37 protein-coding genes are annotated in these 43,089 nt (G+C 49.1%); 16 read left to right on the forward strand and 21 right to left on the reverse strand.

What is annotated here, in order from left to right; genetic code table 11:
• The first annotated feature begins 94 nt into the window (after positions 1-94).
• Positions 95-1,192: a S1C family serine protease gene (locus tag ACTHMC_RS14790; protein WP_440414135.1), complete on the forward strand. Its 1,098-nt coding sequence runs from the start codon at positions 95-97 to the stop codon at positions 1,190-1,192.
• 102 nt (positions 1,193-1,294) lie between these two features.
• Here ACTHMC_RS14790 and ACTHMC_RS14795 read toward each other — a convergent pair whose 3' ends face one another.
• Positions 1,295-2,167, reverse strand: a complete 873-nt coding sequence (locus tag ACTHMC_RS14795; protein ID WP_440414137.1) for a nucleotidyltransferase family protein — start codon at positions 2,165-2,167, stop codon at positions 1,295-1,297.
• Positions 2,168-2,235: 68 nt separating this feature from the next.
• Between ACTHMC_RS14795 and ACTHMC_RS14800 the strand changes: the two genes are divergently transcribed.
• Positions 2,236-3,159: a 1-aminocyclopropane-1-carboxylate deaminase/D-cysteine desulfhydrase gene (locus ACTHMC_RS14800; RefSeq protein WP_440414138.1), complete on the forward strand. Its 924-nt coding sequence runs from the start codon at positions 2,236-2,238 to the stop codon at positions 3,157-3,159.
• A 79-nt stretch (positions 3,160-3,238) separates the two neighbouring features.
• Positions 3,239-4,207 (forward strand): hypothetical protein, encoded by a 969-nt coding sequence (locus ACTHMC_RS14805; protein WP_440414140.1) that lies wholly within the window; start codon positions 3,239-3,241, stop codon positions 4,205-4,207.
• A gap of 88 nt (positions 4,208-4,295) precedes the next feature.
• Here ACTHMC_RS14805 and lipB read toward each other — a convergent pair whose 3' ends face one another.
• Positions 4,296-5,012, reverse strand: a complete 717-nt coding sequence (lipB, locus tag ACTHMC_RS14810) for a lipoyl(octanoyl) transferase LipB (protein ID WP_440414142.1) — start codon at positions 5,010-5,012, stop codon at positions 4,296-4,298.
• 80 nt (positions 5,013-5,092) lie between these two features.
• The gene (locus tag ACTHMC_RS14815; protein WP_440414144.1) at positions 5,093-8,626 is read right to left on the reverse strand and encodes an MBG domain-containing protein; all 3,534 of its coding nucleotides are present in this window, start codon (positions 8,624-8,626) and stop codon (positions 5,093-5,095) included.
• 256 nt (positions 8,627-8,882) lie between these two features.
• Between ACTHMC_RS14815 and ACTHMC_RS14820 the strand changes: the two genes are divergently transcribed.
• The 3 genes from ACTHMC_RS14820 to ACTHMC_RS14830 are packed head-to-tail and all read left to right on the forward strand — an operon-like array spanning position 8,883 to position 10,953.
• The gene (locus ACTHMC_RS14820; protein WP_440414146.1) at positions 8,883-9,377 is read left to right on the forward strand and encodes a hypothetical protein; all 495 of its coding nucleotides are present in this window, start codon (positions 8,883-8,885) and stop codon (positions 9,375-9,377) included.
• Between the two features lie 42 nt (positions 9,378-9,419).
• Positions 9,420-10,499: an RluA family pseudouridine synthase gene (locus ACTHMC_RS14825; RefSeq protein WP_440414148.1), complete on the forward strand. Its 1,080-nt coding sequence runs from the start codon at positions 9,420-9,422 to the stop codon at positions 10,497-10,499.
• Positions 10,492-10,953: a DinB family protein gene (locus ACTHMC_RS14830; protein WP_440414150.1), complete on the forward strand. Its 462-nt coding sequence runs from the start codon at positions 10,492-10,494 to the stop codon at positions 10,951-10,953. Before ACTHMC_RS14825 ends, ACTHMC_RS14830 begins: the two co-directional genes overlap by 8 nt.
• Positions 10,954-11,016: 63 nt before the next feature.
• Here the strand turns inward: ACTHMC_RS14830 and ACTHMC_RS14835 are convergent, their stop codons facing one another.
• From ACTHMC_RS14835 to ACTHMC_RS14855, 5 genes are all read right to left on the reverse strand, one after another.
• Positions 11,017-11,976, reverse strand: a complete 960-nt coding sequence (locus ACTHMC_RS14835) for a hypothetical protein (RefSeq protein WP_440414152.1) — start codon at positions 11,974-11,976, stop codon at positions 11,017-11,019.
• A gap of 15 nt (positions 11,977-11,991) precedes the next feature.
• Positions 11,992-12,573 carry a peptide deformylase gene (def, locus tag ACTHMC_RS14840; protein ID WP_440414153.1) on the reverse strand — a complete coding sequence of 194 codons (582 nt, stop codon included), beginning with the start codon at positions 12,571-12,573 and terminating at the stop codon, positions 11,992-11,994.
• Between the two features lie 174 nt (positions 12,574-12,747).
• Positions 12,748-13,161 carry a Holliday junction resolvase RuvX gene (gene ruvX, locus ACTHMC_RS14845; protein WP_440414155.1) on the reverse strand — a complete coding sequence of 138 codons (414 nt, stop codon included), beginning with the start codon at positions 13,159-13,161 and terminating at the stop codon, positions 12,748-12,750.
• A 5-nt stretch (positions 13,162-13,166) separates the two neighbouring features.
• Positions 13,167-14,060 carry a UbiA-like polyprenyltransferase gene (locus ACTHMC_RS14850; RefSeq protein WP_440414157.1) on the reverse strand — a complete coding sequence of 298 codons (894 nt, stop codon included), beginning with the start codon at positions 14,058-14,060 and terminating at the stop codon, positions 13,167-13,169.
• 3 nt (positions 14,061-14,063) lie between these two features.
• Positions 14,064-14,600, reverse strand: coding sequence for an RNA methyltransferase (locus ACTHMC_RS14855; RefSeq protein WP_440414159.1), 537 nt, complete (start codon positions 14,598-14,600; stop codon positions 14,064-14,066).
• Positions 14,601-14,696: 96 nt separating this feature from the next.
• Between ACTHMC_RS14855 and mutS the strand changes: the two genes are divergently transcribed.
• A complete protein-coding gene (gene mutS, locus ACTHMC_RS14860) occupies positions 14,697-17,309 on the forward strand; it encodes a DNA mismatch repair protein MutS (protein ID WP_440414161.1) in 2,613 nt (870 codons plus the stop codon).
• A gap of 490 nt (positions 17,310-17,799) precedes the next feature.
• Positions 17,800-19,350 carry a PA14 domain-containing protein gene (locus tag ACTHMC_RS14865; RefSeq protein WP_440414163.1) on the forward strand — a complete coding sequence of 517 codons (1,551 nt, stop codon included), beginning with the start codon at positions 17,800-17,802 and terminating at the stop codon, positions 19,348-19,350.
• Between the two features lie 235 nt (positions 19,351-19,585).
• Here the strand turns inward: ACTHMC_RS14865 and ACTHMC_RS14870 are convergent, their stop codons facing one another.
• The 4 genes from ACTHMC_RS14870 to glmM form a co-directional block, all read right to left on the reverse strand.
• Positions 19,586-21,103: a gluconokinase gene (locus ACTHMC_RS14870; RefSeq protein WP_440414165.1), complete on the reverse strand. Its 1,518-nt coding sequence runs from the start codon at positions 21,101-21,103 to the stop codon at positions 19,586-19,588.
• A 21-nt stretch (positions 21,104-21,124) separates the two neighbouring features.
• Complete coding sequence (locus ACTHMC_RS14875; RefSeq protein ID WP_440414166.1) at positions 21,125-22,522, reverse strand: alpha-amylase family glycosyl hydrolase; 1,398 nt, start codon at positions 22,520-22,522, stop codon at positions 21,125-21,127.
• Positions 22,523-22,545: 23 nt separating this feature from the next.
• The gene (locus ACTHMC_RS14880) at positions 22,546-23,676 is read right to left on the reverse strand and encodes a cysteine desulfurase family protein (protein ID WP_440414168.1); all 1,131 of its coding nucleotides are present in this window, start codon (positions 23,674-23,676) and stop codon (positions 22,546-22,548) included.
• 149 nt (positions 23,677-23,825) lie between these two features.
• Positions 23,826-25,208: a phosphoglucosamine mutase gene (gene glmM / locus ACTHMC_RS14885; RefSeq protein WP_440414170.1), complete on the reverse strand. Its 1,383-nt coding sequence runs from the start codon at positions 25,206-25,208 to the stop codon at positions 23,826-23,828.
• Between the two features lie 125 nt (positions 25,209-25,333).
• Here glmM and ACTHMC_RS14890 point away from each other — a divergent pair, with 125 nt between their 5' ends.
• Positions 25,334-26,095, forward strand: coding sequence for a class I SAM-dependent methyltransferase (locus ACTHMC_RS14890; protein ID WP_440414172.1), 762 nt, complete (start codon positions 25,334-25,336; stop codon positions 26,093-26,095).
• Positions 26,096-26,571: 476 nt separating this feature from the next.
• On the opposite strand, the gene ACTHMC_RS14895 is transcribed toward ACTHMC_RS14890, so the two are convergent.
• A complete protein-coding gene (locus tag ACTHMC_RS14895) occupies positions 26,572-28,653 on the reverse strand; it encodes a hypothetical protein (protein ID WP_440414173.1) in 2,082 nt (693 codons plus the stop codon).
• Positions 28,654-28,666: 13 nt separating this feature from the next.
• Positions 28,667-30,667 carry an LTA synthase family protein gene (locus ACTHMC_RS14900; RefSeq protein WP_440414175.1) on the reverse strand — a complete coding sequence of 667 codons (2,001 nt, stop codon included), beginning with the start codon at positions 30,665-30,667 and terminating at the stop codon, positions 28,667-28,669.
• Positions 30,668-30,712: 45 nt separating this feature from the next.
• On the opposite strand from ACTHMC_RS14900, the gene ACTHMC_RS14905 reads away from it, so the two are divergent.
• Together ACTHMC_RS14905 and ACTHMC_RS14910 are read left to right on the forward strand one after the other, a co-directional pair.
• The gene (locus ACTHMC_RS14905) at positions 30,713-31,324 is read left to right on the forward strand and encodes a phosphatase PAP2 family protein (RefSeq protein ID WP_440414176.1); all 612 of its coding nucleotides are present in this window, start codon (positions 30,713-30,715) and stop codon (positions 31,322-31,324) included.
• Positions 31,325-31,332: 8 nt separating this feature from the next.
• Positions 31,333-32,634, forward strand: coding sequence for a hemolysin family protein (locus ACTHMC_RS14910; protein ID WP_440414178.1), 1,302 nt, complete (start codon positions 31,333-31,335; stop codon positions 32,632-32,634).
• 139 nt (positions 32,635-32,773) lie between these two features.
• Here ACTHMC_RS14910 and ACTHMC_RS14915 read toward each other — a convergent pair whose 3' ends face one another.
• Positions 32,774-33,304, reverse strand: a complete 531-nt coding sequence (locus ACTHMC_RS14915; protein WP_440414180.1) for a DUF6702 family protein — start codon at positions 33,302-33,304, stop codon at positions 32,774-32,776.
• 59 nt (positions 33,305-33,363) lie between these two features.
• On the opposite strand from ACTHMC_RS14915, the gene ACTHMC_RS14920 reads away from it, so the two are divergent.
• Both ACTHMC_RS14920 and ACTHMC_RS14925 read left to right on the forward strand, forming a co-directional pair.
• Positions 33,364-34,002: a HupE/UreJ family protein gene (locus ACTHMC_RS14920; protein WP_440414181.1), complete on the forward strand. Its 639-nt coding sequence runs from the start codon at positions 33,364-33,366 to the stop codon at positions 34,000-34,002.
• Positions 33,953-36,346, forward strand: a complete 2,394-nt coding sequence (locus tag ACTHMC_RS14925; RefSeq protein WP_440414182.1) for a M1 family metallopeptidase — start codon at positions 33,953-33,955, stop codon at positions 36,344-36,346. Before ACTHMC_RS14920 ends, ACTHMC_RS14925 begins: the two co-directional genes overlap by 50 nt.
• 314 nt (positions 36,347-36,660) lie before the next feature.
• Here the strand turns inward: ACTHMC_RS14925 and ACTHMC_RS14930 are convergent, their stop codons facing one another.
• From ACTHMC_RS14930 to ACTHMC_RS14940, 3 genes are read right to left on the reverse strand one after another with little or no spacing between them, the layout of a single operon-like run.
• On the reverse strand, positions 36,661-36,846 hold the full coding sequence (locus tag ACTHMC_RS14930) for a ribbon-helix-helix domain-containing protein (RefSeq protein WP_440414183.1): 186 nt from the start codon (positions 36,844-36,846) through the stop codon (positions 36,661-36,663).
• Between the two features lie 8 nt (positions 36,847-36,854).
• Positions 36,855-37,373 carry a hypothetical protein gene (locus ACTHMC_RS14935; protein WP_440414185.1) on the reverse strand — a complete coding sequence of 173 codons (519 nt, stop codon included), beginning with the start codon at positions 37,371-37,373 and terminating at the stop codon, positions 36,855-36,857.
• A gap of 10 nt (positions 37,374-37,383) precedes the next feature.
• Complete coding sequence (locus tag ACTHMC_RS14940) at positions 37,384-38,253, reverse strand: SPFH domain-containing protein (protein ID WP_440414187.1); 870 nt, start codon at positions 38,251-38,253, stop codon at positions 37,384-37,386.
• Between the two features lie 102 nt (positions 38,254-38,355).
• Between ACTHMC_RS14940 and ACTHMC_RS14945 the strand changes: the two genes are divergently transcribed.
• Entirely contained in the window at positions 38,356-39,171 is an 816-nt protein-coding gene (locus ACTHMC_RS14945) for an alpha/beta hydrolase (protein ID WP_440414189.1), read from the forward strand.
• A 213-nt stretch (positions 39,172-39,384) separates the two neighbouring features.
• Here the strand turns inward: ACTHMC_RS14945 and ACTHMC_RS14950 are convergent, their stop codons facing one another.
• On the reverse strand, positions 39,385-40,038 hold the full coding sequence (locus tag ACTHMC_RS14950) for a toxin-antitoxin system YwqK family antitoxin (protein ID WP_440414191.1): 654 nt from the start codon (positions 40,036-40,038) through the stop codon (positions 39,385-39,387).
• A gap of 187 nt (positions 40,039-40,225) precedes the next feature.
• Here ACTHMC_RS14950 and ACTHMC_RS14955 point away from each other — a divergent pair, with 187 nt between their 5' ends.
• Together ACTHMC_RS14955 and ACTHMC_RS14960 are read left to right on the forward strand one after the other, a co-directional pair.
• The gene (locus ACTHMC_RS14955; protein ID WP_440414193.1) at positions 40,226-40,948 is read left to right on the forward strand and encodes a peptidylprolyl isomerase; all 723 of its coding nucleotides are present in this window, start codon (positions 40,226-40,228) and stop codon (positions 40,946-40,948) included.
• A gap of 9 nt (positions 40,949-40,957) precedes the next feature.
• Positions 40,958-41,203, forward strand: a complete 246-nt coding sequence (locus tag ACTHMC_RS14960; protein ID WP_440414194.1) for a hypothetical protein — start codon at positions 40,958-40,960, stop codon at positions 41,201-41,203.
• A 228-nt stretch (positions 41,204-41,431) separates the two neighbouring features.
• On the opposite strand, the gene aroQ is transcribed toward ACTHMC_RS14960, so the two are convergent.
• Positions 41,432-41,854 (reverse strand): type II 3-dehydroquinate dehydratase, encoded by a 423-nt coding sequence (gene aroQ / locus ACTHMC_RS14965; RefSeq protein ID WP_440414196.1) that lies wholly within the window; start codon positions 41,852-41,854, stop codon positions 41,432-41,434.
• Between the two features lie 114 nt (positions 41,855-41,968).
• Entirely contained in the window at positions 41,969-43,027 is a 1,059-nt protein-coding gene (locus ACTHMC_RS14970) for a hypothetical protein (protein WP_440414197.1), read from the reverse strand.
• Positions 43,028-43,089: the final 62 nt, after the last annotated feature.

Consider the following 43,089-nt stretch of genomic DNA (forward strand, 5'->3'; position numbering starts at 1 on the left):
CCAATGCCGATAATGCCAAGAACCAGAAATACAAATGTTTAATGCGTTTGAAGAAACTGTTCTTCAGCGCATACAAAAACAATAATAACCTGTGATGGAAGATGTACAATTGATGGATGCTATCGAACGCTACCTGCGCAATGAAATGCAGCAGGAAGAAAGAGCGCATTTTGAGCAGCTCCGCAAATCCAATCCTGATATCGATCAGCTGGTGGTGGAACATACCATGTTCCTGCAGCAGATGGATCAGTTCAGTGACTGGAAGGACTTCAAAGCCACGCTCCAGGATGTTCACCATCAGCTGGCAGACGCCGGTGAGATCAGGGAACAGCAACCAAAAGCAAACGTAGTATCCATCCTCCGCAAATACAAGAAAGTAATGGCCGTGGCCGCCTCTATTGCCGGTATCACTACTGTGCTGATCGCCGGCGGTGTGAGCTGGTATACCCGCAAAGCCAGCAATGCTGAACTGCAGCAGCTGCGCCGTGAGTTCAAAATGGAAGTTGCCACCAAGAAAAATGAATTGCTGGATGAAGTGAATGCCAAGATCTCCAAAGCTCCGCAAAATGCCGAGCTCATCTCCGGAGGTACCGGCTTCCTCATCGATGGCAAGGGCTACCTGGTAACCAATGCGCATGTGATCAAGGGTGGGACCACCTTTGTAGTGCAGAACAACAAAGGCCAGGAATTCCGCGCCAAGACCGCTTACGTGAACTATAATTCAGATATCGCCATCCTCAAAGTGAGCGATGATGATTTCAAGATGCATAATGTACTTCCCTACTCCTTCCGTAAAGGCGGGTCAGACCTGGGAGAACCGCTCTTCACCCTTGGTTTCCCCCGTGAAGAGATCGTGTACAACGAAGGTTATATGAGTGCCAAGACCGGTTACAATGGAGATACCCTTACCTGCCAGATAGGTGTACCCGCCAATCCCGGTAACTCGGGAGGCCCCGTTTTCAACAAGAACGGCGAGGTGATCGGCATCATCAATACAAGACTGAAACAGGCTGAAGGCGTGGTATTTGCCCTCACCGCTAAAAATATTATCCGTACACTCGAAACGATTAAAAAGGAAGACACCGCATTTAAAAGCCTGAAGCTTCCCTACAACACACAGATCAAAGGAATGGACCGTGTGCAGCAGATCAAAAAGATCGAGGATTGTGTGTTCATGGTAAAGAGTTACTGATCAAACTTCTTGTTTGCATTTCTTGTAAAGTTTCCGTTTTAGCTCTGATAGTAAAAAGCCCCGTGCAGTAATGCTACGGGGCTCTTTGTTTATCGGAATAGCTTATTTCCAGAGTGCGGGAGGATACTCACCTGCAGCCACCAGGGTTTCCAGGGCCTCTTTAACTTCAGGAGCATCTTCTTTGTAAGTTACGCCGAACCATTTGGAAGACGTGGGGATCACCCTGATCACACCCGCCTTATCCTGGATGAACTGGTCAGCAACCAGGGGAATGAAGAATTCAGCTTTGGGATTGCCGCTGTTGGCAGCTGCAAACTCCTTGAACATATTCTCCGTGTAAGTGAAAACAGCGGGATCAAAGCACCAGAAGTTCATGCTCACGCTTGAATCCAGGGGCAGTTCTTTAGGCTCCAGGTTATCGTCTGTGAGTATCTTGCCATCTTTCTGCTGAATGTTCAGTCTTTCTGCAATAGCGCTCAGGTTGCCATTGCCATCCACCTGGCATACACCACGGTTTACAGTACCATTATCAGAAAGGGTTTTCAGCAGCTCATATCCGATGATCGAATACACATCAGACTTCACATCTGAAGTAAGGAATTTGTAAGATTTCTCAAAGGCATCACGACCATAAAAATCATCTGCATTGATCACAGCAAATGGTTCTTTGATGGTGTCTTTGGCACAGAGGATCGCCTGTGCAGTTCCCCAGGGTTTGGTTCGGCCTTCGGCCACTTCCTGGTATACATAATCGATCTCGATCTTTCCTTTGAGCCTTGGCTCAAAAATATCAGCGAAGTCTTGTTTGAATTCTTTACGGATGATGAAAACCACTTTTTTGTAACCGGCACGGATCGCATCATAAATTGAATAGTCCATGATGGTTTCGCCACCAGGCCCGAATGATTGTATCTGTTTCATACTGCCATACCGTGAGGCCATTCCGGCTGCGAGGATCAAAAGTGTAGGTTGCATGTTTGTTTGTCTGTTTGTTTTATAAATTCACGCACGAAAATATAAAAATAAGCGATATTAGAAATTACTTGAAACAATCTCCACATCAATCGATTGATCAAAATAAAGCGGTAGTACAGCCTTTACTGCTTCCTGAGTTTGCTACCTCAGGCATCAGGGCGGATATACTTCGCCTCGATCTCATTCATCCGGTGATCTCCGGCAACAAATGGTTCAAGCTGAAGTATCACCTGAAATCCGCACTGGACGAAGGTTACAAAGGCTTACTAACATTCGGTGGCGCATGGAGCAATCACCTGGTGGCCACTGCCGGGGCAGCAGCCGCAGCTTCACTAACAGCTGTTGGTATTGTTCGCGGAGAAATTCCTGCTGTACTATCTCCAGCATTGCAGGATGCAAGGGACTCAGGCATGCAGCTGGTGTTTGTAAGCAGGAATGAGTATGCTGATGAAACCACCCTGCACCGAAGCATGCAGGAACGATTCCCTGGCCATTACCTGGTGCCACAGGGAGGTCACAGTGAAGCCGGTGTTCGAGGGGCCAGCGAGATCCTTTCACTGGTACCTGAACTGCCTTCATACACGCATATTGCCTGTGCAGCCGGAACAGGCACCATGATGGCCGGACTGGTTGTGGCAAGTAATCCACAACAACAGGTGCTGGGCATCAGCAGCCTCAAACTCGCCAATACGGCTCATAACAGCCTGGAAACGATGCTGCAGACCTGGGCCCCTCATTCTGGCTACAGATTATTTTACCAGTTCCATTTCGGGGGCTATGCCCGCAAGACCGCTGTGCTGACCGATTTCATGAACCGTGTATGGAAACAGACAGGCATTCCCACTGATATCGTGTATACTGGCAAGCTGCTGTATGGGATAAGCTCCCTGGCCACGGAAAGTTTTTTCCCCTCTCAAAGCAGGCTGCTGCTGATACATAGTGGTGGCTTACAGGGTAACCGGTCCCTGCCGCCCGGAACATTGCTCTATTAATGGCAGGGATTTTGACAATGATACGATCATTATATTTGCACCTTCATAATTAGAAATTAAAACACACGTTATAGTTTACATGAACAGGTTGTGGGTTCCGTTATTGCTGCTGTTATCTTCATCCGCCTTCGCGCAGGATACATTGCCCCGGTTCACCGTAACCACCAGGGGATACAATAAGGCTATCATCAGCTGGACAAACACTTTCACCACTGTTTCTCAGATCAGCATTCAGCGTTCATTCGACAGTTCCAAAGGTTTCCGCACCATCCTCAATGTGCCTGACCCAACCGTTCCCCAGAATGGATTTGTGGATACAAAAGCACCCGCACAGAATATGTTCTACCGGTTGTTCATTGTGCTGGAAGACGGAAAATACCTGTTCAGTGCGGCTTCCCGCCCCTACTGGGATACCGCAGGCGCAAAGCCCGACTCGAAAGAGTACTCTCTCACCGGCGAAAACAATAACCGCCGTATCGTGGCCTCCGATAATATGAGCCAGAAAGAAGTGGAGCAATTGAAAGCAGAACTTCGCGAAGCCACCAAAGAGCCCGTAAAAAAAGAACCTGCCAAACCAGCGGGTACCATGCCTCCGGCCACTGCAACGCCCCCGCCTCCCAAAGCACCTGAACGTTATTTCATAGTAAAGAAGAAAGATTCCATTTTATTCAATATACCCGAAAAGAATTTCCGCAAATTCAGGGACTCCATCGTTTACCGCACCAAAGACACGATGGCCTTCAAGAACCTGGACACTATTGTGCTGCGCCCCTTCGTAGCAAGGGAGATCTATAAGCCTTCCCGTTATGTGTATACGGATAAAGACGGCAATGTGATCATCGATCTTTATGATGCACTCAGGAAGGATTACGAAGTGAAATTCTTTGATGATAACGGCGAGCCCATCTTCCATATCAAAAAGGTGAAAGATCCGCTGCTGATCATCGATAAAGTAACTTTCCTCCGTTCGGGCTGGTTCAGGTTTGAACTGTATGAAGAAGACAAACTGAAGGAAACCCACAAAGTGTTTGTTCCGAAGGATTTTTAGAATTGATTCCGCAGTACCCAGTCGCTCGCGTCCCCGCGATTGACAACTATTTGCTCGCCTCTGGCGAGCTACCGGGCACACCCTGATCTTATTGTAACTGTACGTTGAAAATACGCTCGAAGTTTTTCTTCACTTTCTCTTTCACTTCTTCAAACGGTACCGCATAACCGAGTTCTTTTTCCAGGCTGGTAACGGCTTTGTTTTCTATACCACAGGGAACGATATGTCCGAAATAATCCAGATCGGTATTTACATTGAACGCAAATCCATGCATGGTGATCCAGCGGCTGCAACGGATGCCCATTGCACAGATCTTGCGGGCGCGCGTAATATCACCAGGATCAAGCCATACACCGGTCTCTCCGGGAGACCGGTCACCCTTCAATCCGTATTCCGCCAGGGTGAGAATGATCACCTCTTCCAGGTTGCGTAAGTATTTACCGATATCCGTGTAGAATTGTTCCAGGTCGAGTATGGGATACCCTACGATCTGCTGCGGTCCGTGGAAAGTGATATCTCCTCCCCGGTTGATCTTGAAGAATTCAATGCCTTTATCCTGACGCTCCTCCTCACTGATCAGCACATGCTCCATCTTCCCGCTTTTGCCAAGCGTGTAAACCGGCGGATGTTCCACCAGCAGCAGGTGATGTGTAATGGGGGCTTCTTCCTGCATCTCTTCGTCAGTGGTGGCAGGGGCAAACCTTTTTGATTTCTGTTCCACTTTCTGCTTCAGCAACTGCTCCTGGTAATCCCAGGCTGCCTGATAGGGCATATTTCCGAGGTCCTGAAAAATAACGGGGATCATGGTGCAAAGATACTGCTTTGGATGGTTCGGATGGCAGGTAGCAGAATCAGGGCACAATCCTGAATTTCAGTCATTTGGATTTATCGTATCAATACGAAAGATCCCTTTCTTTCAATCGCACCGCAGGGAGTGACGCACCTGATATAATATACAAAACTACCGGAGGGCTGCGGCTCTCCTTTGAAAGTACCATCCCAGCACCTGCTAACGTCATTCGACTGGAAAACAGGAACACCATTCCGGTTCATGACGGTAACCGAAAACTGCGTTACTTTCTGCCATTTACTCACGCCCCAGCAATCATTCTTACCATCATTATTAGGAGTGAAAGCATTAGGTACGTTGTATTCCCTCGGTATAACGTTCACCATTATACGCGCCGTATTCCTGCAGCCATTTGCATCCGTTCCTGTTACCAGGTAGCTGGTTGACCTGTCAGTTGTAACTACCGGATTGGCAATGGCGGGATTATCAAGTCCGCTTACAGGGGACCACAGATAGCTGACACCACCTGTTGCCAGCAGCCTGGCGCTGGTTGATGCGCAATCTATATCGTTCGATTTATTTACCCTGATCACAGGAAGCTGATTGATATTGAGTGGCGCCGGATCGGAATAGAAGTCTGCGCCCGGCACAGTGAACTTACAGCGGATAAATCCTGTAGTGGAATTCGCTCTTGTACTGTAGGTCGCAGAATGGCCTTGCGACAGGTCCTGCCATCCATTGATACCGTCGACGCTGTACTGCCACTGGTAATCCACAGGTGCAACACCGGGGGTTACCGTAACTGCGGTGTTGAAACTGGCTCTTTCATCTGCGCAGATAGTGGCAGCATTGGGTTGCTGATCTACCTGGAGTTGAACAGGACGGATAGTAAGTTTACCAGGAACATAAACGAAGGTATAATTGCGGGATGCAGCTCCGCTGAGGTCAATAGGATAATCACCGGGAATACTGTTACTGCTGGCGATGGTGGATACCATTACCGGACGGGTAAGCACTGTTTCATCGTCAGTAAATCCAAAGTTGGAATACGTGAGCGTCAATGCCGGATTGGGTGCCCCGTAATCACGGATCTGGTCATCTGCTGTGACCGTCAGTTCACGCGGCAGTATTTCCATAATATTTCCATAAAAGGTCATGTTATAGTTGTTGCCGGCTGTGAGGGTACTCTGCTCAATGGCGTACGTACCTACGTTCTCACCAGGTGCCCGCTCGGAAGAACCGGTGAAAACATCAGCACCTATCAATGCCGGACTGACAGTATAAGAGAACGAAGGATCATAATCACCATAGGTCTTGCTATGCCTGTCCGCATAAACAGTAATATCCAGCCTGTTCACCACAATAGTGATACTGATATCGGTTGCGGGCAGATATGCTGCATCTCCTGACTGTGAAGCAGTGATGGTAGTGGTGCCTGCACCGGTGATGGTTACCTGCCCTGCTGCATCAATAACAGCCACAGCCGGATCACCCGTTGTATATGTGACCATCAGTGAAGCACTTGAATAAGCAACTGCATTCACATCGGGATCGCCATAAGTTCTGGTAATTGTACTGCCATCTGTAAGGGCATCAAAGGTGAGCGACTGGCTCATCTTTGTAATAGTGAGAACGGCAGGGGTACTGTAAATATTCACCCCGCAGGCATTGCTGGTCATGCAACGGTAAAGGTTTCCGTTCATGGAAATATCTGCACTCAGGATCTTTAGTGTGGCAGTATTGACATCATCATATATGCCATCGTTCACCAGATCAGTAAAAACCGGTGCGCCTGAGCCTGCCGGGCTCACCTGCCATTGATAAGTGATGGGAGCTGCACCGGTTGCAGTAATGCTGAAAGAGCCGGCATCACCCAGCGGTAATGAAAGTGGTGAAGGATCAGCAGTGATCACGGGCGCGGGGCAGAAAACAAATTCATCTGCACCCGGATCGGGTGCGGCGGCATCCCTGATTTCCCCATCGATATCCGTGGTTATTCCGGCAACAGGTTGCCCCTTTCCTTCCAGCGCGGTATTGTTTCCCGGATTCAGGTGGATATCATCCGTTCCGAGGAACACAGGAAGCACGCTTAATGAATTGGCATTATTACCGAGTGCAGCCTGCAAGCCGGAAATAGTTGCAGAGTTGGCAACTCCATTAAAAAGAAGATTTCCCTTTGCACTGTGAAAAATATTGAAATCCGAAACGCCCAGTACATTGGTATTGGCAGCGAGAACAAAAGCCGGAGCGCTATTGCCATCACCCACGGTCTGCAGGTTAGCTAAGATATTGCTGCGCATCTGAATACTGCCGGCCGCCGTAACATTACTCGTAATAAGCATAGCCGCATTCCTTTGTGATCCGGTAAATACAGGATTGGCGTTCATGGCAATTGTATTGAAATCGATGGAAATGCCGCCACCGTCATCCACCACAATCCCGTTTGCATTATCATTCACTCCTGAGCCATTCTTACCGTAAGAAGTGATGCCCCGGATAAAATTGTTGTACACCCTGAAATTGGCAGAAGCACTGGATGGCGCCAGATGAATTCCTGCTGCCCCATAGCCCGCAGCATTCAGGTTTCTGATATTACTGATCCTGTTATTTCTTATCAGAAGGTCCGACATGAAACTGTAAACAAAAATGCCCATTGGCAAATAGGTGCCGCTGCTTGAAAGATCTGTAATGGAATTATTACTGATCACAATATTCGAATTGGCGATACCAGTGGAAATAGTAAGGCCGGCCGGTGCATGGGAAGTCATGCCTGTGTAATGCATTCCTGAAATGGTATTGTCTGTTACAACAGTGTTTTTGGTAGCCGTAGCCAGCCATATGGCCCTGTCGTATTCCGGATCGGTTCCATCAAAATTTCCAATATTATTATTGCGGATCTCCAGGCCATCAACGCCCTGCGCGTAAACGCCCACCATTCTGATAGCTTCAGCATCTGTGCTGTTCAGATCATTTTCAAGGATGCTAAGATCATTCACCAGTGGACCAACCACAGCGTAAGCATAAATACCGATATAAGCCTTGGTTATGCTGTTATTCTGAATAGTGATATTACTGAAATAGCCGGGCAAGCCCAGGCTGGCTGCATTTCCCAGGAAAACGGCAGTAGTGGTATTGGTGCCATTGATCAGCATTGTATTCTTTATTGTCACGTTGTTGATGGGTGTGGTACCCACCGAACCTATCAATAATACATTGCTGGCGGTAGCAGAAGTATTTTCTATTATGAGGTCCCGGGTGTCAGTCCCTGAAACAGAACCATCGATCGTAACATTATTGGAGCCTTTGAGCGTGATCAATGGATTTCCGAAAACATCCCCTGTAATAATCGTGGAACTCCGCGGCTGGATCAGCACACTGGTGAAATTGCTGCCGCCGCTGCCACTGGCATTGAGGACCGACGGTGCTGTTTCCACAATAAAACCATCCACCAGGATGGTTATAGCTCCTTTATGTGTTCCGTCATTGATGCCGTCGAAAGCTTCTTTTAAGGTGGAATAGGTAGCAGTAGCCAATCCGGCACTGGCTGTCACTTCAACCTGTGCACGGGCACTGAAGGACAGGCACAGCAATACAAGCAGTGTGATAATCGGGCTGAATTTTCGGAACATGTTGAGGGGTTTGTAAGGATTAAGGCTGTTCAGGAGACTGGATCGAAGCTTTCAGGAGACTGGATGGAGGCTTTCAGGAGATTGGAGGGGTCTGGACTTAATTCCGGACAGGGCTACATATCATAAAATTATCCTATCGGTCCGGCAAAAATATACCCTTGCTCCAGAATTACAAAAAATTGATAATTGACAAGCGCAGGTTATATATCGTCAGTGGAATAAAAATGATATTATTACATTTATTCTTTTTCCTGTTATGGCTACTTTACTTGAAGATATCAGATCCCAGTCCGACTGGATCGTCCGCGCATTTGCTTCCGATGGATACAAACTGGATTACAGTTTCGATTCCATTATGGAAATCGACCGCTTTTTTGCCGCCAACATGGTCAATGGCGAGCCCAAAAAGGGAGGGCGCCTTCCCCAAAAAGGCTTTGGCGCCATACTTTTTTCCATGGGCTCCTATATCGGGGAAACCGTAATCCGCAATATTCAAGGCACGGAGTGGATCACAGACGATGAGGATCCCCAGGCTGAACTGAATGTATTCCTCCGGTTGCCGAACGGCGTGGAATGCTCTCCCATCATCAAAGTGTTCAAACGCTTTCAGAACGGGTCTGAAGACGCGCTTTATCCGTATGTACACATGCTGGTAGAGGAAACCACCGGCCATGTGTTCAACCAGGATTTCTGGAAACTGATAGCGGAGGCGGAGAATGAAAAGAAGAAACCCTGGTGGAAATTCTGGTAAGTTTCCAAAACCTTACCTTTGCGGAAATTCGCTATTTCTCGTATGACTACAAATCTGAACGAAGACGCATTGAATGAGTTGGAAGACAACCAGGACGGTTCGGAAGAACTGTATGAGCGCTTCAGCCTGGTGGTGGACCGCGGTCAGGAGCCGATGCGCCTCGATAAATTCCTGGTAGCCCGTATCGAGAATGCCAGTCGCAATAAAGTACAGCAGTCCATCGAAAGCGGCCGCGTACTCATCAACGGCAAACAGGTGCAGAGCAACCACAAGATCAGGCCAGGCGAGGAGATCGTGGTGTATTCCGACAAGGAAGTACAGGGCGAAGACATCATCCCTGAGCAGATGCCCCTCAACATCGAGTACGAAGATGAGGATATCCTCATCATCAATAAACCCGTTGGACTGGTAGTACACCCCGCCAGCGGCAACCCCAGCGGCACCCTCATCAACGGCGTGGCCTGGTACCTGCTGCAGCAGAACAAAGAGCTCAATACCGATGAACTGCCCCGTTTCGGGCTGGTGCATCGCATCGATAAAAATACTTCAGGCCTGATGGTGCTAGCCAAAACCGGCAAAGCAGCCAGCAGTCTCGCCAAAGAATTCTTCGATCATACCATCCACCGCCAGTACGTGGCCCTCGTTTGGGGTGATGTAGCTGAAGACAGCGGCACGGTTGTGGCACATATCGGCCGCCACCAGCGCTTCCGCAAGATCTTTGATGCATACCCGGACGGAGAGTATGGTAAAGAAGCCATCACCCATTACAAAGTGCTGGAGCGCATGGGCTACGTAACCCTGATTCAATGCGTACTGGAAACAGGCCGCACCCATCAGATCCGCGTGCACATGAAACATCTCGGCCACCCCCTCTTCAGTGACGAATTATACGGAGGAGACCGCATCGTGAAAGGCACCGTGTTCAGCAAGTACAAGCAGTTTGTAGACAATTGCTTTGCTATCTGTCCCCGGCATGCACTGCATGCCCGCACCATCGGTTTCACTCACCCTCGCACACGCCAGCCTATCAGCTTTGAAAGCCAGATCCCGTCTGACATGCAGCAGCTGATCGATAAATGGCGCAACTATGCAACAGTAAAGAAGATCATCACTAATGATTAAGCATTTCGTCAAACATCAGTTGGACATCATCAGCGAAGAGCCCTGGTTCGGGGATGGCTTCCGCAGTAAGATCGACCAGCTGACTGACGAAGCAGCTTTCACCAAACCATTGCCGGCACTGCATAGCGTGGCAGAGTTGATCTCCCACTCCATCGAATGGAAACGTGAAGGAATAAGGCAGTTGCAGGGTGCGCTTCCACAGCTCACCATGAACAGCCCGGAGAACTGGAAAAGCAATGAAGCATTAAAGAAGGTTGGTTGGGAAAAACTGAAAACTGATTTCTATTCGGCAGTTAACGATCTGGTACAGTTACTGGAAACCAAAGAAGAAACTTTCCTGGATCAGCTGACAACTGATAAGAGATACACAAAACGCTTTTTGCTGGAAGGGCTACTGGATCATGATGTGTATCACCTGGGGCAGATAGCTATTACTATAAAATTGTTGAAATAAGATTCGCCGGAGGCGAAGGAATATAAGTCACTCGCGGGGACGCGAGCGACTGGGCACTGCCTGTTACTTCCTGGTAAAGTCAAATAATGTAGCTGTGAAAACGCCTCGCTCGCGCTTTTTAAAGATCACATTCCAGCCACCATTATACCGGAGCACTTTAGGTACGATGAGGTCTTCGAACTTCGTCATTTCCACTTCCATGTGCACATCGAAGTCGTATACGCCAGCTTTGTAGCTGAGATCATAATTGCGGGCCACAATATCCCAGGAATTGATATCGAACCAGGTGGTCATTTCATTGATCACTATCTGATCACGTTCAGACTTGCTGAGATCCGCACGGGGCGTTACTTTGAAGATATAACACATCACGCCGTTGAAGAGGTTCATATCGATGGTGAAGTCGTACCGCTCGGCTGCGCCTTCTTCAAAAATGGCGATCTTATTGCCGATAAATGGGATGCCCGGGATCTTCTTACCGGGATTGAAGAAGAGCATTTTAAGCTGCTCCTTATGCTTCTCGATACCGGATTTCCCTTCCATGGTGAAGCTGGTGCCTTTCACAATATTGCTTTCGCCACAAACAGTGTCCCGCGCAAAGAAAAGCCCGGCATACATTTCAGCGGTGTAATAATTGAAGTTGCGCTTCTTATCGTAAAAGTCTCCGGTGGTCTTCTCTTCCAGCACGGTCATCCAGCGGCAACCATTGCCGGTATGCTGCTGCGAACGGCTGTTAAGCGTGGCTTTCACTTCGCCGGATTTATCCTGCATGCGGATATCGTTGAGCGCAGTATAGCCCAGTACTTTGAGATTCCGGAATGCTTTGTAGAAGGTTGTGTCCTCTTTGATGCGATCGATAAAGGCAGGCACATTGAGATTGCTGCGCACTACCACTTCTTTAAGGGTGACTGCTTTTTTCCCGATCACAACGGGCACCGTGTCTCGTTTCAACACGGTGCTGTCAGTCTGCGCAACAGTCACAGCACTGATCAGAAGTACGGATATGAGCGGAAAAAATTTCATGCAGTGATACTGACCCTATTTCTGGAAGGTCATTTTATAATCAACGCGAACTTTGCCTTTTGAAATATCGTCCAGCTTGCCTTTCAGCATGCGTTTCTTCAGTGGTTTCAGGTAATCGATGAACAGTTTGCCTTCGATATGATCATACTCGTGCAGGATCACACGGGCAGTGATGCCATTGAAGGTTTTGGTATGGGGCACAAAATTCTCATCCACATACTCCAGTTCCACTTCTTCAGCACGGTACACATCTTCACGGACCTTGGGAATGCTCAGGCAGCCTTCGTTATACGCCCATTCTTCTCCATTGAGTGATTTCACATGCGCATTGATGAACACCTGTTTCACACCCGGAGCATCCTTATGTTTCCTGTCGTCGTCATCGTCATCCATATTCTCGAAGATCTGAGCACTATCTATCACGAACAAACGAATATCACGGTTGATCTGCGGAGCGGCCAGTCCAACTCCATTGGAGGCGTACATCGTTTCCCACATATCTTCTATCAGCTTCGCCAGGCCCGGGTATTCAGGAGTGATATCCTTAGCTACTGTCCTGAGAATGGGTGCGCCATAGGCAACTATCGGAAGGATCATTGTTTTATTAATTACTTGATTACTTGATTATTAGTGAATTCTGCAAATTTACTCCAAAAATCAGTTCCGCCAAGCGCCCGGAGACTCCTTGCAAGGCTTATGCCCGGCCAGTAATTGCAACTGACTGACAATTAGAGGTTAACTGAACGTTATTGTTTGAAGGGGATGCCCTGATCATCCGAAGTGCTGCAGGTATTCCTGCAACATGATGGTAGCGGCGATCTCATCCACCAGGGCTTTGTTACGGCGTTCCTTTTTCTTCATGCCCATGTCCAGCATCGCCTGTTTGGCCATTTTAGAGGTGTAGCGTTCGTCCACCGTTTTCACGGGGATCAGCGGAAATTCCTTTTTTAACCGTTCGATGGCTTTACGCACCAGCGGAGTGGCGTGCGTATCGGTATCATCCCAGTTGGTGGGCCAGCCGATGAGGATCAGCTCCACCTGTTCTGTTTTGAAATATTCTTTGAGGTACTTGAAAAGCTGCGGTGTTTCAATGGTGGTGAGGCCTGTTGCCACGATCTGTAAAGGATCAGTAACGGCAAGGCCTGTACGCTTTCCCCCATAATCTATCGCCATTATTCTCGCCATGGTACTTAGTTGGATAAAGCTGCCTGAACATACATATCTGCAATCACAAACACGGCAAACACCACACTGGCAATGCCATTGGCGGTCATGAAGGCCAGGTTGACACGGCGGAGATCATTGGGTTTAACGATGGAATGCTGATAGACCAGCATGCCGGCAAACACAGCAACACCGATCCAGTAGAGCCAGTGGAAATGACCATATACCCCCGCAGCCACCACGCAGGCAGTGCTCACCAGGTGCAGCACCTCGGATACACGTAGTGCTTTGGCAGCACCCAGTGCAGCGGGAATGGAATATAATTTATTGGCTTTGTCGAAGGCTTCGTCTTGCAATGCATAGATGATATCGAAACCGCTCACCCAGCATATCACGGCCACGGAGAAGAAGATGGGCAGCAATGCAAATGCACCTGTTACCGCCAGGTAGGCGCCGATGGGTGCCAGCGATAATCCCAGTCCGAGGATCAGGTGGCAGAGCGGGGTGAAACGCTTGGTATAGCTGTATCCCAGCACCACAAAGAGGGCAATGGGAGAAAGGTAGAAACAAAGCGGGTTGATAAAGTAGGTGCAAAGAATGAACAGCAGGCTGCAGGAAATGGTGAACAGCAGCACACTGTCTGCTTTCAGGATACCTGCGGGGATCTCGCGTATGGCGGTGCGCGGGTTGAGCGCATCGAATTTTGCATCCAGCCAGCGGTTGAAGGCCATGGCCGCACTTCTTGCAAACACCATGCACAGCACCACCAGGATCAGGGTCTGCCACCATGGTTTGGTAGCCGCCTGCTGACCCGCATCAACGGCCATCAGTCCCAGCACCAGTCCGATCATCGCAAAAGGCATCGCAAAAATGGTATGCGAGAACTTTACCAGCGAGAGATATTTTTTTACGGTTGTCATTTTTTAAAATAAGTTTTTACGGTCCCTGACCAGTTCCCAGAGCACTATACCTGCGGCCACTGAAATATTGAGGCTGTGCTTCATGCCCAGCTGGGGGATCTCGATACTCCCTTCGCAGGCCTTCACCACGGTGGCGTCCACCCCTTCCACTTCGTTCCCGAACACCACGGCCAGCGGGCTCTCCCGGTTGTAACTGAACCGGTTAAGCGGCACACTGTTCTCCACCTGCTCGATAGCCCAGGTACTGTATCCTTCCTGCTTCAGCTTTTCCACCGCCTCCAGGGTGGTGGGAAAGTATTTCCAGGTAACGGTCTCGGTAGCGCCCAGCGCCGTTTTATGGATATCCCGGTGCGGAGGCTGCGGGGTATAGCCGCAAAGATACACCGCCCGCAAGAGAAATGCATCGCAGGTACGGAACACGCTGCCCACGTTATGCATGCTGCGGATATTGTCGAGCACCACCACTACCGGCACTTTTTCACTCTGTTTGAATTGGTCTACGGAGAGGCGGTTGAGCTCATCCATTTCCAGTTTTCGCATACGCAAAGATATTGGTTACCAGAAACAATCCACGTTTTCTCCACAGCCCCTGCACCGGATTTTTTAAGGGCCGTCAAAGCCTTTATATTTGCCGCTATGGCTAAAGCAGGTGCAGTATCTCCTATGATGCAACAGCATAAGGCAATCAAGCAGAAATATCCTGATGCTGTTCTACTCTTCCGTGTGGGCGATTTTTATGAAACATTCGGCGGCGATGCCATCATTGCCGCAGGGGTGCTGGGCATTACCCTCACCAAAAGGAATAACGGGGATGCAGGCTCCTCCGAGCTGGCGGGCTTTCCCCACCACTCGCTCGACACCTACCTGCACAAGCTGGTAAAAGCAGGGCACCGCGTGGCCATCTGCGACCAGCTGGAAGATCCCAAACTTGCCAAAGGCATCGTTAAACGCGGTGTTACAGAACTGGTCACTCCCGGTACCGCCACCAATGAAAAAATGCTGGAGCATAATTCCAACAATTTCCTGGCAGGTATCCATTATACAGAAGGTCAATCAGGCATCGCTTTCCTGGATATTTCCACCGGCGAGTTCTTTGTGGCCGAAGGTAACCAGGAGTATATCGATAAGCTTCTGCAGACACTCCGCCCCGCCGAAGTGATCTTCCAGCGCAGCTACCAGAAAACCTTTAAAGAGCAGTTCGGTACCCGCTTCTATACCTACACCATGGAGAGCTGGATCTTCGATGAAGCGTATGCCACCGAAAGCCTGCTCAAACATTTCCAGACACACTCGCTCAAAGGATTTGGAGTGGAAGGCATGCGCGAAGGCCTCATCGCCGCAGGTGCCGTACTGCATTATCTCAAAGACACTGAACACCCCAACCTGCAGCATATCACCGGCGTGCAACGCATCGACCGGGAAGATTATCTCTGGATGGACCGCTTCACCATCCGCAACCTGGAGCTCACCGGCGGTCCCGAACTGGGCAACAGCCTGCACAAGGTGCTCGACAATACCGTCAGCCCCATGGGTGCCCGCCTGCTCAAAAGATGGATCCTGCTGCCACTGAAAGATATCAACCGCATCAATGAACGCCTCAACCTGGTGGAATACTTCATCCGTGAAGTGGAGCTGCGCAATAAAGTGATCCACCATATCAAACAGACCGGCGATGTGGAAAGACTCGTGAGCAAGATCCCCACCAAAAAGATCGGTCCGCGCGAAGTGCTGCAACTCGCCAGGGGACTGCAACATATCGGAGAACTCAAAGAACTGACGAAAGACAGTCCGAACGAATACCTCCGCAAACTCAGCAATACCCTGGACGCCTGCGGCATTATCCGCGAACGCATCAATAATACCATCTGCGAAAATCCCCCGGCAGTTGCCGCCAAAGGTGGCGTTATCGGAACAGGCATTCATGAGGAACTGGATACGCTGCGCAATATTGCCAGCGGCGGAAAGGATTATCTGAATGCACTGGCGCAGAAAGAAGCCGATAAAACAGGCATCAGTTCACTCAAGATCGGATTCAACAATGTGTTCGGCTATTTCCTGGAAGTAACGCATACGCATAAGGACAAAGTTCCAACGGACTGGATCCGCAAGCAAACGCTCACCAACGCAGAAAGATATATCACACCCGAGCTGAAGGAGTATGAAGAGAAGATCGTGGGTGCAGAAGAAAAGATCCTGAATATCGAAGCTGCGCTGTACGATGACCTGCTCAATGCATTGCAGCCCTTCCTCGCCCCGATGCAGCTGAACGGAAGTGTGCTGGCGGTGATCGACTGCCTCATCTGCTTTGCCGGCAATGCCCTGCAGTACAATTATAAGAAGCCGCAGCTGCATGAAGGATATACACTCAGCATGAAGGAAAGCCGCCACCCGGTGATCGAAAGGAACCTGGGCGTTGGTGAATCCTATATTGCCAATGACATCGAGCTGGACCCGGAGAACAAACAGATCATCATCCTTACCGGTCCGAACATGAGCGGTAAGAGCGCAATCCTCCGTCAGACCGCCCTCATTACTTTGATGGCCCATATGGGAAGTTTTGTACCGGCAGACAATGCGCAGATCCCACTAACGGATAAGATCTTCACCCGCGTTGGTGCATCGGACAATCTCAGCGGTGGTGAATCAACCTTCATGGTGGAGATGAATGAAACAGCCAGTATCATCAACAATATCACACAACGAAGTCTGATCTTATTGGATGAGATCGGAAGAGGAACTTCCACCTATGATGGTATCAGCATTGCCTGGAGCATTGCAGAATATTTACACCAGAGCGATTGCAGGCCGCGCACTTTATTTGCAACTCACTATCATGAGCTGAATGAGCTGGAGAACAAGATGCCCAGGATAAAGAATTATCATATCACCAATAAAGAAGTAGGCAACAAAGTGATCTTCCTCCGGAAACTCGCTCCCGGAGGCACTACGCATAGTTTTGGTATTCATGTGGCCAAAATGGCGGGCATGCCCCCTTCCCTGATCAAACGCGCCAATGAGATCCTGGAGCAGCTGGAAGAAAAGCATGTGGATGGCAACGGTCCTGCTGTGGCTAATACCAATGATAAGGTAAAAAATATCGCTACTGAAAAATTCCAGCTGTCAATCTTTGATGCACACAGTGAAACCTTTGATGATATCCGTCAACTGTTAAATGGCATAGACATCAACAGGCTTACACCCGTGGAAGCATTACTGAAACTGCAGGAGATCAAAAGCAAGATCAACTGAATACACTGATTTATCAAAGATCAATTACTATAATTTCGCATATGCGTGAGAGACATTTCAAAATAATGAAATGTCTCTTTTCTTTTATTGAGTTATCTCAATAAATGTATCACTTCGTAGATTCACTATACCAGGATTATCATTTCGTGCGTTAAATTCGTGCTTCCAACCGTACAAGCATCCAGGGCTTATTTTTAACTGCCATTATCTCTAAGCTAACCCTGTTGAAACAACTGCCACTTACCCGGCAGCGTATTAGCCACAATAACCTTACACTGCGTATCGCAGAAAATGCAAAGCTCTACACCAGCTCTGCAGCATAATAATATATGCACTTCTGATGCGCAACACCTGATCAGTTAAACCTTTAAAAATTATGTACACTGCGCTGATGCGTGTGCGTGAGTCACTGCCCCTGACTACCACAATGCATTGCACAGGATAGAAATGCCCTTTTGTTAACCCTTTTGTGCCCTTAAACGCCAAACCGATGAAAAGTAAACTACTACTGGTTTTAATCAGTGGAATGATGTTGTTTGCCCTAACACCAGCAACAGCTCAAACATGTTCAGCGCCAAACGATAACCAGAATACTTCGTATAGTGGTAACCGTTGGTACGCCTACTTCTACAGAAATGAAGATTTCACCAGTTATCACGGCCGGGCCACCTATGGCTCGGGAACTTATGGAAATTTCGATGAGGATTTTCAGGGTTCCAACGTCAACTATGACCCTGACTGGGACCTTATCTCTAACACATTCAACTGTAGTCTTCCCACAGAAACATTCAGTGTTCGACTGCGTCAGACCAGGAATTTCACCGCCGGCACGTATGATTTTACGGTTGGAGCCGACGATGGAGTTCGGTTATACGTAGACGGTAATCTGATCATCGACGAATGGCAAACGCAGGTTTACGCCACTTTCACCATGCCTTATTATATGAGTGCAGGCAATCACACGCTGGTGATTGAATACTATGAAAGCAACGGCGAAAACCGCTTGCGTTACAATTGTGCGCCAGCAGCCTGCGTTGCTACAGGAACTACAACCGCTACCGGTACAAATAATGTTTGGAGGGCTTACTTTTACGATGGTAAGAACTTTGAAACTTTTCGTGGAAGTTCAACGGCGGGAGTGGCAGCTTCCCCGTTGATCAACACGAACTTCGGAGGAGACCTGGTGACTATCAGTGGCATTACCTGCCCGATACTCTCTGAAACGTTCAGTGTGCGCTACAGGCTCAACAAAACCTTTGCAGCAGGCACCTATCTCTTCACCATCGGAGGAGACGATGGTCACAGGCTCAGCCTTGATGGCGGAGCCACCTGGCTTATCAGCAACTGGCATGATCAGGGCTTCGGCACGTCTGCAGTTGTAAGAACCTTTGCCGTTAATACTACCGTCAACATGGTGCTGGAATATTATGAGAATCACCAGGGTAACCAGGTGTTCTTTGACGTAGCCACCACTTTGCCGGTGTCACTGGTGAAGTTTGAAGGCAGGCTCACCAACAATGAATCCACCCTCAACTGGCAGGTCACCCCGGAAAGCACGGAAGATTATTTTGAAGTGGAGAGAAGTACTGATGGCAGACAGTACAATAAGATCGGCACCGTGTCATCCACCCAGGCAGTGGCAGCTGTAAACGGAAACAGGCAGTATAATTTCAGAGATCCGAATCCTGTGGCCGGTAATGGATTTTACAGGTTGAAGATCATCGATAAGTCTGGTCCTGCCAAATACTCAAGTATCATCAACATCAATACACAATCAACATCGAAAGCAAAAATTTACCCAACGATAATCGACCAAAACAAACTGCTCTTTATTCAGTCAGACAGAAGCGCCACTGATGCGGAAGTGAGCATCCGGAATATTTCCGGTCAGCCGGTGCTCATTAAGAAGCTGGGTACGATGACCCGTGGACAGATAGCAACCCTGCCGCTACAAGACGCTGCCTTATCGAAGGGAACGTATATGGTGCTTGTATTAGCAGGCGGTGCAGTAATGCACAGACAGCTGATCACAGTACCATAAAGACGCAGGACAACAGAACGGCAGCAGCAGGGCTCAATGCCCTCTGCTGTTTTTTCTATTTAAAAAAGAAAACTGCCGGACCTGAGCCCGGCAGTCCTGGTCACGTTGCGCAGTGACCTATTCAAACTTAACCACAGACATGTAAGAGGAAGAGTCCGCACATGTTCTGTCCTATCATTTCAATCACCACGCCAGTTATGACTTGCTTAACAGAATAAACTGTTAAAGGAATCTTCTATTTGTTGCGCAATTTCCCCAATGCCTGAAAACCAGGCTGTAGCTGACTGTACAATTGCGCATAGATGGTATAATACTGCTGCAATATTCCATGCGTTGCGGCATCGGGTTCATACACCGCTTCTTCCTGAAAAAATTTACGGGCGTCTGACAGTCTGGTGATCTCTCCCGTAGCCATAAAACCCAAGATGGCTGCTCCCATGGCAGAAGCATCTGCCGATCCCGTTACCACCAGCCGCTGCCCCAGCAGGTTGCATAACCATTGCACCCATTGCGGGGAACGGATGAAACCTCCACTCACAAAAATCTTTTCCGTCTTCCCCACCGTTTGCTGCACCGCCTGCATTATATCACAAACTGCATAGTTGATCCCCTCCACTACGGCACGCATGGCATGCTCCCGTGTATGCCTGTGGTCCATTCCAACCAATGCTCCCCGGGCCATGCCATCCCATACAGGAGCACGCTCTCCCCGCACATAAGGCAGGAACAATAAACCTTCCGAACCAGCCGGCACTGATGCCGCCTGCTGCATGAACCATTCCATCGCACCCTCCTCCCGGATATTGCGCTGCAGAAAATGTTCTGCATACCATTCCACCAATGCGCCTCCGTTATTGAGCGGCCCTCCACAAACAAAATGCGCTTCATCCAGGATGTAATTGAATACCCTGCTCCCGCTGTCTGTAGCCGGCATAGCCGTTACAGCACGCACAGCCCCCGATGTTCCAATGGTGATGCTGAGATCTCCCGGCTCCAGCGCATTACTGCCGAGGTTGGCCAGACAGCCATCACTGGCCCCCACCACAACCGGGGTCTTTGAAGGTATCCCGATCTTCTTTGCATATGCCGGTCTGATTTCAGCGATCATATATTTCGTTATAACAGGCTCGGATAACCGATCTTCACTGATACCTGCCAACTGAAGCGCCGGTGCATACCAGCCCCTCTTCCGGATATCGAACAAACCGGTAGCAGACGCAATACTGAGATCAGTGACATTCCTACCCGTAAGCCTGTATAGCACATACTCTTTAATACCCGTGAATTTTGCCCCCTGCTGGTGCAATACAGGATTGGTTTCGCGAAGCCAGATCAGTTTACATAGCGGACTCATGGGATGCACCGGCGTGCCTGTATGCCTGTAGAGATCAGTAGCCAATCCTTCTGCTTTCAACCTTTCCGCCTGAGCACTGCTGCGCAGATCAGCCCAGGTGATACAGTTGCTGAGTGGCTGGAAGTTTTCATCCAGCACTATCAGACTGTGCATGGCGCTGCTGAAAGCAATGCCCGACAATAATTGCAGATCGGTTTTCTGTGCAAGCTGCATCGCTACTTCCTCCAACACATCCAATACTGCCCTGAACACCTGTTCCGGATCAAGCTCATGCTTTCCGCTATCATCTGTAAGAGGCGTATATCCCCGCATAGCTGAAGCAAGCACAAAGCCATCGCTTTGCAGGGCGATGGCTTTGGTATGTGTGGTTCCGATATCTGCTCCGATAAAAAAACGCATGTGCATCAACGTTATTGATGATCAATATTCGTAAACGATATACCCCCAGCCTTCGATATTGAAATGATGCCCAAGTCTGAATGGCTCCTTCACGCCGAGGAAGAGATTCATTGGATCACCAGCCAGTGAAGGGTCTTTTATCGTGATGGTCTGCTCCTTTTCAGAGAGATTGAGGATCACCAGCACTTTCTTTCCATCCTTTTCTCTCACATATGCATAGAGTGCTTTATCATCGCCCACGGAAACCTTGTGGAAGCTGGCATCTGTACCCAGTGCCGCATTGCGTTTGCGCAGATCCAGCAGCGCCTTGTAAAACCTGGCCCGCGTGAACTGCTTCATGTTCATATTGTCTTTATCAAAGAAAGGAATGGCGCGCAGCACCGGCTCTTCCTGTCCGCTGTAAATGAGCGGCAATGCCCCTCTTGTTGTTTGAGTAAGCACGGCAAAAGCAGCGTGTTTGAGACCGGGGAAGGTCCCGAAATCACTCTGGTTCCAGGTGTTCTCATCATGATTGCTGGTAAAATAAAGGCGGATGGCGTCTTTGGGAAAACTGCTGTCCTGCCGCGCCAGCACAGAGTCCAGCGTCAGGGCATTCAGCCTTCCTGCCGCCACGCTCTTCATATGCTGAAACATATCCCAGGCATAGGTTGCATCAAAGCCTGCCTGGTGCAGGTCAGCTTTATCACCTTCGGCGAGCATGAAGAGATCGGACTTTTCATTTTTGAGGACGTTTATACATTGCTTCCAGAAATCCGTAGGTACTTCACTGGCCACATCGCAGCGGAAGCCGTCGATCTTCGTTTCGCGGAGCCAGAACTGCATGCTGGCGATCATACTATCGCGCAACTCCTTATTGTCATAATTGAGATCGCGGGTATCGCTCCAGTCGAACGCATAAATGGCTTTGCCACTGCTGTCTTTATTGTAGAAATCAGGATGCGATTTCAGCCAGGGATGATCGGCACCGGTATGATTGGCCACCCAGTCGATGATCACTTTGAACCCCATTGCATGGGCGGTGTCCACCAACTTTTTAAAATCCGCCATGGTGCCGAATTCCGGATTGATTTTATTGTAATCAGCCACGGCATAGTAACTGCCGAGGGAGCCTTTGCGGTCTGTTTTGCTGATAGGAGTTACAGGCATGAACCAGAGTACTTCCACGCCCATATTCTTCAGCCGGGGCAGGGATTTACTGAAAGCGGCAAATGTTCCCTCTTTGGTATACTGTCGAACATTGACTTCATAAATGTTGGACTGTTTGATCCAGGCCGGAGGAGGTTGAACAGGAAGGGAATCAGTGATAGCTGAAGAGGAATTATCAGTCTGTTTTTCTTTCTCAGGTGCGGAAGCACAAGCTGGCAGCAGGCAGCTGATCACTGCGGCTGCTGCCAGAAAGCGGTAAATAGTAGATGACATGTTAGCTCAATTTGAGCAACAAGTTATATCATCTCCTTCAATTTCTCCACAACTGTATCGATCTCTTCCTTTGTGTTCTGCTTGCTGAAAGAGAAACGCACAGTTACCTGGTTAGGATTGTTATTGATGGAACGGATCACGTGAGAGCCGGCATCCGCGCCGCTGGTGCAGGCGCTGCCGCCACTGGCGCAGATATTATTGATGTCCATATTGAAAAGGATCATCTCAGACTTCTCTGTTTTGGGGAAAGAAGCGCTCACCACAGTGTAAAGGCTGCGGCCCAGTGGATCTCCGTTGAAGGAAACGCCTTTGATATGCTTCTCCAGCTGTTCCATCATGTATAATTTCAGGCCCTTGATATGGGCGCTTTCTTTTTCGTAACCTTCAGTAGCCATTTCCAGCGCCTTCGCAAAACCCACCACACCATAGAGGTTTTCGGTACCTGCACGCATATTACGTTCCTGGCCACCGCCCTGAATGAAAGGCTTGATCTTCACGTTCTCGTTGATGTACAGGATCCCAACACCTTTGGGGCCATGGAATTTATGACCGGCGCCGGTGATGAAGTGTACAGGTGTATTGCGCAGGTCGAAAGGAAAGTGACCTACCGTCTGCACCGTATCGGAATGGAAAATGGCATTGTATTTTTTGCAGAGCTCGCCCACCGCATGAATATCCAGCATATTGCCGATCTCATTATTGGCATGCATCAGCGTAACCACGCTCTTTTCTTCACAGCCTGCCAGCAGTTGCTCCAGGTCTTCCATATCCACATGGCCGTTTGGCAGCAGCTTCACATAGCTGAGTGCAGCCTCTCCGCGATGGTAAAGGTTCTCTACAGTATGCAGGGTAGCGTGGTGCTCAACGGGGGAAGTGATGATATGTTTGCATCCAAGGTCTCTCACTGCCGCACAGATAGCGGTATTGGAGCTTTCCGTTCCACCGGAGGTGAAAAAGATCTCTGCAGGGTGAGCATTCAGGATCTTGGCAACAGATTTACGGGCATTTTCTATAGCCAGCCTGCTTTCCCTTCCATATGAATAAATAGAGGATGGATTACCAAATTTCTCGGTCAGGTAAGGCATCATTGCTTCCAGCACAGTGGCATCCAGGGGTGTGGTAGCCGCATTATCAAAATAGATACGTTGGGTCATGACTTGTTGTTTAAACAGCGCCTTTTGGCGATTCGAATTATTCCGCCGCAAATTTCCGGAAATATTTTCAAATGGCGCTGTTTCCGGGCAAGGAGGTGACGAACTGGAAAGAACCCGGTATAAACAAGTACATCCGATCTATCAACAGGCTATACTAACTCCCTGATATCCTGCATCAGGCGTAAAGCGATGTTATTTGCCGTGGTTTCGAAGTTACTTTCAGCATAGATCCGGATGATCGGTTCCGTATTGGAAGTACGCAGATGCACCCAGTCGGAGTCGAATTCGATCTTCAGCCCGTCTTCCGTATTCATAGGCTGATTCTTATACTTCTTCTGGATGTTCTCAAAAATGGCCTTTACATCGATGCCATTGGTGAGCTCGATCTTATTCTTGGAAATAAAATAATCGGGATATTTAGCGCGGAACGATTTGATGCCATTCTTATGTGCAGCCAGTGAGCTCAGGAAGAGACCGATACCGATCAGCGCATCCCTGCCATAATGCAGGTCTGGAACAATGATACCACCATTACCTTCACCACCGATCACCGCATTCTTTTCCTTCATCTTGTTCACTACATTCACCTCACCCACCGCAGAAGGGAAATATTCTCCTCCTCTTTTGATGGTCATTTCCTTGAGCGCTTTGGTACTGCTCATATTGCTCACGGTGTTACCCGGCTTCCTGCTCAATACATAATCGGATACAGCCACCAGGGTATATTCCTCCCCGAACATGCTGCCATCCTCATTCACAAAACAAAGCCTGTCCACATCCGGATCCACCGCAATGCCCATGTCCGCGCGATGATGACGTACGGCATTGGCCAGTTCAGTCAGGTTTTCAGGAAGCGGCTCAGGATTGTGCGCAAACCTGCCGGTCACTTCTCCGTTCAGCACAATTACTTCAGCAACACCGAGCGCCTTCAGCAGATCAGGCACCACCAGTGCACCGGTAGAGTTGATCACATCCACCACTACCTTGTACCCTTTTTCACGAATGGCGGCTACATCCACCAGCGGATAAGCGAGGATGGTTTCGATATGTTTCTGAAGTGTGGTCTCGTTAACTGAATACTGTCCCAGTTTCTCAACGGTGGCAAACTTAAAGTCCTCTTTGGCAGCAGACTCCAGTATAGTAGCCCCATCTTCGCCGCTGATGAACTCGCCCTTGTTATTGAGCAGTTTCAACGCGTTCCATTCCCTTGGGTTATGGCTGGCAGTGATGATAATGCCTCCGCCTGCATTCTCCCAGACAACGGCCAGTTCCACGGTTGGCGTGGTTGACAGTCCTGTATCCACCACATCGATTCCCATTCCGATCAGTGTGTTCACTACCAGTTGCTGCACCATGGCGCCGCTGATACGGCCATCACGGCCGATCACGATCTTTGCAGGAATATTTTCATTGCTGAGGATCCAGCTGCCATAGGCTGCTGTGAATTTCACTATGTCCAGGGGAGTCAGATTATCGCCGGGGTTACCACCAATTGTGCCGCGAATGCCTGATATACTTTTTATCAATGCCACCGTATTCTAAGTTTAACGGCTACAAAAATAAGGCTTTAGGAGCTTGTTAGAATAACCACTTCCGGGTATTTTACCCACAATACCTGTTTCCGGATTGGCCCCGCTTCCCTATTTTTGCGGCCATTATGCTGAGCATCACCCCTGTAAAACCAAACTGGTTCAAGGATTGGTTCAATTCTCCGTACTACCACCATTTGTATTTTCAACGCGATCATACAGAGGCGGCCCATTTTATCAATCGTTTGCTCGATTTTCTGCAGCCCCACGCTAACTCACGTATGTTAGACGCAGGCTGCGGACGCGGTCGCCATGCCATGCAACTGGCCTCCAGAGGCTACGACGTAACCGGTATCGACCTGGCTGCCGACAGCATCGATGTAGCGCGTACACATGAAACCGGCAATCTCCATTTTTTCCGTCACGATATGCGCCTGCCCTTCCGCGCCGGCCACTTCGATTACGTCTTCAACTTCTTCACCAGCTTCGGCTACTTTGAAACCGAAGGTGAGCATGATGATGCCATCCGCAGCTTCGCAGACTCGCTCCGCCCTGATGGCCTGCTGGTAATGGACTTCCTCAATGTGCAGCATGCCGCCAGCAACCTCGTGCATCAGCAGGAGATCTCACGCGGAGATGTGAACTACTTCATCACGCGCTGGTATGATCAATCCCATTTCTACAAAAAGATCGAAGTGCACGACAGCAAGCACCCTGATAAACCGTTGATCTTTGCCGAGAAAGTGGCCACCTTCAGGCTGGAAGACTTCAATGAAATGTTTGCAGATCATAATCTTCAGATACAACAGGTGTTTGGAGATTATAACTTCAACGAGTATGATGCGGTTTCATCTCCTCGATTGATCATGATTGCAAAAAAGATCAGCTGATGTATTCTATGCTGTAGTCGCAAAGGGATATGAACGACGGTTGTAAAACATACCCACACCTTTGGTTTTTTCAATGGAGCTTTTGTAGGTATGTTAAAGCTGTGGTGCAATGCCGGGCCTGGGGATCGTATGTTTTGAAGACCGTCGTTCATATCCCTTTGCTCCATGTCTCCGGACGTGCAAGAACTTATGCAAGATGAGTAGCGGCAACCTGTACATCGTTAATTGCAATTACTAATGCATGATGAATCATAAATGCAGCAACAGGTGAACCATGAAGTGCACAACTCCTGCGTAATGAAGCACAACATCTACCACTCAGCATTCTCATTGCCGTAACGCTGCATCAACATCTTGCATAGAGTAAAAAGCATCCCTGTTTTTGAATCCGCAGAAATCATTTGTGAAGATGGAATTACAATTGCTTCACATGCAGAGTGCCTATGCCTGCGAGGCATATGCAATAAGACAACAACTTATTTCTCCTTCACAAAGATCAGCTTCGGCGCTTCGCCCACATCCATTTTCACTTTGCCGTTTTGTACAGCAAGCGGAGTGATCACACCTTCAGCCAACTGGTCTTTGAAGGATAACATGGTGGCGGATTGTCCACCGGTCTGCAATTCGTAATTGGAAATTTTCTTGCCGCTGCGCGTAGGGCAATAGATGAAGTAAGCCGCAGAGTCAGGAGAGATCTTGTTGCGGTATTTGTAGATCCAGACATCGCCTTTTTCCTGGATGATCTTCTCAGGAACGTAGTTGCCGAGATGATGCACGAGCGAGTTGATGTAGAACCAGGCGGGATACGGAATGAATTCGAAATTGCCCTTCTGGCGAAGGAGACCGCTGGTAACGAAGAGTCCGTCTTCAAAGTTTTCATCTACATCGTCTTTGATCCAGTAGATGATATAGCGGTCGAAGCCGGAAAAGGCAATGAGATTGATGGCGCGGAGCAGCATGAGGCCCTGGCTCTCCGACTGGCTGTAGCCAGGCACAAGCGGTGCCGAAACCTTGCTCTTCCGGTTCTTGTCGTAGCCGTACTCACCGAGCATGCATTCCACATTGGGTTGCAGGCGATAGGTTTCGTTGCGCGCCTTCACCATTTTCTGGCGGAGCGAATCTTCTTCGGGCGTGATGCCAGCAGTGGCGCTGGTGAAAATATCGGTGGGGTGATCACCCTTTCCATTGCTGGAATAGTAGTGATACTGGATGCCGCCATTCCAGAGGAACTGTTTGTCTTTGCGCAATGTTTTGCAAAGGAACTGCAGTACGCGCAGGCGGTCCACGTCAAAGGAAGTGAAACCGGCAAGCATGAGGTTACTGTTGACATCAGCGTTCTTGATGCCGAATGTTTTTCCCATGCGGCCTTCATGACCGTCGTAATCCGCCGTGCTCTGCGCAAAATAGGAAACAGGATTACAGTATTTGTTGCCGCCCCAGGCAGCATCTGTTTCGTTTCCATTTTCGTAGATGGTCATGGTGTTGCGACCAGAGAATTTATGCGGATCAACGGATTGAATGAGGGCAGTATCCACTTTGGTGGTGCCGTAACAGGCAGCCATGGTCCACATCATATTGGCATGACGCGCATAACTCATGGGATCCTCAGGGTTCATGCCTATTTTGGTGACAGGCCTGTCTTCATTCCAGAGCCCTTTGTTCTCCATCCATTTCGGTACGCCGAGATAAGAGTACCAGATCTTGTTGCCAACATCACGCGTGATGCTGTCGGAATACATCACGTAATCGCCGGAACCGTTGTTCCACCAGCCGTTGGGCGTGATGTAATATTTTACGTTGGGCCAGTTGTCAACCGAATCCACATCTATGCGGCTGATGCTGGTGTACATGCGTGAATAATAAAAAGGTTTCATCCAGCGGATATCTGTGCCCTGGTAACAGTTCACACCGAGAAACTCTTTCATCATTTTCGGTTCCAGTCGCGGACCGGTATATTCTGCGGGAGGTAGCGGTTCCAGTTCTTCTAACGGGCATCCATATACGGCGGCTTCTGTGACTTCGGCATCAGGACTGAAAAAGCGGAACATGATATAACGGCTGGTATCGCTGATATTGAAGCTGCGCCAGCCCCAGAAACCGGAATTGCCTTTGGTGGTGAAAGCCGCTTTGAGCTTCCAGTTGGTCATAGTGCCGGTGTAGATCCACACACTGTCGGTCTGCATGGATTTATCATAGAGATAGATCTCTGAGATCTTGTGCATGGCTCTAAGGTCCACTACCAGGCGGCTGCCGCCGTCTTTGAAGTAGAGGTTGATGCCTTTGCGGGGATGAGGAGATGTTCTGGGATGCTCGGTACCGAACCTGTCTTTGGGATCGGACAGATCCGCTTCATCAAAAAGATTAAAAGGGCTTACACGGGAGGTATGCGCGTAACCGGAAAGATCGTAGATATCATCTTTTGTGATGGTGCGGATCCGCTGCGGAGTAGTGCAGGGCTTCGGCTTATTGTCTGCCAGCAGTTTGCCGGCAGGCTTGTCAGGGCCATTGCAGCCCGCCATCAGTAACAATAAGATCAAGCCGGTTATACCTGTTCTCATATAAAGGTTTTGTTTAGGGGGTGCCCGCCACCTTCTTCTTGTTATTCAGCAGCAGATATTTTGCTGATTCATAAATGGCCTGGCTGAGCAATCGCATCTGTTCTTTCTGTGCAACAGTGGCGGAATCATTTCCGGGAGCCTGATTATTCACCACCGATACAAATTCCTCTTTTTTCGTTTTCAGTTGAGAGCGGTAAAAATAATCTCCTTTCACTATTCCGGCCATACTGTTATCCGGGTCAAAGATAAACGCGAAATGATGAGAAGTGGTATCAAGCAGGTCTTTTCCCAGCGAACTGTTCACATAATTGATATTGCTCAGTCCTGCTATGGTGGGCAGCACATCCATCTGGGAACAGATATGGGAGATGCGGCGCGGCTGCAGGAGTTTGGGGGCATAGAACAGGAGCGGAACATGCTCTGAGGTAAGGCGTTGTTCCGTCCAGGCATCGGGGAACATGGTACCGGCATTGCCGGGAATGCCATGATCTCCTACAAACACAAAGATGGTATTATCGTAATACTTCTCTTTGGAAGCGGCTTCCATGAATTTCTGAAAACAGTAATCGGTATAGCGGAAGGCGTTCACTTCGGGCAGGGACTCGAAACCGTATTTGCGAAGCGAGTCCTGCGGCACATCGATTTTTTTGAATTCCTGCTGGTCTTCCTCGGGGATCGTGTAAGGACGATGGTTATCGGCTGTCTGGATCACGGCAAAGAAAGGCTTGTGCTGTTTCGCAAGCAACTTGTTGGATTCCAGAAAAAGGTTCTTATCGCTGATGCCCCATACATCGATCTTGGGCGCATCCCAATCGTCCTGCTCGATGAGGTTCAGCTTACTTATATTATTCGTGAGCAGGCCGCGCATATTGGCCCAGCTGGTGCTCCCACCGATGAGGTAGAATTTTTCATAATCGGAGAAATCATTGATGATGATATGCTGGTCCACGGCTGCGGGGTTGCGACTGGCCGTTTTGGGCATTTCAACGTCGGGCATACCGGTGAGGGTGGCCCATACGCCGCGCGCTGTGCCGTAAGTAGGTGTAAAGCAGCGGTCGAAGAAGATGCCGTTTTTGGTCATATTGTCAAAGAAAGGCGTGGTGCCGAGCGGGTTCCCCCACATGGAGCTCTTGTAACCGCTGAAAGATTCGCAGATCACCAGTACAATATTTGGCTTTGAAGTGATGGAACCCGGGCGGGGTGCGATCATCCGCTCAAAGTTAAGGGCGGCGGTATTGGGATCGAGATTGTAATACTGTTTAATAACTGGGAAGAGCTCTTCCACTTTCTTTTTATCGAATTTATTCCCCCGGAACTTCAGGGTATTGAAGAAAGATTCGAATGGATTGAGGGAAAGATTGGCTTTGTAATCGCTGCCCAGTGCAAAAGCATCGCTCCAGCGGAGGGGATACTGACTGAACTTACCGAAGAGGAAAAAGCCGAAGATGAGGAAACAAACAACAAATGCACTGATGCGGGAGCGCTTGCTAACCGGCTGTTCGCTGGCCTGGATCCTGCGCCAGGAACGGCGGATCAGCCATACGATGAACCAGGTAACGATCACCAGGCCCAGTAACAGCCTGATCACGGGATAGCTCTGCCATACCATACTGGTGCTGATGCCGGCATCTTCCAGGTAATTCAGTACGCTGGCATTGAGGCGTTGCACCAGGTAGGCGTAATGCGCATAGTCCACAACAAAAAAGAATAATATGAGCAGGGTGAAAATGGAGAACAGTACATTCCACCATTTCTTCCCGAAACTGCTTTTGAAAGGATGTAGCCAGGGCGTGCTGCCCAGGATCAGCAGGATCAGCAACAGCAGGGAAATGATTCGGAGATCAAAACGGGCGCCCAGAAAGAAAGCATCCGTCAACTGCCCGAAACTATAGCCCTGTTTATTGAAAAAAAGATACAAACCCAGCCGCATCACGGTGAAAAGGAGGAAAAAGATAACGCCAATCGACAAAATCCAGCGGACCAGGGCGGGTAATCTTCTGATAAATTGTTTCATAGAAAGAAAATAGGCGCTAAAATTATAGTATTTATTTTTGTAGCTATGATTTTCAATCCCGGCAACCTTACATTAACATTCTGGAATCTGATCAAACCTGCAGACACCTGGCTGATCACCCATATCAACCAGAACTGGGGCAATGATTTCCTGGATACGGTGCTACCCTATATGCGCGAGTCCTACACCTGGGTGCCCCTCTATCTTTTCCTCCTGCTGTTTGTGACCATGAATTTCAAGCTGAAAGGCTGGTGGTGGTTTACAGGAGCCATTGTTACCGCCGCCCTGGCCGACGTGCTGAGCAGCCAGATCATCAAGCAGCTGGTGATGAGGACGCGTCCCTGCCAGGACCTGGAAGTATCCCAGCAATTAAGATTTTTCATCAACTATTGCCCCCGGAGCTCCAGTTTCACCTCCTCTCATGCCGTCAGCCACTTTGCCCAGGCTATGTTCTTTTTCTTAACATTGCGCCCTGTCATTGGAAAAATCGCCTGGATTTTCTTCTTTTGGGCGGCAATCATCGGGTATACCCAAATATATGTAGGCGTTCATTATCCTTTTGACGTATTTTGTGGGGCATTATTAGGATGCGGAATCGGTATTTTGACAGGCAAAATGTTCAACAAACAGATCGGTACGCTTAGTTTAGACAAATAAAGCCAGCAATGGGAGAAATATTTATAATACTGGGATTGATTTTACTGAACGGATTATTTTCAATGGCAGAGATCGCCCTGGTATCGGCACGGAAGGCAAGGCTGGAAGCACAGGCCAACAGGGGCGACAAAAGAGCGAAAGAAGCACTGGAGCTGGCTAATCATCCCGATACATTCCTGAGCACTGTACAGATAGGCATTACGCTGATCGGTATCCTTACCGGTATCTTCTCCGGAGAAAAACTCAAATCCGGACTGGTTGAATTCCTCCAGCAATACGAGCTCACCAAAGTATATGCAAGCGGCCTCGCAACCACCATCATTGTGGTTTGCGTTACTTATTTTTCACTGGTCCTGGGTGAACTGCTGCCCAAACGCCTCGGTCTCTCAAGACCCGAAACCATTGCCAAAACAGTGGCCGGCCCCATGCGCGTGATCAGCATCGCCACCTATCCCTTCATCTGGCTCCTCACCAAAAGCACTTATGTACTGGTGAAACTGCTCGGCATCAAAGCCAAGGACACACAGGTTACGGAAGAAGAGATCAAGGCCATCATCTCCGAAGGAACCGAACAGGGTACAATCGAAGAAGCCGAACAGGAGATCATCGAACGCGTATTCCACCTGGGCGACCGCAATATCACCAGCATCATGACCCACCGCAGTGATATCATCTGGTTCGATGCCAATGATAACGAGGTGAGCATCCGCGAAAAGATCCTGCGCGAACCACACTCCGTATACCCCATCTGCCAGGGCAGCCTGGATAACCTCAAAGGAGTGGTATCACTGAAAGACCTGTATGTGACCAACGATATGACCGTTTTCTCCACCATCATGAAACCGGCCCTCTTCGTCCCTGAAAATATCACCGCTTATATCGTTCTTGAAAAATTCAAGAAACAAAAGATACATGCCTGCTTCATCGTGGATGAATACGGCACCCTCCAGGGAATGATCACCCTCAATGATATCCTGGAAGCCATCGTGGGAGACCTGCCACAGATGGACATTGAAGATTATGAGATCAGGGAACGCGAAGACGGATCTTACCTGGTAGACGGACAGATCCCTTTCTACGACTTCCTCACGCATTTTGAGAAAACAGAATGGATGAACGAAGGCGAACAGGAATTTGATACCCTGGCTGGTTTTATCCTTCACAAAATGGAACGCATACCGCAGACCGGTGATAAAATGGACTGGCAGGGATTCACGTTTGAGATCATCGATATGGATGCACAGCGCATTGATAAAGTGCTGGTGGAAATCTCAGATGAGATCAAGGAGAATATGGAAGATGAAGATTAATTACGCTGGTCCCGGTAGCTCGCTCGCGTCGCGCGAGTTACTGCTATTCCGTCGCCTCCCGGCGGCACGGTGTTCGCCAGAGGCGAGCAAATAAAGGTCACTCGCGGGGACGCGAGCGACTGGCACACTCCGATGAATTTTAAAACTCAAATAAGGCGTTCACTTCGGGGTTGCTGACCTTATAACTTTTTCGCTTACCCCCTACCGTTACATGCATCATATTGATCTGGCTGTCGTAGGTTTCGTAGAGGATATTGTTCTTTACTGAAATTTTCTTTGGAGCTAAAGGCTGGTTCACTGCCTGGAAATAACTCCAGATCACATCCCTTTCCAGCTCAAAGCCGATGAACTCCAGCTTCAGTGCTTTGCCATCGGCCATGACATGAATATGTTTCTGAATATATTCGTTCACCAGTTTATTGGCTTCCTCCTGATTGGCAGGCTTGATCAGGTCCACTTTCTTTTTCAGCACCTCAGCAATCCCTTTTTCAAAATCATCCGTGAAAATTTTACAGCTCACCTCCATGGTTTTATCCGTAACATTGTGGTTGATCTCCGTAACGCTCACGTACAGGGGATGCAGGCCGGGCGCCGGTGCTTCAGCAGGAACAGCGGGAGCAGCAAAAATAGCAGACATCACCCAGAGCCATTTGTACAGTAGTATTGCCATTGAACCTTCCGATTTTTTCGTTACAAATCTCTTGATTATTTTGTAGCCTTCCGAACAGTATGCAGGATTTTACAATATATTTTCAATTGGGCGTGGGACATATACTGTCCCTCGATGCGATGGACCATATTCTCTTCGTGACCGCCCTCTGTTTACGCTACCAGTGGGCCGACTGGAAAAAAGTGGTGATCCTGGTCACCGCCTTCACCATCGGGCACTCCGTTACCCTGGCCATGAGCGCCCTGGGATGGCTCAACTTCGACCGTAGCTGGATCGAATTCCTCATCCCCCTTACCATTGCCGCCACCTGCGTGAACAATATCTTTCAGAAACCCAGGCAGGAGGCCGCAAAACTTCCGCTGATCTATTTCTTCGCGCTTTTCTTCGGCCTGATACACGGACTGGCATTTGCCGGCGAGTTCATGGCCCTGGAAGGGAAAGAAGGACTGGTAGGACATCTCCTGGCATTCAACATTGGTATTGAAGTGGCACAGTTGGTAGTGGTACTCGGAATTCTACTGTTGAGCTGGCTGATCGTGCAACTCGTAAAACTGCCGGGCATCTGGTGGTTACGTAGCGCTTCTTTCATTATTTTAGTGTTCTCATTGCTCTGGGCTTACCAGCGTATTCCAAATAAACAAACATCGCATGATGAAACAGTTGTCATTTCCGGCGGCTCTGCTGTTGTTGCTCTGTAGCGGCAATATCAAAGCGCAGAATATCCAGAACAACCCGGGCTCCAACCATAGTAACAGGTTCGAGCAACTGGGCACCATACTGCCTACACCCAATGAATACCGTACCGCCAGCGGCGCTCCAGGTCCAAAATACTGGCAGCAACGCGCTGATTACGATATCAAATGTGAGCTGGACGAAGCAAACCAGAAACTCACCGGCAGCGAGACCGTTACCTATTTCAACAACTCGCCCAACACACTGACCTACCTGTGGCTGCAGCTGGATGAAAACCAGCACAGCACCGTGAACAATGCCAATTACCAGAACAGCAATACTGTTCCTTCCCAGCTGGATGTGAAAGCCCTGGATAAACTGGACGAACAGAAAAAAGACAATGGATATGGTTTCCAGATCCGCCTGCTCACGGATATCACCGGCAAACCGCTGAAATATACCATCAACAAGACCATGATGCGCGTTGAACTGCCCGCTCCTCTCAAGGCCGGTCAGCAATTCGTATTCAAACTCAACTGGGATTACAAGATCGCAGACCGTATGAGCTACGGCGGTCGCGGTGGATACGAGTTCTTCCCCGAAGAAGGCAACCACCTTTTCACCATGGCGCAATGGTACCCGCGCCTCTGCGTGTACAGCGATTTCCAGGGATGGCAGAACCACCAGTTCACCGGCCGCGGTGAATTTGCCCTCACCTTCGGCAACTTCAAAGTACAGATGACCGTTCCCGCTGACCACGTTGTAGGCTCAACCGGCGAATGTCTCAACTATACCGCCAACCTCACCGCCACTCAGAAAGCACGCTGGGCAAAGGCGCAGACTTCCAAAGAACCAGTGGAGATAGTAACCCTGGCTGAAGCCAAAGCCGCCGAAGGCGTTAAGAGCAAAGCAAAGAAAACCTGGATCTTCAAAGCGGACAATGTGCGCGATTTCGCCTGGACCTCCAGCCGCAAATATGTATGGGACGCCATGCCAGCCTTCATCGAAGGCCGCAAGGTGATGTGCATGAGCTTCTACCCCAAAGAGTCCTACAATCTTTATTCAAGGTACTCCACCAAGGCAGTAGCTCATACCATCAAGAGCTATTCCCAGTTCACTATTCCTTACCCCTACCCTGTTGCACAGAGTGTGGAAGCCTCTAACGGCATGGAATACCCGATGATCTGTTTCAACTACGGCCGCACGGAAAAAGACGGCAGCTATTCAGAAGCCACCAAATACGGTATGCTGGGCGTGATCATCCATGAAGTGGGACATAATTTCTTCCCCATGATCATCAACAGCGACGAAAGGCAATGGAGCTGGATGGACGAAGGCCTCAACTCCTTTGTTGAATACCTCACCGAAGAGCTCTGGGACAGCAAGTTCCCGGTACGCGGCAAGGGGCCGGCCTGGGCCATCGTAGACTACATGAAACTCCCAAAAGATCAGCTGGAGCCCATCATGAGCAATTCAGAGAATATCGTCCGCTTCGGTCCTAACGCTTATACCAAACCGGCAACCGGCCTGAACATGCTCCGCGAAACCATCATGGGCCGCGAGCTGTTCGACTATGCCTTCAAAGAATATGCACGCCGCTGGGCCTTCAAACATCCCGAGCCTGCCGATCTCTTCCGCACGATGGAAGATGCTTCCGGTGAGGACCTCGACTGGTTCTGGAGAGGCTGGTTCTATACCACCGATCCTGTTGATCTGAGCCTCGACAGTGTGAAATATTTCAGGACCGATGCCAATGCACCCATCCAGGGCCTGAACGACGCTACAGAGAACAGGAAACTGGCCCCACCCATGGGATCCGGCAATCCTGATATCTCCAAGGAGCGAAACCTGGCTGATAAGAAGATCAGCTTCCCGGTTGATAAGGACACTGCCCTGCAGGATTTCTACTACCGTTATGCGCGTGGTGCAGAGCCATATGACAGTACCACCTACAAAGTGAACCTGCCTTCAACCATCATTGCAGCCGATGATGCCAGCCACCAACGCGCTGCAGGCAAACATTTCTATGAAGTGCATGTGAGCAACAAAGGGGGACTGGTAATGCCAGTGATCATCGAATGGACCTACAAAGACGGCACAAAAGAGATCGACCGCATTCCTGCACAGGTGTGGAGGTTAGATGAAAAGAATATCGTGAAAGCATTCATGAAAGACAGGGAAGTGGCTTCGGTAAAACTGGATCCTTACAAGGAAACAGCCGATATCGATGAAACCAATAATAGCTGGAATACAGTGCCTGCTCCATCAAGGATCGCATTGTACAAAGCGAAGCAACAGGCAACATTGAGAGCGGCGGCACCTGGCATCAACCCGATGCAGAAAGCAGAAGAAAAGAAGAAAGGATTCTAAGAAGGAATTTTCAGCAATAAAAAACCGGGGCCGCACAATTGTGTCGGCCCCGGTTCATTTAGGTGTGCCCAGTCGCTCGCGTCCCCGCGAGTGACTTCTATTTGCTCGCCTCTGGCGAGTACACTCCTGTAAATGCATTATGCTTTTGAGCTCAGACTAAGCGCAGGACTTTAAGCAAAGTCCCACCAGAGCAACAACGAAGGGAATCCAGAAGAAGATGAAAGAATTTCTCATATAGACTCGTTTTAACGGTTAACAGAACACAAAGGTACTCATGCGTTTTCCTGATCCAACTACCACTAAGCGGTATTTAATTATTTTTTATCATTTGGCGCCGAAGGCTTGTCAGTCTTCTTTTTGCGGCCATTATCCTTCAGCGATTTATCGATCAGCCATTCGATCTGGCCGTTCACACTACGAAACTCGTCCGCAGCCCACTTCTCGAGGGCCTTATACACATCTTCGTCTATCCGTAATACGAAACTTTTTTTACTGCTCACGGGCTGAATTATTTATTCTTTTGTACGATGGGTACGCCTGCTTTTTCAAGTGCATACAGGAATGCATCCAAACGCTGGGTGCCAAGCCAGACCCTGGTTCCGGTAATCTCCATTTCCACTCCGTATGGCCCGGCCACCTTGTGTGTATAACCATAACCCAGTTGGTATTTGCTGCCCAATCCTTTGTATCTTTCTTCTTTCACCCGGATCTTGTGGAGCGCATTCCATCTTATCTCCTTATAGGCCTTCCGGAAAGGCGCCCATCTGTAGTAAATCCCTTCGTCCGTTATCACTGTATCCAGCCTCAGCATGTAAAAGACCAGCAGGTTACCCAATGGAACCAGCAGGGAAAGCACAAACATCAGGCGCTCATGTTTCGGGTTCCGTCTTTCACCGGCGTTAAGACCTACAAAAATACCGGCTAAAATCAATACAAAAACGCCGATGATGATCAACCAGAACCACCATTGCCTGAACTGTTGTTCTTCTTTGAAAAGGATCTTACCGGCAGGTTTCTCTACTCGCATAAGCAACATTTTATTGGTACAATGTACCTGTGTTCAGGATGGGTTGCGCGCCTTTCTCGCCGCAGAGCACCACCATCAGGTTGCTCACCATGGCGGCCTTACGCTCTTCATCGAGCTGCACGATGGCTTTTTTCGAAAGCTGCTCCAGCGCCAGTTCCACCATGCCAACCGCACCTTCCACGATCTTGTAACGCGCAGCAACGATGGCCGTGGCCTGTTGCCTTTGCAGCATGGCTCCTGCAATTTCAGGAGCATAAGCCAGGTGGCTGATACGCGCTTCACGGATGATAATTCCGGCGGGAGACAACCGGTCATTCAGCTCTTTTTCCAGCATATCGTTCACCTTATCGCCGCCATCACGGAGCGTGATGCTGGCATTCTCGTCTTCAAACTGATCATAAGGATACGTGGTGGCCAGGTGCCTGATGGCGGCTTCACTCTGCACTTTCACGTAATGATCATAATCCTCCACCTCAAAAGCCGCTTTGTAAGTATCCTGCACCTGCCATACGATCACGGCAGCGATCTCGATAGGATTACCCAGTTTATCGTTCACTTTCAGCTTGGAGCTTTCCAGGTTTTCAGAACGAAGGGAAATTTTCTGCGTGGAGTACAATGGGTTCACCCAGAGCAGACCATTCTCTTTTACAGTACCGATGTATTTACCAAAAAATACGCAGATTCGGCTGTGATTGGGATTCACCACCATAATGCCTTTGAAGATGAAAATGCTGGCAACGAAGAGAACAACCGCCAGCACAACGGCAGATGAGCCTGAATTACCGGCAGCCGCAATAAGCAGCAGCACGGCCCCAACAAAAGCAAGGATTCCAATAACAAGAGCCAGATAACCGGAAACGGGTTTAAAGATCTTTTCCATATTATGAGTGTTAGATTTAGTATGATATCATTTCGATATCAAATATACATCAGGCAGTTCAAATTTCAAACCCCTATCTTTATCAGCGGAAAACTGACTAATATGAAAGGTTTACTAACCCTGTTGACGGGCTTCCTGCTGGCCCTATCCTCCTATGCAGGCACTGTTGACACCATTGCGGTGTACAGTCATTCAATGAGAAAAGAGATTAAGACCGTAGTGATCCGCCCGGACCGCTACAAAAAACTGGCCCCCCTTCCCGTGGTGTACCTGCTTCATGGATGGAGCGGCAGCTACCGGGCATGGCTGAAAGACGCGCCACAGTTGACCAGTAAAGCGGATGAGCTGCAAATGATCATCGTTTGCCCGGATGCGGGATTCAACAGCTGGTACTTCGACAGTCCCATCGATTCCACTGTGCGTTATGAAACCTTCGTGATCAAAGAACTGGTGCCGTATATCGACCAGCATTACAAGACCAAAGCCACCAGGCAGTTCCGCGCCATTGCCGGACTGAGCATGGGGGGCCATGGCGCAATGTATCTTTCGATCCGCCACCAGGCCCTCTTCGCCAATGCAGGCAGCATGGCAGGTGGTGTTGACATCCGCCCTTTTCCAAAGAACTGGGACCTGAGCAAAAAACTCGGTGATTCTGCCACCCATCCGGAGAACTGGGAAAAATATACCGTGACCAATGTGGCCGATTCTTTACAGCCAGGACAACTCAACCTGATCATCGATTGCGGTGTGGATGATTTTTTCCTGAATGTGAACCGCGAGTTCCATAAAAAATTACTGCTGAAGAAAGTGGACCATGATTATATCGAAAGGCCCGGTGGACACAACGGTAAGTACTGGGGCAGTGCAGTGGATTTTCAATTGCTGTTCTTCAAAAAAGCTTTTGATAAGGCTAAGTAAGTCCCGTTTCATTCGGAAGCGCCCAGTCGCTCGCGTCCCCGCGAGTTACTTCTATTTGCTCGCCTCTGGCGAGTTCAACGTTCGCCGGAGGCAAACAAATATTACTCACTCGCCAGAGGCGAGCGAGTGCTCCCCGATGAAATGTAACAATAAAAATCCCGGCGTTTCATTACTGATCCGCCGGGATTTTCGTTTATAGATACTCGTTGATGATCACTGACTGGTACTGCCGTCTTTCACCTTTATCTTTTTCTTCCCTGCATTCTTCTTTTCAAAGTCCAGGATAGCCTGTGGTTTGGGAGCAGGCTTCTTTTCAGTTGCAGTTTTATTGGTCACAGGCTCGCCTTCCAGCTTGCCCATTGTATAGGTCTCAATGCGTGTGATGGTACCTGATTCCGTATCGTAATATTTCCACTGACCGTGTTTGACGGCTGCTCCTTCATTCTTTACGATCACGGTGCGATAGGAATTGAGCTTGTCCACGTCCTCAATTTCCAGGGTGTCATATTCCTTGTCGGGGTTCATGGCCCTCCAGCTTTGTTCCAGCTTCAGTTGCCCGAATTTTGTATAATACTTACAAATACCATCCTTCATGCCCCATTTATAATTTTCCACTCCTACCAGGTCACCCTCGAGGCTGAAGAGGCGCCACTCTCCTTCCTTCCGGTTGTACTTGTACCAGCCTTCTTCTTCGTAACCGGGCTCTCCGCGCAGGCTCTCGTAGCGATGCACCCAGGGGCCCTGCTTGCGGTCTTTCTGGTCGATACGGTTCAGCGTATCGTTGTTTGCATTGAGTTTGTAATCTTTCCACAGCTGTGCCTGGGAATCGAGGGAGATCAACAGGCAGATGATAGCTATCCAGCGCATGATTTCAGGTTTATTATTAAGGCAATAGTACAATAATAACGCCAGAGACCCGGGTTTATTGGATTTGGAAGCCCTTCCCTGCGGCCCCTCAGGCATTCCCGGAAGACGGCATATATTCCAAAATAGTTTCAATTGTTGAAAAATATCTGCCGGGAGCTTATTACCTTGTAAGCCTTAAAATTTCCCGTTGAAGACAGTCCTTTTTGTTTTCCTGTTCCTTACCGGTTTCACAGCCCTGGCCCAACAGAAGCCAGCGGTACCCAAAACCACCCAGCCCAAAGCACAGCAGCCGGTCAAACCGGGTATCGATCCCATTACCGGCATCCCCGTCAGTAAAATGACCGCAGCGCAGATCAAATCCTCCCTGGAGAAATCAGGGAATGGCCCGCTGTACGTGAAGGATATCCTGAAGAAGCCATTCAAGCTGGATACCATCATCATCCGGAGGACCATGGGCTTCATAGGTCTGGCAGACAGCCTGGCCTACCATGGAAAGATCAATAAAGTATACGGTCCATACGATAATGGCAGGGTACTCGTTCAGATACTGGCCAAGAATACCAATATGTTCAACCATATCGGACAGATCTTTATAGATACCAGTGTGTTTCAACCCAAAATAGCGGATTCACTGGCTGACATGATCATCCTGAATATCAGGGATGGAAGTGCCAGCTTTGAAGAAATGGCCATGGCCTATTCCATGGGTGGCGAAGCCAGTACCAAAGGAGATCTCGGTTGGGTAGCCCGTGGCGCCATGATCCCTGAGATAGAAAAAGAACTGAAAGGGAAGAAAAAAGGGGATGTGTTCAAAGTCTGGACGAAAGCCGGATTGCATGTCATCCGCAAAACTGATGATCCGGAGGAAAAAGATGGATATGCATTAATGATGCGCATTTTTCTTAAATAAACATCCAATATGAAAAAACAAGTCCTAATGTTATTGCTCGCAGCCTCCACTATTTTTACTGTTTCCTGTGGCATGAACCAACGCGCCAAGGAAATGAACGAAGCGGCAAAGAGCCTCGACAGTTTGTCAAAAAGCCTCGATAGCCTGGGAAAGGAATTGCAGGCTTCCAGTGATTCAGCGATGAAATCACTCGACTCTGCCACCAGGGAGCTGGAAAAGGCAGGCGCAGAAATGGAAAAAGCAGGGAAAGAATAACCGTGCAACCGGTGTGACGATAATGGGCTGACCCGCAAGGTCGGCCCTTTTACATTATCGGGGACCACTCGCTCGCCGCTGGCGAGTGAGCAATATTTGCGCGCCGCTGGCGAACACCGTGTAGCCGGAGGCGGCGGAATAGAAGTCACTCGCGGGGACGCGAGCGACCGGGCACAGCGAAAAGGAGTAGGGCACCCCCTGCCCTGTTGCAGTTGGCGAGGATTTCAATCATTGTTTATCCGTCAGGAACTGCACTGCCAGCTCATACCCTTTCAACCCCAGCCCGATAATACTTCCCGCAGCCTTCGCAGACACATGTGAGATCCTTCTGAATTCCTCACGGGCATGCACATTCGAAATATGTACTTCCACCACCGGTGTAGTGATGGCAGCAATGGCATCTCCGATAGCAACAGAAGTATGTGTATAACCACCGGGGTTCATAATGATGCCATCATACTCATACCCCACCCGCTGCAATTCATTGATCAGCTCTCCTTCCACATTGCTCTGGTAATAATGGAAATGAATATGCGTATATTTTTCCGTGAGAAAAGCAAAATAATCATCGAAGGACATATTACCGTAAATGCCTTTCTCGCGTTTGCCAAGCAGGTTGAGATTAGGACCGTTGATGATGGCGATCTTCATTGCGATGGTTTTAGGAAGCACTAAAATACGCCGTTTGTAATGATCCTTCAAAAAAACAGGGTACTCCAACTTAATGGAATACCCCGGTATTCGAACATGTCAATGACAACCACGTTACTTTTTGATAAACTCCAGCACTTTTTTGCCACCGCTGGCCGTATGAGCCGCCATCGTTACTACCACGGTGCCTGAAGGAGCATCCTCCAGGAAACCCTCATAAGAACCGGTAACGGTAGTGAAACGCACATCCTTGAACACTTCAGGCGTACCTGCCAGTGTGGGATTCATCATCACGAAGCTGAATTCCATCAGCGTTTTGTTCAGTATCCCATCGCGGAAATTTCGGTAGAAATAATTGAGGCCGGAGCTGTAATCAGCCGGCAGCGGCACCAGAACTCCATCCATTTTGATGTCAAGATCAGTCCTGGTGAAAATGCCATCCATCAGCAATGAAGATGCATTGGCATAAGCCGGTACCGCATCCTGATTGCTCATAGGGATCAGCCTGGAAGATTTATTGCTGCTGGTGTTGTAATAACCAGTCAGCATTACGCTGTCTTTAGAGAACCCGAAGATCCTGAAATCATAATCCAGCTGCCTGTTCTGCTTGAGTGTTGGAAGAATGGTGCTGTTATTGAAAGTGAGACTTAACTGAACAGGGCCGCCGATCACATAAGTAGGACGATCAACCAGACCAAACTGGTAATACCCGTTGAAGTCAGTATAGTTGGGAAGATATACCTGCGTAAGGTTCTTGAAATACGCATTTGCCGGATTGTCAAGCAAGCCTCTTACCGTTGCATCATCATAAGGGCGGAACGTATTGTAGAGGAAAGCTACATCATCAAATTCATCATCATTCAGGTTACCGAAGTTTGCCAGGTAAAGCAACTGGGTCACCAGTGAATAACGTTGCAAGAGGTACAGGGCTGCTGTTGAATCTTTGCTGAATGTAGCCATCAGGTGACCCTGTGCCAGCGGAACTGTCAGGTCCCAGTACCAAACCCTGTTCTCTGTACTCAATACGCTGAAAGCATTGGAAGCATCTTCGCCGAGGGTGTTGGCCTCCGGCGGGATGGTGTTATCTATCTTTTTCTCACATGCGGTAAGCCCAATAACAAGCACCATCAGGGCCAGTAATTTTCCGCAGGTTAGTCTTTTATATTGCATCATAGTTTGAATGATCTAAGGTCAAAAAATGGTTGGTTGCCGCACTATTCATATTTCCTCTTCAG

It is taken from the genome of Pseudobacter sp., assembly GCF_051955275.1.
GTDB lineage: Bacteria > Bacteroidota > Bacteroidia > Chitinophagales > Chitinophagaceae > Pseudobacter.

Bases quoted from the DNA above. Each gene is read 5' to 3' on its own strand.
- ACTHMC_RS14790 (WP_440414135.1), top strand. From the start codon at position 95: ATGGAAGATGTACAATTGATGGATGCTATCGAACGCTACCTGCGCAAT.
- ACTHMC_RS14795 (WP_440414137.1), bottom strand. From the start codon at position 2,167: ATGCAACCTACACTTTTGATCCTCGCAGCCGGAATGGCCTCACGGTAT.
- ACTHMC_RS14805 (WP_440414140.1), top strand. From the start codon at position 3,239: ATGAACAGGTTGTGGGTTCCGTTATTGCTGCTGTTATCTTCATCCGCC.
- lipB (WP_440414142.1), bottom strand. From the start codon at position 5,012: ATGATCCCCGTTATTTTTCAGGACCTCGGAAATATGCCCTATCAGGCA.
- ACTHMC_RS14815 (WP_440414144.1), bottom strand. From the start codon at position 8,626: ATGTTCCGAAAATTCAGCCCGATTATCACACTGCTTGTATTGCTGTGC.
- ACTHMC_RS14820 (WP_440414146.1), top strand. From the start codon at position 8,883: ATGGCTACTTTACTTGAAGATATCAGATCCCAGTCCGACTGGATCGTC.
- ACTHMC_RS14825 (WP_440414148.1), top strand. From the start codon at position 9,420: ATGACTACAAATCTGAACGAAGACGCATTGAATGAGTTGGAAGACAAC.
- ACTHMC_RS14830 (WP_440414150.1), top strand. From the start codon at position 10,492: ATGATTAAGCATTTCGTCAAACATCAGTTGGACATCATCAGCGAAGAG.
- ACTHMC_RS14835 (WP_440414152.1), bottom strand. From the start codon at position 11,976: ATGAAATTTTTTCCGCTCATATCCGTACTTCTGATCAGTGCTGTGACT.
- def (WP_440414153.1), bottom strand. From the start codon at position 12,573: ATGATCCTTCCGATAGTTGCCTATGGCGCACCCATTCTCAGGACAGTA.
- ruvX (WP_440414155.1), bottom strand. From the start codon at position 13,161: ATGGCGAGAATAATGGCGATAGATTATGGGGGAAAGCGTACAGGCCTT.
- ACTHMC_RS14850 (WP_440414157.1), bottom strand. From the start codon at position 14,060: ATGACAACCGTAAAAAAATATCTCTCGCTGGTAAAGTTCTCGCATACC.
- ACTHMC_RS14855 (WP_440414159.1), bottom strand. From the start codon at position 14,600: ATGCGAAAACTGGAAATGGATGAGCTCAACCGCCTCTCCGTAGACCAA.
- mutS (WP_440414161.1), top strand. From the start codon at position 14,697: ATGGCTAAAGCAGGTGCAGTATCTCCTATGATGCAACAGCATAAGGCA.
- ACTHMC_RS14865 (WP_440414163.1), top strand. From the start codon at position 17,800: ATGAAAAGTAAACTACTACTGGTTTTAATCAGTGGAATGATGTTGTTT.
- ACTHMC_RS14870 (WP_440414165.1), bottom strand. From the start codon at position 21,103: ATGCGTTTTTTTATCGGAGCAGATATCGGAACCACACATACCAAAGCC.
- ACTHMC_RS14875 (WP_440414166.1), bottom strand. From the start codon at position 22,522: ATGTCATCTACTATTTACCGCTTTCTGGCAGCAGCCGCAGTGATCAGC.
- ACTHMC_RS14880 (WP_440414168.1), bottom strand. From the start codon at position 23,676: ATGACCCAACGTATCTATTTTGATAATGCGGCTACCACACCCCTGGAT.
- ACTHMC_RS14890 (WP_440414172.1), top strand. From the start codon at position 25,334: ATGCTGAGCATCACCCCTGTAAAACCAAACTGGTTCAAGGATTGGTTC.
- ACTHMC_RS14895 (WP_440414173.1), bottom strand. From the start codon at position 28,653: ATGAGAACAGGTATAACCGGCTTGATCTTATTGTTACTGATGGCGGGC.
- ACTHMC_RS14900 (WP_440414175.1), bottom strand. From the start codon at position 30,667: ATGAAACAATTTATCAGAAGATTACCCGCCCTGGTCCGCTGGATTTTG.
- ACTHMC_RS14905 (WP_440414176.1), top strand. From the start codon at position 30,713: ATGATTTTCAATCCCGGCAACCTTACATTAACATTCTGGAATCTGATC.
- ACTHMC_RS14910 (WP_440414178.1), top strand. From the start codon at position 31,333: ATGGGAGAAATATTTATAATACTGGGATTGATTTTACTGAACGGATTA.
- ACTHMC_RS14915 (WP_440414180.1), bottom strand. From the start codon at position 33,304: ATGGCAATACTACTGTACAAATGGCTCTGGGTGATGTCTGCTATTTTT.
- ACTHMC_RS14920 (WP_440414181.1), top strand. From the start codon at position 33,364: ATGCAGGATTTTACAATATATTTTCAATTGGGCGTGGGACATATACTG.
- ACTHMC_RS14925 (WP_440414182.1), top strand. From the start codon at position 33,953: ATGATGAAACAGTTGTCATTTCCGGCGGCTCTGCTGTTGTTGCTCTGT.
- ACTHMC_RS14935 (WP_440414185.1), bottom strand. From the start codon at position 37,373: ATGCGAGTAGAGAAACCTGCCGGTAAGATCCTTTTCAAAGAAGAACAA.
- ACTHMC_RS14940 (WP_440414187.1), bottom strand. From the start codon at position 38,253: ATGGAAAAGATCTTTAAACCCGTTTCCGGTTATCTGGCTCTTGTTATT.
- ACTHMC_RS14945 (WP_440414189.1), top strand. From the start codon at position 38,356: ATGAAAGGTTTACTAACCCTGTTGACGGGCTTCCTGCTGGCCCTATCC.
- ACTHMC_RS14950 (WP_440414191.1), bottom strand. From the start codon at position 40,038: ATGCGCTGGATAGCTATCATCTGCCTGTTGATCTCCCTCGATTCCCAG.
- ACTHMC_RS14960 (WP_440414194.1), top strand. From the start codon at position 40,958: ATGAAAAAACAAGTCCTAATGTTATTGCTCGCAGCCTCCACTATTTTT.
- aroQ (WP_440414196.1), bottom strand. From the start codon at position 41,854: ATGAAGATCGCCATCATCAACGGTCCTAATCTCAACCTGCTTGGCAAA.
- ACTHMC_RS14970 (WP_440414197.1), bottom strand. From the start codon at position 43,027: ATGATGCAATATAAAAGACTAACCTGCGGAAAATTACTGGCCCTGATG.